Source organism: Streptomyces piniterrae, from assembly GCF_005048155.1.
GTDB lineage: Bacteria > Actinomycetota > Actinomycetes > Streptomycetales > Streptomycetaceae > Streptomyces > Streptomyces piniterrae.
Genome location: NZ_SUMB01000011.1, coordinates 56,586 through 112,740, shown reverse-complemented (window position 1 = coordinate 112,740; position 56,155 = coordinate 56,586). Strand labels below are relative to the sequence as shown.

Sequence of the window (56,155 nt, the reverse complement as noted above, 5' to 3'; positions counted from 1 at the left end):
TCGGTGCCAACGACGCGCTGCTGGACGACGCCGTCGATCTGCCGTCCGAGGTGAGGGCGGTGCTCAGCGACATGGGTTGGACCGGTGTGCCGCCGGCCGGGTCGGGTGCGGTGCGCGACCGTTGGGAGTCCCTGGCGGCGCTGGTGCGGCTCGCCGAGGAATTCGCCGCGGCCCGCCCGGGAGCCGGCCTCGCCGACCTTGTCGCCGAGCTGGACGAGCGCGCCAATGCCCAGCACGCCCCGACGGTCGAGGGGGTGACGCTCGCTTCGCTGCACGCCGCCAAGGGTCTGGAGTGGGATGCGGTGTTCCTGGTCGGTCTCACCGAGGGCATGATGCCGATCACCTACGCCAAGACCGATGAGCAGTTGGAGGAGGAGCGCCGGCTGCTGTATGTCGGTGTGACCCGTGCGCGTCTGCATCTGGGCCTGTCGTGGTCGCTGGCGCGGTCTCCCGGTGGCCGTGCTTCGCGACGTGCCAGCCGGTTCCTGAACGGCCTGCGGCCCGGTTCGGGGGCGGCGGCCGTGCGGCGTGCGCCGGGCGCTGTCACGGGTGGTGTGGAGCGCGGCGGCGCAGCGGTGGGCGCGGGCCGCCGCAAGAGCCGTGGTCCGGCCCGCTGCCGGGTGTGCAGCAGGACGCTGACGGCCGCGGGGGAGATGAAGCTGATGCGCTGCGAGGACTGTCCCTCGGATCTCGACGAGGCGCTGTACGAGCGGTTGCGTGACTGGCGGGCCGCGCAGGCCGCCCGGTCGCGCCAGCCGGCGTACTGCGTCTTCACGGACAAGACATTGATGGCAATTGCCGAGGCGGTTCCGGGAACCGAATCGGAGCTTGCGCGCATCTCAGGAGTAGGACGGCGCAAGCTGGACCGGTACGGCACCGATGTACTGGCCCTGTGTGCCGGCGAGGACGTCGCGGGGGTGCTGGATGAAGGCCCGGAAGGCACCGCGGAAAACTCGTCGGAAAAATAGTTTGCGCACGCGGAGCGCGGCCCCATAGCCTTCGGGAGACGGAAACGACGGACCTCCCGAGGTCCGATGGTTCCGTGCTGTACTGAACAAGCTTGGAGCGGGATTTCCCGGTCCACCGAGACGCCGAGAGGAGGCGAGCCCAGTGATCAGCATTATCGAGACCAACAAAATGACCGATCTCTCGGTCGTCGCCACCTGCACCCTCGGCTCCTCGCTCCTTGGCACCGGTCTGTCCGGCTTCGGCCGCCTGCCCGGTTCCGAGGTCGCGCGCCCCGAGTCCCTCGCTGTCCTGATGGTCAGTGAGCGCACCGCGCGACCGACCGAGGCACCTGCGGTAGCAGCAGTGACGGCAGCGGCTGATGCCTTTGCCCTCAACGCGGCCAATGGTGCCGGATCCCCGCAGCAGTACCAGACGAAGCATGAAACGTGGGCCTACCGCGGCCTCGAACCCTGGAGAGATCCAGCCTGATCGGCGAGATCAGGTCGGCACCTTCCAGGGCCGCGGAACCCACACCGGGATCCGCGGCCCTTTTGTATTGCCCAACGCGCCCGCCACCAGCCGGGCCGAACAGACGAGGAACACACCACAGTGCAACTCCAGACGCACACCCCGTCCGTATCGACCGACCTGATTCCTCCGCCCGACCCCCAGGAGAACTCCTTGCTGCCCCTCACCGAGCTCGACGACGAGATCGACCGCCTCGGCGCCGCTGTCCCCTGCCGCACCTACGACCCCGAGGTCTTCTTCGCCGAGTCCCCGGCCGACGTCGAGTACGCCAAGACGCTGTGTCAGAGCTGCCCCGTCCGTGAGGCCTGCCTGGCCGGCGCCAAGGACCGCCGTGAGCCGTGGGGCGTCTGGGGTGGCGAGCTCTTCGTCCAGGGTGTCGTCGTGCCCCGGAAGCGTCCGCGTGGCCGTCCGCGCAAGAACCCGGTCGCGGCATGAACACCACCGGCACAGGAACGATCGACCGTCCCGTCACTCGGGATCCCAAGAAGCAGGACCCCACGATGAACCCCAATTTCACCGACACCCCCGTCCCCATGAACTCCGGTGCGCGCGAGGCGCGCCAGAACAGGAACCTCGAAATGCAACTCATCCCAGAAGCCCTGGCGCGTGCGCATATGCATGAACGCCTCCGGGAGGCGGAATCCGAACGCAGGGCCCATCGGCTCGCCACCGCGCGGCGGATGCAGCGCCGTGCCGAGCGGGCGTCGCTGCGGGCCCGGCGTGCGCTGGCCATCGCCGTGATGCAGTAACGCGACGCGCCGTTTCACTCCCACGGGGTCCGTCCGACAGGGCGGGCCCCGTAGTGCGTTGCATCCGCCTTCGGATGGTTGGCGGGGATATCGTCGGACGGTGGACCAGAAGACGCATGAACAGGCGGAGTTGACCGGTGGGAACGCGGTGTGCGCCCGCTGTGGCGCGGTCGCCGAGGGCATCCCGCTGACCTGGACCTGCTCCGTCGAGAACGGTGACCGCCGCTACTTCTGCGAGGCCTGTGCGCGGGAGAATCTCCGGGCCATCGAGGGGCGCCTCGACTCCAGCTGGTGGTGAGGCCGGTGCCCCCGGCCGGGTGAATGGCGGGGGTACCGGCGGCCGGTCCGTCGCGGCCGGACCGGCCGGGGCTCAGGCCGGGCTCTCCTCGACGGCCTCCTCGGGCATGCCGTCGGTGGTGCCGGCGGCTTCAGAGGCATCGATGGGTTCGAGTTCCGGCTCCTCGACGGTCACGAAGCCGGGCATCCACGCCTCCAGCTCGTCGCGCAGCCGCACCGTCGCCCCCAGCTGGCACAGCACCCCGATTGTGCTCAACGTCACACGGTGTATCAGGAGGTACGCGGGCGGCAGATTGAGGCGTTTGCCCAACTGGTGTGCGGGGGAGCGGGGGTCGCCGACCCGGGTCGCCTGATTCCGCATCCAGTCCCGGGTGAAGGTGAACGCCTCGACCTGGGCCGGCTCGATGATCGGCAGCAGATATTCCAGCACCGCGTCCGGATCGAGCTCGATGGTCTCCTTGACGAAGCCCTCCTCGCACAGCAGCTGGTAGACCGCTTCGGCCTCGCCGTCCAGGGTCATCCGCAGTGAGGTGCCGATCGTCGGCGGCAGCCCGTCGGGCAGCCGGTCGACGGTGCCGAAGTCCAGTACGCCGAGCCGCCATTCCTCGGCGGGCCCGTCCGGGTCCTCCCCGGGCAGCAGCCGGAAGTTCCCCGGATGCGGGTCGGCGTGCAGCAGGCCGGTGCGGGCGGGGCCGGAGAAGAGGAAGCGCGCCAGCAGCTGGCCGGCCCGGTTCCGCTGCTCCTGGTCGCCGTGCGCGATCACCTCGGACAGCGGCACCCCCTCCATCCATTCGGTCACCAGCACCTGTTCGCTCTGGTGCACCACGGCCGGCACCACCACGTCCGGATCGTCGGCGAACTCCTCGGCGTGCGCCCGCTGGGCCTCGGCCTCCAGGGCGTAGTCCAGCTCCTCGGCGACCCGGTCGCGCAGCTCTGTGATCAGCGGTTTGATGTCCATGCCCGGGATCAGCGGGCCCAGCAGCCGGGCGAACCGGCTCAGCTGCGCCAGGTCCGACAGCAGGGCCTGGCCCGCGCCCGGGTACTGCACCTTGACGGCCACCTCACGGCCGTCGTGCCACACCGCCCGGTGCACCTGGCCGATCGACGCCGCCGCCGACGGTTTGTCCTCGAACTCCTCGAACAGCTCCCGCCAGTCCTCGCCGAGCCGTTCCGTCAGTACGGAGTGCACCGTGCTGGTCGGCATCGGCGGTGCCGCTTCCTGAAGCTTCGTCAGCGCGGCGCGGTACGGCCCGGCGATCTCCTCGGGCAGCGCCGATTCGAACACGGACAGCGCCTGCCCGAACTTCATGGCGCCGCCCTTGAGCTCGCCGAGCACCTTGAAGAGCTGTTCCGCGGTGCGCTGTTGGAGCTCCCGGCCGACGATCTCGGCGGATCTGCCGCCGATCCGTTTGCCCAGGCCCCAGGTGGCGCGGCCGGCGAACCCCAGTGGCAGCGCGGCCAGCTTGGCGGTGCGGGTGACCGCCTTGCGGGGAAGATCAGACATGCGCCCCTCCAACTCACACTGTCCCCCTACCGGGGTTACTCGGTCATTGTGGCGTGTCGCGGCCGAGGATCCGAGGTGCCTGCCCCGGCAACCTGGGCGGCGGCCCCGCAGCCGCACTCCGGATGCGGCTCGATCCGTACCGTCCGCACGCTCGCACACGGCAGCGCGAGTTCCATCCGCGCGCCCGTGCACGGCGGCAGTTCACCGTCGAGGAACGTCAGTGCCTGGACGGCGGCGAGCCCCGCGACCGTCGTCGCCAGGGCCGCGTCGCAGGCCGGCACCGCCGGGGAACCACGCCCCGAACGCCACTGCGCGAGCAGCCGCGGCCAGGCTGGCTCCGCGTCCGTACGCCGCAGTTCGTCACAGCGGGCGCAGGCCGAGTCGCCGGGCACCACCAAGGGTCCCACCACACCGGTGCCTTCGACCACGCCGGCGTACAGATGGGGGATCCCGGCCGTGAGCAGCGGTTCGGACAGCACGGGATCGGGGGCGTAGGCGGCGAGACCGTCGCGCGGGGCGAGCACCACCAGCGAGATGCCCGGCTCGCCGGATTCGCTGACCGGGACGTGCGGGCGCGGCCTGCGGGTCCAGGGGGAGGACTGGTGGACCAGCCGCTCCGCTGCGGCTCTGCGTTTTTCGCCGACCCGTTCGGCGGGCAGCCCGCCCGGTAGTACGTCCCACGGTTCGACGTCCCCACCGTCCAGCACATCCACCCGGCCGATGCCGGACGCCGAGAGCAGTGCCGCGACCGAGGCGCCCACCCGCCCCAGTCCCTTGACCCGGGCGCGGATCGCGCGGCGCGCTCCCATCCGCCCCGGTGCGCCCGCCGCCTCGGGATGGCGCACCGACAGCGAGGCCAGGTCGGGCCGGAGCCGTTCGAAGGCCGGGCGGTCGGCGCGTACCGCGTCGGCGGCCGGGCCGCCCGCGCCCGGTGCCTCCAGCAGACCGGCCGCGCCGAGCCGGTCCACGACTCCCCGTACGTGCGCGGGCGGCAGGTCGAGCGCGTGTGCCTCCGCCTCCAACTGCCCCATGCTGCGGGTGCCGTCGATCATTCCGAGGAAACTGCCGGTCGCCGGATCGACCGGGCCGACCACCACCGCGTGCGCCGGCGCCACGCCGAACCGCACTGTCTGCCTGTCCCGCCAGCCGCGCCGCAGCGCGGGCTTGAGCATCGGATGCATGGCATCCGCCCCCGTCCTTGCCCGTCCTTCGCGTTCTGCCTCCAGCATGCGCCGAACGCCGGATCGGCGTCGGAAGTTATCCACAGACTGGGGGTAATAGTCATACAAGCCGTGCACGCCATGGGGTGTTTCGGTGGCGAACCGTCCGCGAGGCGGGACTTCCCGCAGTGCCAGCGGGTAACGTCGGGCGCGTGCCCGCCGACCCTTCCCCTCGCGGATCCGGGGAGACACCCTTGCGCCGCGCCGCAGACACCTCGCGCCGGGCTGCCCCGAGCCCGAAGAACCGCGGCTCAGGGACCAGCGCGGTCGAGGTACGCCGCAGCTCACGGCGGCGCAGAACGGTCTCGGCGTACCGCGAGGGCGACCGGACGGTGGTCCTCATCCCGGCCCGTATGACCGAGGCCGAGGAGCAGCGCTGGGTGACCGTCATGCTGGACAAGCTCGCTGCCCAGGAGAGCAAGCGCATGCTGGGCGACAGCGAGCTGGCCGAGCGGGCGGAGCGGCTGTCCGGGCAGTTCCTGGAGGGCCGGGCCCGCCCCGCGTCGGTGCGCTGGGTCACCAACCAGAACACCCGCTGGGGATCGTGCACCCCGGCCGAGGGCAGCATCCGTCTTTCGCACCGCCTGCAGGGCATGCCGGAGTACGTCATCGACTACGTCCTGCTGCACGAGCTCGCGCATCTCCTCGTGCCGGGCCACGGCCCGCGGTTCTGGCGGCTGTTGGACGCCTACCCCCGCACGGAACGGGCCCGCGGCTACCTCGAGGGCGTGGTGGCGGCCGACCGATTGCCGCATTTGCCCGCCGCCCGCAGTGAATGAACGCCGCGTCGGCCGAGTTCCGGCCCGCCCCGGCATCGCACTCTGTCAGTGTGAGCGGTTAGCCTGGCGCGCATACGAACTCACAGCGGGAGCGGGGGACGGTCGTAACGTATGGCCAGGGAATTCCAGCGCGGCCACAAGGCCAAGATCAGTGATCTGACGGCGGGGACGGATCTGTACGTCGGCGTGCAGATCGCCGGTCCCGGGCTGACCTTCGACATCAGCTGCTTCGGTCTCGACGCCAACGAGCGGCTCTCCGACGACCGTTACTTCATCTTCTTCAACCAGCCCAAGTCGCCCGAGGAGTCGATCCAGCAGCTCGGCGCGCAGGCCGGTGACACCGAGTCCTTCCGGGTCACCCTCGACAGCATCCCCGCGCACATCCAGAAGCTCTCCTTCACGGCGGCGCTCGACGGCGCGGGCCAGGTGTCGCAGATCGGCCCCGGTTATATCCGCATCGTGGCCGGCGGCGAAGAGGTGGCCCGCTACTCCTTCAACGGCAGCGAGTTCAGCACCGAGCGCGCCGTCATGCTCGGCGACTTCTACCTCAAGGACGTCTGGCGGTTCGCCGCGGTCGGCCAGGGATTCGACGGCGGCCTGGAGGCCCTGCTGAAGAACTTCGGCGGGGAGGTCGCCGAAGAGGCGGAGGCGGCCGCGCCGCCCGCCGCGGCGCAGGCCGCGCCCGGCTTCGCCCCGCCGGCCGGCGGAGCTCCCGCGCCGTCCTTCGGTGCGCCCGCCGCCCCCGCACCGCAGCAGCCCGCGCCGGACTTCGGCCCGCCCCAGGGCGCGCCCCCCGCCGCCCCGCAGGCCCCGCAGCAGCCGGTCGCCCCCCAGGCTCCGCAGCCCCAGCAGCCCACCGCCCCGCAGGTCCACAACGCGCCGACGATCGCCGCGCCGATGGCCCCGCCCCCCGGCCCGGTGGCGCCCCCGGGCCCGCCCGGCCAGCCGCAGGCCCCCTACGGCCAGCCCGCACCCGGCGGCTTCCCCGGCCAGCAGGCCCCGCAGGCACCGCCGTACGGGCAGCCCGCCCCGGCCCCCGGCGGCTACGGCGCCCCCCAGATGCAGCCCGGCCAGCCCGGTCAGCCGCAGGCCCCGTACGGCCAGCAGCCCCCCGGCGCCCCGTACCCGGGCCAGGCCCCGGCAGTGCCGCAGGGCGGCGGCCCCGGCCTCGGCGCCGTACTGGAGAAGTACAAGGAAGCGCCCACCGGGCAGCGCTGGACCCCGCAGAACCCCAAGCTGGTCCGCGTCGACCTCGGCGTCGACGGCCAGCCGGTGCTCGCCAAGCAGGGCAGCATGGTGCTCTACCAGGGCAAGGTCGACTTCAGCTACAAGGGCGCCGGCTTCCGCGGCCGGCTCACCGGCAACGCCACCGGCCAGGAGATGCAGCTGATGCGCTGCGCCGGCCAGGGGCAGGTCTTCTTCGCCGAGAACAGCGCCCATCTCCACCCCATCGAGCTGCAGGGCGACGCCATCTGCGTCTCGGCGGAGAGCGTCCTCGCCTTCGACGAGTCGCTGCAGCACGAGGTCCGCCGGATCGAGGGCCACGGCATCCCCGGTGGCGCCCTGTTCACCATGCAGTTCCAGGGCACCGGCACCATCATCGTGAAGACCCAGGGCACGCCCGTCGTGCTGCCGGTCACCCCGACCACCTTCGCCGACGCCAATGCCATCGTGGCCTGGTCCGCGGCCTCCCAGGTGATCATCTCCAGCCAGGTGAGCGTGCGCCGGCACGCCTACCCCGGCCACTCCGGCGAGACCGTGAACCTCCAGTTCCGCGGCGCGCCCGGCAACTTCATCGTCGTCCAGCCCTACGAGGTCTGAGGGAGCCCGTAACTCATGAACCAGCAGCAGATGTCGGGCTACGCCCCGACCCCGCCCGCCGCCCGTATGGAGAACCACGGCAACGCCATGGTGAAGATCGCCATGCAGAGCGGCCAGGACGTCTTCGCGCGCACCGGCTCGATGGTCGCTTACGAAGGCTTCGTCCAGTACGAGCCCAACCCGCCCGCCGTGCGCCAGATGGCATCGCAGTGGCTCACCGGCGAGGGCGCGCCCCTGATGAAGTGCTCCGGCGACGGCCTGCTCTTCCTGGCCGACTACGGCGCCGACGTGGTGTGCATCAACCTCAACGGTGAATCGCTCTCCGTCAACGGCACCAACATCCTCGCCTTCGACGCCCACCTCCAGTGGGGCGTGCAGCGGGTGAAGGGCATGGCCAAGTTCGCCGGCCAGGGGCTCTTCAACGTCGGGATCTCCGGCACCGGCTGGGTCGCCCTGACCTCCCGCGGTACGCCGATCGTCGTCGACTGCGGCCGCGGTGAGGACGAGACGTATGTGGACCCGGACGCCCTCGTCGCCTGGTCGACGAACCTGAAGATGAAGGGCAAGCGCAGCTTCAAGGCGTCCTCGATGATCGGGCGCGGCAGCGGCGAGGCATACCAACTGGGCTTCTCGGGCCAGGGCTTCGTCGTCGTCCAGCCCAGCGAGGACAGCACCGACCGGCTCCGGGCCCGGGGCTGAGGGGGAGGACCGAAACCGCCATGCAGAGTCCGCTTTTCGCCTTCACCGAGGCACAGACCCAGGACCGCTACGCCCTGCAGAACGAACAGCTGCTGCGGGTCGCGCTCCAGGGCCACGAGGACCTCCTCGCCCGTAAGGGCACGATGGTCGCCTATCAGGGCATGCTCGAATTCGAGGGCAACTACCAGACCCAGGGGCAGCACCGCGCCCGCGCGCAGACCGGCGAGGGCCTGGACCTGATGCGCATCTCCGGGCAGGGCACGGTCTATCTGGCCAACCTCGCCCAGTACGTCCATGTCGTCGACGTCGACCACCATGGCCTGACCATCGACGGCAGCTACGTCCTGGCGCTGGACTCCACCCTCCACTGGGAGGCCGTCTCCGTCGACAGCCAGTACGGCATCTCCGGCACCGGCAAGTACCAGCTGAACATCTCCGGCCAGGGCAAGGTCGCGCTGATGACCTCGGGCCAGCCGCTGATGCTGCAGGTCACGCCCGACAAGTACGTCAACGCCGACGCCGACGCGGTGGTCGCCTGGTCCAAGTCGCTGCGGGTCCAGATGCAGGCACAGACGCACTCCTCCGGGGTGTGGCGCCGTCGCGGCAACACCGGCGAGGGCTGGGAGCTGAGCTTCCTCGGGGAGGGCTACGCGCTGGTGCAGCCCAGCGAGCTGCTGCCGCCGCAGAACGCCGTCATCGGGTCCGGCCTGGCCGCCCAGTACGGCATGGGCCAGCAGGGCGCCCGGGGACAGAACCAGGGCAACATCTTCACCAACTGACCGAGCGCCGACACGGATCCGGCGCCCGCCCCGGGGAGGGACGGGCGCCGGATCCGCGTATCCAAGGGCCGGCCGGAGCAGGGCCGAGGTGCGTGCCGGCTACACGAGCGCGCCTACAGGAGCGCGCGGGCGCCTTCCATCAGTCGCACCACCGACGCGTCGGCGACGCCGGGCACCTCGTCGTAGGCGAACCAGCGCAGGTCCAGCGACTCGTCGCTGATCTCCGCCACCGCGCCCTCGGGCGCCAGCGCCGCGTACTGGACGTCCAAATGCCAGGCGCACGGGGTGTGATGACGGTCCAGCCGCACCGGCCCGCCGGGCAGCAGCGTCAACCCCCGGGCGATGCCGGACTCCTCACGCGCCTCGCGCAGCGCCGCGTCCGCCAGCGACGTGTCCTGCGGCTCGCAGTGGCCGCCCATCTGGAGCCACATCTGCAGCTTGCGGTGCAAGGTGAGCAGTACACGGCTGCCGGCCGGATCGATCACCAGCGCGCTCGCCGTGACATGCCCGTCCTTGCAGGGCTTCCACATGCCGTCCTGGTGGGCGGCGAGATGGTCCAGATAGGACAGCCGCAGCCGCTCCTGATCCGGCGACGGCGCGGGCCACTCCTTGAGCACCCGCGCCGCCTCGTCGCGCAGGCTCACTTGTCGCCGTCACCCCTGCCTTCGCCGGGGGCCTGCTCCGGACCGTCCGCCCCGTCCGCCGGCTTGCGCTGATCCGGCGTACCGCCGCCGGCCGCCTCGCCGAGCATCTTGTCGAGCTCGGAGAAGTCCAGCTGCTCGTGGTGGACGAAGCCGTCCGGGTCGTCCAGATCCGCCGCGGTGGGCAGCATGTCCGGGTGCGCCCACAGGCCGTCACGCCCGTCCAGGCCGCGCGCGTCCGTCAGCGAGGCCCACAGCCGCGAGGCGTCCCGCAGCCGCCGCGGACGCAGCTGGAGACCGATCAGCGTCGAGAACGTCTGCTCGGCCGGGCCACCGCTGGCGCGGCGCCGCCGCAGCGTCTCACGGAGCTTGTCCGCCGACGGCAGATGCGGCTTGGCGGCGGCGTGCACCACCGCGTCCACCCAGCCCTCGACGAGCGCCAGCGCGGTCTCCAAACGGGCCAGCGCGGCCTTCTGCTCCGGGGTGTCCTCGGGCTGGAACATGCCCTGCTGCAGGGCGTTCTGCAGCTCCTCCGGATGCTGCGGGTCGAGCTGGCCGACCACGTCCTCCAACTTGGTCGTATCGACCTTGATGCCGCGCGCATAGCCCTCGACGGCACCGAACAGATGCGAGCGCAGCCACGGCACATGGGCGAAGAGCCGCTGATGGGCGGCCTCCCGCAGGGCCAGATACAGCCGCACTTCCTCTTCCGGCACGCCCAGACCGGCACCGAAGGCCGCGACGTTCCCCGGCAGCAGCGCGGCCTTCCCGGACGGCCCCAGGGGCAGCCCGACATCCGTCGAGCCGACGACCTCGCCGGCCAGGACGCCCAGCGCCTGCCCGATCTGGGTGCCGAACATCGCGCCACCCATGGAACGCATCATGCCGAGCAGCGGGCCCGCCATGGCCTGCATCTCCTCGGGCAGTACGTCGCCCATGGCCGCGCCGACCCGCTCCGCGAGCGGGTTGACCAGGTCCTTCCACACCGGCAGGGTCTCCTCGACCCACTCGGCGCGGCTCCACGCCACCACCGAGCCGGAGCCCGACGGCAGGGACGTCACACCGTCCAGCCACAGGTCCGCGAGCCGCACCGCCTCCTCGACCGCGGTCCGCTCACCCGGGGCCACGCTCGCGTCCTTGCTGCCGTCCTCGGCGCCCTGCGCCACGGTCTGCCGGGCGATGTCCTTGGCCATGTCCCAGTTCACCGGGCCGCCCTCGTACGAGAGCATCTGGCCGAGCTTCTGGAACGCTGCGCCCAGATCACCAGGGTTCATCTGGCCGCCGGGTCCGCCCATGCCGCCGAAGAGCGCCGCGAACGGATTGTCCGCGCCGCCGCTCCCGCCGCCGAACCCGAACGGGTCCGCGGGGCCCTGGCTACCTCCCTGGCCGCCCTTCTTCTTGCCGTTGTCGCCGTCCTCCGGCTCCTCCGGCGGAAGGCCGAATCCAAATGGGGTGTCACTCACGGGTTTCCTCGGCTCGTAGGGCCGCCGGCCCGGGGCCGACGGCGACTGCCCGACATCACCTCCAGCGTAGACACCCGGCCCGCTTCGGGGCTCGGTGCTCCGCTGGCCCGGTGGCTGCGGCAGGATGGACGCCACCTGGTACGTACGCGTCAGCACGCGCACGTACTGAATTCAACCGCTGGAGACGCCCGGTGAGTTCCCCAGATCCGACCGTTCGCGCAGCGCGAAACGCTGCGGCCAAGACCGAGAAGGCAGAAAGTACCGCCGGCGGTGCCACGGACCGGCCGCTGCGCCGGCCCGTCGTCGCCGTCACCGGCGCCGCCTCCGGGGTCGGCGCGCTGCTCACCCGCGCCCTCGTCGCGTCCGACGAGGTCAAGCAGGTGGTCGCCATCGACGAGCGGCGCGGCGACGTCGCCGAGGCGCGCTGGCATGTCCTGGACGTGCGCGACCCCGCCATCGCCGACAAACTGCGCGGCGCGGACGTCGTCGTCCACCTGGCGCTCGACCTCGACCTGGAGACCGACGCCGCGGCCCGTACCGCCTACAACGTGCGCGGCACGCAGACGGTCCTCACCGCCGCCGCCGCGGCCGGCGTCCACCGGGTCGTGCTGTGCACCTCGGCCATGGTCTACGGGGCGCTGCCCGACAATGATGTTCCGCTCGCCGAGGACGCCGAGCTGCGCGCCACCGCCGACGCCACCGGTGTCGGCGACCTGCTGGAGATCGAGCACCTGGCCCGCCGCGCGCCCCGCGCGCACCCCGGCCTGAACGTCACGGTGCTGCGCCCCACCGTCCTGGTGGGCGGCACCGACACCGCCCTGACCCGCTACTTCGAGTCGCCCCGCCTCCTGGTCGTCGCGGGATCCCGCCCCGCCTGGCAGTTCTGCCATGTCGAGGACCTGGTCAGCGCCCTGGAGTACGCGGCCCTGGAGCGCGTCGACGGTGAGCTGGCGGTCGGCTGCGACGGCTGGCTGGAGCAGGAGGAGGTCGAGGAACTGTCCGGCATCCGGCGCATGGAGCTGCCGTCCTCGGTGGCCCTGGGCGCCGCCGCCCGGCTGCACCGCATCGGCCTGACCCCGTCGCCCGCCGGGGACCTCGCGTACACGATGCACCCCTGGGTGGTCAGCGGCAGCCGGCTCCACGAGGCGGGCTGGCGGCCCCGGTGGACGAACGAGGAGGTGCTCGCCGAGCTCCTGGAGGAGGTCGCGGGCCGCCACACCGTCGCCGGCCGCCGGCTGGGCCGCAAGGACGCCACCGCGGCCGGCGCGGCCGGAGCCACCGTGGCGCTCCTGGGCACCGCCGCCCTGGTGCGGCGCGCGCGCAAGGCCCGCCGCCGTATCTGACCCGGGCCCGGCACGGCGCGCCACCGGGACGGCCGGTCCGGCTGTACGAGCCTCCATACCCGGGCGCGTACGCCCGGTGGAAACGGTCATTCCCCGCCGCGCCCCCGTACGGCACGATGGGGGTATGTCTGGCACGCACTCCGCACCGTCCCCCGGCCGTGACCACCCTGGTGAGCAGGGCGCGGCGGACCCGATCCGGCTCCTCGCGATCCGTGACACCGCGCTGTCCTTGGACGAGGTCTTCGCGGCCGTCGGAGACGCCGCGGCCGGCGGCACGGCCCTGTTCGTCGGCACGGTCCGCTCGCACGACGGCGGCGCCGACGTCGACGCCCTGGGCTACTCCGCGCACCCGACCGCCGAGGCGGAGATGCGCCGGATCGCCGAGAAGGTCGTCGCCGACTACCCGGTCCGTGCGCTGGCCGCCGTTCACCGGGTGGGCGATCTGGCCATCGGCGACCTGGCCGTCGTCGTCGCGGTCTCCTGCCCGCACCGCGGCGAGGCGTTCGACGCCTGCCGCAAGCTGATCGACGATCTCAAGTTCCAGGTGCCGATCTGGAAGCATCAGACGTTCTCCGACGGGACAGAAGAATGGGTAGGCGCGTAGCGTCTTCTTCTAGGGGTGGTGGTCGGGCGACGGGTGGGCGGGTAGGGGCGTAGCCGATACGGCCGCCTCTCCTACTCGAACACCGACCGAAACCGGTGCGTTGCGCTCCGGTTGCGTAACCCGCCCCCTGGCGTGAGCGTTGACCTGGCAGATGGTTAATCTGCTTATTCGTCGATTGCGGTTGCGCAAGGGGTTGGGAGGTCGCTATGGGTGCGCTCCTCTGGTTGCTGATTCCGGTTGTCGCCGCGCTTGTCGCTGTGCTCTGGAGTGTGTGGGCCATGCGTAATCGCAAGACCGGGGACGTCGCGGAGCTCGCGGGTTACGCCCGGTTCCGCGCCGCGATGGAAAAGGAGCATTCCGCTTCCGACCCCGCCTCCGACGCGGCCTGAGGTTCCCCGGTCGTACGCGTGAGCAACTGCCGTGCCCCGCAGGGGTGACGGCGCGTCGGCCATGCGTGTGCGCCTGCCGGTTCCCGTACGGACGGCCCCTGCGGGCCGACTGTCATACCCGTCCCGTACTGTCGTTCCATGCCACGCCGCACCGCGACGCTGCTCGCCTCGACCCTGATGCTGATCGCGCTGCTCTGCGCCGGGGTGCTGTTCCCCGTCCCGTATGCCGAGATGTCGCCGGGCCCGACGGTCAACACCCTTGGTGATCACGACGGTGAGCCGGTGCTGCAGATCTCCGGGCGCAGGACGTATCCGGAGAACGGCCAGCCCAAGGGCAACCTCAACATGACGACGGTCCGGGTGACCGGCCCCGACTACACCATGAACCTCTTCGAGGCGGTCTACGGCTGGCTGGACCACGACAGCGCGGTGGTGCCGCACAAGACGCTCTACCCCGAGGGGCAGACCGCCGAGCAGGCCGACCAGGAGAACGCCGAGGAGTTCAGCCAGTCCCAGGAGAGCGCCAAGGTCGCCGCGCTCGAGCAGCTGCACATCCCGGTCGCCACCCAGACCGTCGTCGGTTCCGTCGTCAAGGACAAGCCGGCCGACGGGCGCCTGCACGCGGGCGATGTGATCAAGGCCGTGGACGGAACGCCGGTCAAGGCGAGCGGCGACGTGGCCAAGCTGGTGACCAAGCACAAGCCGGGCGAGCGGGTCGTCTTCACGATCATCCCGGCCAAGGAAGCGGCCGCGGCGGAGAAGAAGGGCCGGCGGCCCGCGACGGGTGGGAAGCCGATCGCGATCACCACGGTGAAGGCGCCGGACGGCCGGGCCATCGTGGGCATCCAGGCCGATGTCGATCACACCTTCCCGTTCACCATCGACGTGAAGCTGGCCGACGTCGGCGGCCCCAGCGCCGGCCTGATGTTCGCGCTCGGCATCATCGACAAGCTGACGCCGGGGGATCTGACCGGCGGCAGGTTCGTGGCCGGCACGGGCACGATCGACGACAAGGGCAAGGTCGGCCCGATCGGCGGCATCTCCATGAAGACGGTCGGCGCGCGGAGTCAGGGCGCCGAGTTCTTCCTGACGCCGAAGGCCAACTGCGCGACCGCGGCCAAGGACACCCCGAAGGGCCTCCGGCTGGTCAAGGTCGACACCATAGGCGACGCGGTGAAGGCGCTGGAGAAGATCCGCACGGGCGACACCGCCGGCCTGCCGAGCTGCGGCCCGGCAGGCCGGTAGGCCGCCCACGTTCCGCGGGTCAGTCCTCGAACGTCGCGGCCAGCGCGTCCGCCAGGCCCGGGACCAGCGACGAGCCGGTGAGGACCTCGGCCGTGGAGTCCTTCTCGCGCAGCCGCAGCGCCGATTCGCGGGACCCGTCCCGCAGCACGGCCACCGTCATCCGGACCTCCTGGCGGTCCGGGTGGGCGGCGACCCACTTGGCGAGCTGCGCCTCGTTCATGCCCTCCGGCACGGACTCCTCGGCGGACGGCGGCAGCATCAGCCGCTCCACGGTCAGCGCGCAGCCGGAGACGGCGTCCGGCCAGGCGATGGTGCCGAGGAACTCGTCCAGCGGCGTCCCCGCCGGGATCTCGTCCTGCTCGACGGGGGTCAGGGAAGCGGTGGTGGAGTCGTCGATGCCGAGCTGGGCGGCGAGCGAGGGCTCCTGATCGCGCAGCTTGGCGGTGTCGACGAGGGCGAACAGTCGGGCGGGCTGGTCCCAGCCGAGCCCGGCGCTGTACTCGTCGATCTCGAGTACCGCGCGGGTCAGTGGGTCGGCGGCGAGGGGGGTGCCGTCAACGGGGAGGTTGCTCATGTTTCACATCGTGCCTTGTGAACCCCGGAAATCGGGAACTGAGTAAAGCCTTAGTAAGTTGCATCAGTGGGTCCTACTATCGCCGGGCCTGCTCCACACGACAGCGAACTTCGAGGTGCGCACCTTGGCTTTCCAGATGCCGGACCGCGGCGGAGGCCCGACAGGGCCACGGATCAGAGTCGGCCGACCGTCCCGGCGGATCCGGACCCTGCTCATGACGTTGGGTGTGCTGGCCGTGCTGGCCATGCTCTTCGTGATGTTCGCGGGGTTCTGGACCGACTGGCTCTGGTACCGCTCGGTCCACTATTCGTCGGTCTTCACCACGACCCTGTGGACCAAGATCGGACTGTTCTTCTTCTTCGGCGTCGTCATGGCGGTGGCCGTGGGCGTCAACATCTGGCTGGCGCACCGGCTGCGTCCGCCGCTCAGCGCGATGTCCATGGAGCAGCAGAGCCTGGACCGCTACCGGATGGGTATCGCGCCGTTCAAGAAGTGGGCGCTGATCGCGGTCACCGCGGTGATCGGCCTGATCGCCGGCGCGTCCGCCTCGGGCGAGTGGCGTACGTGGCTGCAGTGGGTCAACGGTGTGCCGTTCGGCCAGACGGACCCGCAGTTCGGCAAGGACGTCTCGTTCTACGCCTTCGACCTGCCCTGGTACCGCTTCCTGTTGAGCTTCGGCTTCGCCTGTGCGGTGCTGTCCCTGGTGGCCGCGGCGCTGACGCACTACCTCTACGGCGGGCTGCGGGTGACCAGCCCCGGCTCCCGGGCGACCGCCGCCGCGACCGGTCATCTGTCGGTGCTGCTCGGTATCTTCGTCTCGCTTAAGGCGATCGCGTACTGGCTCGACCGGTACGGACTCGCGGTGAAGTCCAGCGGCCTGAAGTCGGCCGACAACTGGACCGGCCTGCGCTATGTCGACGCCAACGCCTATCTCCCGGCGAAGACCATCCTGTTCTTCATCGCGGCGATCTGCGCGGTGCTGTTCTTCGCCACCCTCTGGCGCCGCACCTGGCAGCTGCCGGTGATCGGCTTCGGGCTGATGGTGCTCTCCGCGATCCTCATCGGCGGCCTGTATCCGGCGATCGTGCAGAAGTTCCAGGTCCAGCCGAACGAGCAGGCCAAGGAAGCGCCGTACATCAAGCAGAACATCAAGGCGACCCGGGACGCGTACGACATCCAGGACTCCGCCGTCACGCCGTACAAGGGCAACTACAAGCCCGTCGGCAAGGAGGACGGTCAGCGGCTGCGGGATGACGCGGACACCACCGCCAGCATGCGGCTGCTCGACCCGAACGTGGTCTCGCCGGCCTTCCAGCAACAGCAGCAGGTGAAGGGCTACTACCAGTTCCCCTCCACGCTGGACGTCGACCGCTACAAGGGCGCGGACGGCGCCGAGCAGGACACCGTGATCGGTCTGCGTGAGCTGAACCTGGCCGGGATCCCCGAGCGCAACTGGATCAACGACCACTTCAAGTACACCCACGGCTATGGCGCGGTCGCCGCCAAGGGGACCGAGACCGCCGACGGCGGTGGCCCGAAGTACACCGAGTCGGATCTGCCGGCCAAGGGGCAGCTCCCCGAGCACGAGCAGCGGGTCTACTACGGCGAGAAGACCACCCAGTACTCCATCGTCGGCGGTCCGCAGAAGGAATTGGACTATTCCGACGATAAAACCGGCGAAAAGAGCTACAGCTACACAGGCAAGAGCGGAGTGAATCTGTCCAACCCGATCAACCGCGCCGCGTACGCGGTGGCGTTCGGGGAGCCGCAGATCCTCTACTCCGGCGCGATCGGTGACGGCTCGCGGATCCTGTACAACCGCACGCCCAAGGAGCGCGTCGAATCCGTCGCCCCCTGGCTGACCATCGACGGCGACGCCTATCCGGCGGTCATCGACGGCCGCATCCAGTGGATCGTGGACGCCTACACCACCAGCAACGGCTATCCGTACGCCTCGCGCACCACGCTCGGGGACACCACGGCCGATTCGCTCACCGACGGCCAGCGGGCGGTGGTGGCCCAGCAGAACCAGGTCAACTACATCCGCAACTCCGTCAAGGCGACGGTCGACGCGTACGACGGCTCGGTCAAGCTCTACCAGTGGGACACCAAGGACCCGGTCCTCAAGACCTGGATGAAGTCCTTCCCGGGCACGGTCGAGAAGAAGAGCGCCATCAGCCCGAAGCTGAAGGAGCATCTGCGCTACCCGCAGGACCTCTTCAAGGTGCAGCGGCAGCTGCTGACCACCTACCACGTCACGGACCCGGGCACCTTCTACACCGGCTCCGAGCGCTGGCAGATCCCGAACGACCCGACCACCAAGTCGGGCAACGCCGTTCCGCCGTACTACCTGAGCATGAAGATGCCGGACCAGAAGGATCAGTCCTTCTCGCTCACGACGACCTTCACGCCCAACAAGCGCGACAACCTCGGCGCCTTCATGGCCGTCGACGCCAACGCGACCAGCGCCGACTACGGCAAGATCAGACTGCTGAAGCTGCCGTCGGAGACGCCGGTGCCCGGCCCGCAGCTGGTGCAGTCGAAGTTCAACTCCGATCCGGTCATCGCCAACGAACTCAACATCCTCAAGAAATTCGGCGATTCGGAGATCGAGTACGGCAACCTGCTGACCGTGCCGCTGGACGGCGGGCTGCTGTACGTCGAACCGGTCTATCTGCGCGGCGCCAACACCAACTACCCGCTGCTGAAGAAGGTGTTGGTGAGCTACGGCGACAACAAGCCCGTCCTGGAGGACTCCCTCAAGGACGCGCTGGACGTCGTCTTCGGCAAGAAGGCGCCGAGCACCGGCACGGAGAAGCCACCGGGCGGCGACACCACCCCGCAGCCACCGTCCGACCAGACGGCACAACAGGCCATCGCCGACGCCCAGAAGGCGTACGAGGATGCCGAGAAGGCCCGTGTCGACGGTGACTGGGCGGCCTTCGGTGAGGCCCAGAAGCGGATGAAGGCCGCGCTGGACCGTGCCGCCAAGGCGTCCGAGAAGACCGGCAAGGGCGGCTGAGCCGGCCCGTACGGAGCGACACGCCGTGCTGCCACCGGTTCGCGCCGGTGGCAGCACGGCGGTGCTGGTCGGGGACCGCCCCGGTGCCGTGATACCTTGAGGGCACAACGACGCGGGGTGGAGCAGCTCGGTAGCTCGCTGGGCTCATAACCCAGAGGTCGCAGGTTCAAATCCTGTCCCCGCTACTGGAAGACGAAGGCCCGGATCCACTGGATCCGGGCCTTCGTCATGCGTCGGGATCGATGCGGTGTACGGCCGGGTCGCACGGCCCATGTGGGGAACCTGTGTGCTTGAGTTTGACAAGTCGCCGTGTCGGGAAGTCGACAAACCGCTGAAGTGACCTCACTGGCTGCGGTATACCAGGTGTACGCGGGTTACAGGTGATGCGACGATGGGTCTTATGGGGGACAAGGCAAGGTTGTTGGAGACAGACCGGTTTGTGCATGCGCCCGATGACGGGCGCGAATCCGAGCTGCCGATGGACGCGATGGAGGCCGCGGAGGCCGCCGAAGCGTCCGACGCGGTGACCGAGACCGGCCACCGCCGGGCCGCCGAGGCGGGCGACACCGCCGCCATGAGCGCGCTCGGCGCGCTGCTGCTGCGCCGCGGTGACCTCGACGGCGCCGAGCCGTATCTGCGTTCCGCCACCGCCGCCGGGGACCGCGCCGCCGCCAACAACCTTGGCGTGCTGCTCCATCAGCGGGGCTACGCGGACGAGGCGGCCGGGTGGTGGCGTATCGCGGCCGTCGCCGGTTCCGCCGCCGCGGCGCACGCCCTCGGGCGCCACCACCGCGAGCGCGGCGACGAGCCGGCCGCCGAGTACTGGCTGCGCCAGTCCGCCGAATCCGGCCACTGCCTGGGCGCCTACGCCCTCGCCGACCTGCTGGAGCACCGCGGCGACATCGGCGCCGAACGCTGGTTCCGGGCCGCCGCCGAGCGCGGCCACCGCGAGGCCGCCTACCGCCTGGCCCGGCTCATCGAGGACGGCCGGGAGACGGACCGCCGGGCCGTTCCCGCCTACGGGGAGCTGACCCAGGAGGCGGAGGCCGAGCAGTGGTACCGCCAGGCCGCCGCGCGCGGACACCGGCGCGCCGCACTGCAGTTGGGCACGCTCCTGGAGGACCGCGGCGACGTCCAGGAGGCGGGCCGCTGGTACCTCTCCGCCGCCAAGGACGGTGAGGCGCGGGCCGCTTGCGCGCTGGGCTTCCTGCTGCGGGACGCCGGGGACGAGGAGAGCGCCGCCGAGTGGTGGCGCCGGGCCGCCCAGGACGGCGACGGCAACGCCGCCAACGCGCTGGGCGCGCTGCACGCCGACCGCGGCGAACTGCAGACCGCCGAGCGCTGGTACCGCGTCGCGCTGGACGCCGGCGACGTCAACGGCGCCTACAACATCGGGCTGCTCTGCGCCGAGCAGGGCCGGGCCGGGCGCGGTGAGCAGTGGTACCGCAGGGCGGCCTACGCCGGGCACCGCGAGGCCGCGAACGCGCTCGCGATCCTGCTGCTCCAGCGCGGCGACGCCTCGGGGGCCGAGCCGTGGTTCTCCAAGGCCGCCGAGGCGGGCAGCGTGGACGCCGCGTTCAACCTCGGCATCCTGTTCGCCGGGCGCGGCGAGGAGCGGATGGCGCACGCCTGGTACGAGCGGGCCGCCGCGGCCGGGCACACCGAGGCGGCGCTGCAGGTCGCCATCGTGCAGCTGCGCGAGGGCGAGGAGCAGGCCGCGGAGCGGAATCTGCGGTGTGCGGCCGGCGGCGGCAGCCCCGAGGCGGCCTTCCGGCTCGCCGACCTCCTGGACCGCAGGTCCGCGGAGGCGAGCGACGCCGGGCCGGCGGACGGCGGGCGGACGCCGGACGACGAGAGCACGGAGTGGTACGAGCGGGCCGCGCGGCAGGGGCACCGCCGCGCCCAGGTCCGGGTTGGCATGTTCGCGGCGGCTCGGGGTGATGTCGTCGAGGCGGCGACGTGGTACCGCGCGGCGGCCGAGGCCGGCAGCCGCAACGGCGCCTTCAACCTCGGGCTGCTGCTGGCCCGCGAGGGCAGCCTCCCCGAGGCCGCCCTGTGGTGGCAGCGCGCCGCCGAGGGCGGGCACGGCCGCGCCGCCCTGCGGCTGGCGCTGCTGGCCGCCCGGCGCGGCGCGCTCGCCGAGGCGCAGGGCTGGTGTGCGCGGGCCGTGGAGCTCGGGCCGCCGGAGGTCGCGGAGCGGGCGGCACGGCTGCTTACGGCGCTCCAGGAGGAGCTGAGCGCGTAGTGCGCCCCTGGTGCCCAGGGCCGGGTCCCCGGGGCCGGGACTGGGCGCCAGGAAGGGATTTGCGCTGGTCGTCGGCCTGGGGTTAGAGTTGAGCCACAACGACGCGGGGTGGAGCAGCTCGGTAGCTCGCTGGGCTCATAACCCAGAGGTCGCAGGTTCAAATCCTGTCCCCGCTACTCAGAGGCGAAGGCCCGGATCCACTGGATCCGGGCCTTCGTCGTGTCTGGGTTCGTGTCCGCGCGCCGCAGGGGTGTGCGGGCACACGAACGAGCCCGCCGCCACGAGGGCGCGGGCTCGGTGTGGGGGGGCGAGGGCGACCCGGGAGGGGCCGGCCCCGGCGCGTCAGGAGGCGTCGCTGCAGTGGGGGCAGATGCCCCGGTAGGTCACGGTGACCTCGGAGACCTGGAAGCCGTAGCGCTCCGGTTCGGGCAGCGCGGAGAGCGGGTCGCCCTGGACGTGCACATCGCGGATCGTGCCGCACCGTGAGCAGACGAGGTGCTGGTGGTCGTGGTGGGCGTTGGGGTCGTAACGCTTCGCCCGGCCGTCCGTGCTCACCTCGATCACCTCGCCGAGCGACACCAGCTCGCCAAGGGTGTTGTAGACGGTGGCGCGGGAGATCTCGGGGAGCCGGTCGGCGGCTCGGGCGTGCACCTCGTCGGCGGTGTAGTGGACGTGGTCCCCGTCGAGGACCTCGGCGACGACGCGTCGCTGTGCGGTCAGCCGCCAGCCGCGTCCCCGGAGCCGTTCAAGCAGGTCACTCATGCCATTCACCTATCAGTCAGATACAGCCAGGGTAGCAGCGACCGATCCATCACCGGATCGAGTACGAGTTTCGGCTTCTTCGTGACTTAGACAATGTCCAATGTAGGATCGAGTTCGGCGCAAGCCAGGGCAGGGATCAAGACTTCAGGAGGCGCACGTGTCGGTAGAGAGCACCACCGGACCGCTGACCACAGAGGCCGGCGCTCCGGTCGCGGACAACCAGAACAGCGAGTCGGCCGGCATCGGCGGCCCCGGGCTGATCCAGGACCAGCTGCTGATCGAGAAGCTCGCGCACTTCAACCGCGAGCGCATCCCGGAGCGCATCGTGCACGCCCGCGGGGCCGGCGCGTACGGCACCTTCACCGTGACCGCGGACGTCACCCGGTACACCCGCGCCGACTTCCTCTCGGAGATCGGCAAGCAGACCGAGACCTTCCTGCGCTTCTCCACCGTCGCGGGCAACCTCGGCGCCGCCGACGCGGTGCGCGACCCGCGGGGCTTCGCGCTGAAGTTCTACACGGAGGAGGGGAATTACGACCTCGTCGGGAACAACACCCCCGTCTTCTTCATCAAGGACGCCATCAAGTTCCCCGACTTCATCCACACCCAGAAGCGCGACCCGTACACCGGCTCCCAAGAGGCCGACAACGTCTGGGACTTCTGGGGCCTCTCGCCCGAGTCCACCCACCAGGTGACCTGGCTGTTCGGCGACCGCGGCATCCCGGCCTCGTACCGCCACCTCAACGGCTACGGCTCCCACACCTTCCAGTGGAACAACGCCGCGGGCGAGGTCTTCTGGGTCAAGTACCACTTCAAGACCGACCAGGGCATCAAGAACCTCACCCAGGAAGAGGCCAACAAGCTCGCCGGTGAAGACCCCGACAGCCACCAGCGCGACCTGCGCGAGGCCATCGAGCGCGGCGACTTCCCGACCTGGACCGTGCAGGTGCAGATCATGCCCGCGGACGACGCGGCCGGCTACCGCTTCAACCCGTTCGACCTCACCAAGGTCTGGCCGCACGAGGACTACCCGCCGATCGAGATCGGCAAGCTGGAGCTCAACCGCAACCCGGAGAACATCTTCGCCGAGGTCGAGCAGTCCATCTTCTCCCCGCACCACTTCGTGCCCGGCATCGGCCCGTCCCCCGACAAGATGCTCCAGGGCCGCCTCTTCGCCTACGGCGACGCCCACCGCTACCGCGTCGGCATCAACGCCGACCACCTCCCGGTGAACCGCCCGCACGCCACCGAGGCGCGCACCCACGGCCGCGACGGCCTCCTCTACGACGGCCGCCACAAGGGCGCGAAGAACTACGAGCCGAACAGCTTCGGCGGCCCCGCCCAGACCGGCCGGCCGCTGTGGCAGCCGGCCCCCGTGACCGGCCGGACCGGCGACCAGGCCGCCCCCTCGCACGCCGAGGACGACGACTTCGTCCAGGCCGGCAACCTCTACCGGCTGATGTCCGAGGACGAGAAGGAGCGCCTGATCGGCAACCTGGCGGGATTCATCGCCAAGGTCTCCCGCGACGACATCGCCGAGCGCGCGATCGAGAACTTCCGCAAGGCGGATGCGGACTACGGCAAGCGGCTCGAAGCCGCGGTCCAGGCCCTGCGCGGCTAGCCTTCGCGGCTGAACCGCCGCCGCTCTCGCGGAGGGGGTTGCTCGTCGTGGGGGTTGCTCAAGCGCCGCTTGCCGTACAAACGAAGAGGCCGGACGCCATGGGGCTCCGGCCTCTTCGCGTGCTTGGGGGCGTGGGGCTGGTGTGGCTCAGGCCGGTATGGCGCCGGCCCGCTCCAGCACGTGTGACCAGCAGCGGAGGATGTCGCGGACCGAGACGATGCCCAGGGGTTCGCGGTCGTCCAGCACGATGAGATGGCGGAAATTGCCGCGCACCATGGCGTCCGCGGCCTCGTCCAGGGTCCAGTCCGGAGCGGCGAAGACCACGTCGGAGGTGGTGTGGGCCTGGGCGGTCTCCCGGTCGGGATTCTCGCCCGCGCCGAGCGAATTGAGGATGTCGCGTTCGGTGAGGATGCCGATGCCGCTGGTGTCACTGTCGAGGACGACGGCCGAGCCGACGCGGCGCGCCGACATCAGTTCGGCCGCTTGGCGGAGGGTGTGAGCGGGCCCGATGGTGAGGACCACCGTGCTCATGGCGTCGCGGACGTACATGGGCATGGAGTGGAGCCACCTCCTTCGTGGATGTGCCTTGCGAATGAATTCACAAGTTCACAAACTGGCGGATTCTCATGTTCACATGCCTGCGCCATCGCAACAAGGGGGCGGGCGCCGGTCCGTCAGGAAGGCGCCATCAATGGCCGGGTCCGCGCGCCCGGTCCTTCGCGGGTCAGTGCCGCGCGTCGCCCACGTAGCTCAGCAGATCCTCGTGCAGCAGCCCGTTGGACGCCGCCGCGTTGCCGCTGTGCGGGCCCGGCTTGCCGTCGAGGCCGGTGAACTGCCCGCCCGCCTCCTGGACGACGACCGCGCAGGCCGCCATGTCCCACAGCGACAGCTCCGGCTCCGCGCAGATGTCCACCGACCCCTCGGCGATCATCATGTACGGCCAGAAGTCCCCGTAGCCGCGGGTGCGCCAGCAGTCCCGGGTCAGATCGAGGAAGCCGGGCAGCTTGCCGCGCTCCTCCCAGCCGGTCAGCGAGGAGTACGCGAACGACGCGTCCTGGATGCGGCCGACCTTCGAGACCTGCAGCCGCGACGCGGAGGTCAGGCTGCGCCCGGTGAAGGCGCCCAGACCCTCGGCGGCCCACCAGCGGCGGTTGAGGGCCGGCGCGGAGACGATGCCGACCACCGGGCGGTCACCGCCCTCGCCGCGCTCCATCAGCGCGATCAGCGTCGCCCAGACCGGAACCCCGCGGACATAGTTCTTCGTGCCGTCGATCGGGTCGATGACCCAGCGGCGCGGGCCGGCGCCCTCGCTGCCGAACTCCTCGCCGAGCACCGCGTCCCGTGGCCGGGCGCGCTGGAGGTGGCCGCGGATGAGCTCCTCCGCGGCCTTGTCCGCCTCGCTGACCGGTGTCATGTCCGGTTTGGTCTCGACCTTGAGGTCGAGCGCCTTGAACCGGTCCATGGTCGCGGCGTCCGCGGCGTCCGCGAGGACATGGCCGAGGCGAAGATCATCGTGATAGTCGGGCATGTGCGAACAGTATCTACTGGTATACGCGGGAGCCACATGGCCATGCCCGGCCGGACGTGTGACACCCGCGGGCCCGGTGTGCGAGGCCTCCCGGGCCGGTCGTGCGGCGACCCTTGACAGTGCATGGCGCCGCGTCAATTCTGTGCGCACTCCGGCCACATGGGCCGGCGGCCCGGGAGGCGACGGATGCCCGCAGCGCGTGAATCCCTGCTGGATGCCGCCATGACGGCGCTGACGACGCGGGCCTGGGCGGCCGTCCGGATGGTCGACGTCGCGACCGCGGCCGGCGTGTCCCGCCAGACCCTCTACAACGAGTTCGGCAGCAAGGAGGGGCTGGCCCGCGCCCTCGTACGCCGGGAGACCGACAACTACCTGGCGGGCGTCGACCGGCTGCTGGCCCAGGAGGGCGCCGCGGCCGCCGGGCCACGGGACGACGCGGCCGGCAGGGTGGTGGCCGCGGCCGCCTGGACGCTGCGTACGGCGCGCGCCAACCCCCTGGTCAGGGCCGCGCTGACGGGCTGCTGGAGCGACCGGCTGCCGGCTCCTCCCGTGGCGGAACCGGCTCCCGTACGGGCCGCGCGTACGGGAGTGCCCGGACAGCGCGCCGAGTCGTCCGGTGAGAGGCCGCTGCCGGGGCCGGCCGAGCTGGTCGGCCGGTTCTGCGACCGGGCGGTGGCGGCCCTGGAGCCGGGCTGGCCCGAGGAGGAGCTGCCCGCGCTCGGCGCCGCCTGCGAGACCGCGGCGCGGCTGACCCTGTCCTGCGTGGTCGCCCCGGCAGGACCGGCGGCACCCGTACCCGAGGCGGAGGCGGTGTCGCGGCTCGTACGGGGCGCGTTCGCCCGACTGCCGGGCGGGGGAGAGGCGGCCGGGGATCCCGCAGCCGTCAGGGCGTCACGGGGTGTACCGGAGCGGCGGGCTGACGGGTCCTGAGGATGCCCCCCCCAGCGTGCGTTCACTGTGCCGAGCCCGAGAGCTGGAGGCCGATGATGCCGACGATGACCAGGGTGATGGAGACCAGCTTCAGGGTGGAGACCACATCGCCCAGGAAGACCATGCCGTAGATCGCAGTGCCGGCCGCGCCGATGCCGGTCCAGACCGCGTAGGCCGGGCCGACGTCGAGCCGGCGCAGCGAGAGCGTCAGCAGGCCGAAGCTGCCGAGGGCGAAGGCGGCGAAGGCGATGGTGGGGAAGAGCCGGGTGAAGCCGTGCGAGAGCTTGAGGCAGACCGCGAAGCCGGTCTCCAGGAGCCCGGCCACGACGACCAGGAACCACGCCATCGCCATATCGCATTGCCTCCGCCCGCGTCCCCGTCCCGGCGACGCGGGTTCGGTGACCGCTTCGCCAGCCTTGGTGTGATTATGCAGTTACCTCGGACGGACGGCAGCGGATTACGGCGGTCAGTCGCCCTCGCGTCGCTCCCGGGTCGCCAGCAGCCGGCGCAGCGAGTACAGGCGCGCGGGGTCGGCGTGGCCGTCGGCCACCCACGCGTCCAGGGCGCAGTCGGGTTCGTCGTGGCTGCAGGCGCGCGGGCAGTCGGCGGTGCCCGGTTCGAGGTCGGGGAAGGCGTGGATCACCCGCGACGGATCGACGTGGTGCAGCCCGAAGGACCGTACGCCCGGGGTGTCGATGACCCAGCCCGAGTCACCGGGAAGGGGCAGGGCCAGCGCCGAGGTCGTGGTGTGGCGGCCGCGGCCGGTGACCGCGTTGACATGCCCGGTTGCCCGTCGGCGTTCCGGGACCAGGGCGTTGACCAGGGTCGTCTTGCCCACACCGGAGTGCCCGACGAACGCCGTCATACGGCCCGTCAGCTGTTCCCGTACCCGCTCGGCGGCGCTGCCGTCGGCCAGTTCGTCTCGGTTGGTGACGACATAGGGGACGCCCAGCGCGCCGTAGGACTCCAACAGGGCGTCGGCGGACGCCAGATCGGACTTGGTCAGGACGAGCAGCGGGTCCAGCCCGGCGTCGTAGGCGGCGACCAGACAGCGGTCGATCAGGCGCGGACGCGGCTCGGGGTCGGCGAGCGCGGTGACGATGGCGAGCTGGTCGGCGTTGGCGACCACGACCCGTTCGAACGGGTCGTCATCGTCGGCCGTACGGCGCAGTGTCGAGGTGCGCGGCTCCACCCGGACTATCCGGGCGAGGGTGTCCTTGGCGCCGGTCAGATCGCCGACGACGGCGACCCGGTCGCCGACGACCGCGCTCTTGCGGCCCAGTTCGCGGGCCTTCATCGCGGTGACCGTGCGGCCGTCGACCAGGCAGGTCAGGCGGCCGCGGTCGACGGTCAGGACCAGGCCGGCGCCGGCGTCCTCGTGCTTGGGGCGGATGTTGGTCCGGGGGCGGTTGCCCTTGGGGTTGGGGCGGACACGGATGTCGTCCTCGTCGGGGTTCTTGCCGTAGCGGCGCATGGCGGCCGGCCCTCAGACTCTCCGGGCGGGGGCGGCCGCCGGGTCGAGCATGTCCGTCCACATCGCGGGGAAGTCGGGCAGCGTCTTCCCGGTGGTGGCGACGTTCTCCACCTCGACGCCCTCGACGGCGAGGCCGATGATCGCGGCGGCGGTGGCCAGCCGGTGGTCGTCGTAGGTGTGGAAGACACCGCCGTGCAGCGCGCGCGGCCGGATGTGCAGCCCGTCCGCCGTTTCGGTGACGTCGCCGCCGAGCTCGTTGAGCTCCTTGGTGAGCGCGGCCAGCCGGTCGGTCTCGTGGAGCCGCAGATGGGCGACGCCGCGCAGGGTGGAGGGGGAGTCGGCCAGGGCGGCGACGGCGGCGATGCCCGGGGTCAGCTCGCCGACCTCGCCGAGGTCGACGTCGATGCCGTGGATGCGGCCGCTGCCGGTGAAGGTCAGGCCCTGGTCGGTCAGCTCGCAGGAACCGCCCATGGTGGTGAAGATCTCGCGCAGCGCGTCACCGGGCTGCGTGGTGTGCTCGGGCCAGTCCGGGATGGTGACCTTGCCGCCGGTGACCAGCGCCGCGGCCAGGAACGGCTGGGCGTTGGACAGGTCGGGCTCGACGATCAGGTCGCGGCCCAGGAGGGCGCCGGGGGTGACCCGCCAGACGTTCGGCTCGCCGCCCGCCTCGGGGGTGTCCACCTGGGCGCCGACGCTGCGCAGCATGTCGACGGTCATCCGGATGTGCGGCATCGACGGCAGCGCCGCGCCGACGTGCCGTACCTCCACGCCCTGGTTGAAGCGCGGTGCGGACAGCAGCAGGGCGCTGACGAACTGGGAGGACGAGGAGGCGTCGATCTCGACCGGGCCGCCGTCGAGGGCGCCGCCGCCGTGCACCGTCATCGGGAGCGAGCCGCGGCCGTCGTCGTCGATGCGGGCGCCGAGTGCGCGCAGCGCCTCGATGACGCCGCCGAGCGGGCGCTCGTAGGAGCGCGGGTCGCCGTCGAAGCGGATCGGGCCGTCGGCGAGCGCCGCGACCGGCGGGAGGAAGCGCATGACCGTGCCGGCGTTGCCGACGTCGACGGTGGCCGGGCCGTGCAGCCCCGCCGGGATCACCCGCCAGGCCTCGCCGCCGCCGGCCTGCCCCACCGCGCCGGCGGAGCTGGAGGAGGCGGTCTCCTCGATGCCGACGCCCATGGTGCGCAGGGCCTCGGCCATCAGGAGCGTGTCGCGGGAGCGCAGCGGGCGGCGCAGCCAGCCGGGCTCGGAGGACAGGGCGGCCAGGACCAGGCCGCGGTTGGTGACCGATTTCGAGCCGGGCACCGTCACGGTTGCATCGACGGCCCCGGGGGCGAGGGGGGCGGGCCACAGGGCGGGAAGTGCGGGGCTCTCGGTCATGCCCTTACTTTAATGGCTGGGCAAGGGTGCCGATCTTGATCAAAAGTGGTGCACACCCAGTGCAACCTCTCCGAAACATGACACTGGTAGTGCGCCCGCGGAGCCAGGAGCGCCGGGCCGGGCGCACCGGCGCGGCCGGACCTCCCCGGGGCGGGGGCAGCGGGCCGGGTCACAGCCCGAGCATCCACTGCCCGCCGCCTATCAGGGAGCACAGCGTCACCACGTGGAACAGGCCGAGCCAGAGGGCCGCCGGGACGTTGGTGAGGCGGGCCAGCTGGTCCGGGTCGGAGTCCCCCGCGCTGCCCCGCCGCCGCTTGCCCATCAGCTCGAACGGCGGCCGGACGCCGCCCAGCAGCAGAAACCACACCACGGCGTACGCGAACGCCGCCTGCACGTGCGGTGTCGTCAGCCAGGAGACGAGGAAGAAGGCGGCGCCGGCCAGGACGACGGTGAGCACCCCGTAGGCGTTGCGGATCATGACCAGCATCGCGAGGAGCAGCGCGGTGGCGCCCCACAGCAGCGCCGTGATGTGCCCCGAGGCCAGCAGCGCGGCGCCGGCGAGACCCAGCAGGGACGGCGCGGTGTAGCCGGCCGCGGCGGTCAGCACCATGCCGATGCCGGTCGGCTTGCCGCGGGAGACGGTCAGCCCCGAGGTGTCCGAGTGCAGCCGGATGCCGTCCAGGCGGCGGCCGGTGACCAGGGCGATCAGCCCGTGGCCGCCCTCGTGCGCGATGGTCACGGCGTTCCGCGACAGCCGCCAGGCGGTGCGCGGGACCACGGTGCCCAGTGCCAGCACCCCGGTGGCGATCACCAGCCACAGGGACGGGGCGGGCTGGGCCCCGACGACGCGGCTCCAGAGGTCGGTGATGTGGTCGGTGTCCATAGTCTCCGCGTCTCCCCTTGGTGTGCATGGCAGTGTGGCATGCATGTGCGGTAGGTATGCAGCGAGTCGTCGGCCCGAGGACCTGGCGGGAATCTTCGACGTCCAGCGGTGGGAGCCGACGGAGACCCTGGCGCCCAGCTGGAACGTGGCTCCGACGGTCAACGTGCACGCGGTGCTCGAACGTCCCCTCAAGGGCGCGGCGGCGGACGGTTTCCCGCCGGGCCCGGTGCGCCAGCTCCGGACGCTGAAGTGGGGCCTGGTCCCGTCGTGGTCGAAGTCGCCCGAAGGCGCCGCGAAGATGATCAACGCGAGGGCGGAGACGGTGCACGAGAAGCCGTCCTTCCGGCAGGCGTTCGCGGCCCGCCGCTGCCTGCTCCCCGGGGACGGCTATTTCGAGTGGGTCACCGACGCCGCCGAGCGGCAGCTGGAGGAGCAGGGCCGCCGCAAGCGGCCCCGTAAGCAGCCGTATTTCGTGACGCCCGCCGACGGCTCGGTGATGGCGATGGCGGGGCTGTACGAGTTCTGGCGGGACCGGACGCTGCCCGGTGACCACCCCCTGGCCTGGTGGGTGACCTGCACCGTCGTGACGACCGAGGCGGAGACCGGCCCGCTGGCCGGCGCCACCGGGGGCGAGGGGCCGCAGTCCCTGGCCGACATCCACCCCCGGATGCCGCTGGTCCTGCCGCCGGACCGCTGGGACGCCTGGCTCGACCCCGCCCACACCGACCCGGTCGCGCTGCGCGAGCTGCTGGCGCCGCCGCCGGGCGGGCTGATGCGGGCCCATCCCGTTCCGACGGACGTCAGCAACGTCCGCAACAACGGGCCCGAGCTGCTCACGGAGCTCGACGGGCCGGAGGTCGGCACCCTGTTCTGAGGCGCGGGCGCGCCGTGTCCGGGGCGGGCGCACCCGGGCCCTGGCGCGCTGGCGTGCCCGCGCGCCCCGGGCGCGGGCAGGATGGACGTATGAGCACGAGGGTGAAAGAGACCGAGACGGTCGGGACGCCGGCGGGCGACGCGCGGATCACCTGGTACCGCGACCCGGAGCCGGTCCAGGCGGTGGTGGCGCTCGGCCACGGCGCCGGCGGCGGGATCGGGGCGCGTGACCTCCAGGCCCTGGCGGCCGCGCTGCCGGCCCGCGGATACACCGTGGCGCTGGTCGAGCAGCCGTGGCGGGTGGCGGGCAAGAAGGTGGCGCCCGCGCCGAAGACCCTGGACGCCGGCTGGACGGCGCTGTGGCCCGCGCTGGCGAAGCCGGGGCTGCCGGTGGTCGCCGGCGGCCGGAGCGCGGGCGCCCGGGTGGCCTGCCGTACGGCGCGCGAACTGGGCGCGTACGCCGTCCTGGCGCTCAGCTTCCCGCTGCATCCGCCGGGCAAGCCGGAGCGCTCCCGGGTGGACGAGCTGACCGGGGCCGGGGTCCCGACGCTGGTCGTCCAGGGGGCACGGGACCCGTTCGGGCGGCCGGAGGAGTTCCCGCCCGGTACGGAGCTCGCCGAGGTGGCGTACGGGGATCATGGATTCGCGGTGCCGAAGTCGGCGGGCGTCGGCGAGGCGGAGTCGATGGCCGCGCTCACCGACGCCGTGCTGGCCTGGCTGGACGGGCTGCTCGGCTGAGGGCTGTGTCACGGGGGCTCCGCCGCTGAGGCTCCGAACCGCTGAGGTCTCCGACGTACTGCCTTCGATGGCCTGTGCGTCAGTCGGCACGGGCGCGCGGCCGTGCCCGGACGTGCATCCGCTCGCCCTGCCGGCCGAAGAGGCTCAGCAGCTCGACGGGTTCCTCGCCCGCGGGACCGAACCAGTGCGGCAGCCGGGTGTCGAACTCCGCTGCCTCCCCGGCCCGCAGCTCCACATCCCGGTCGGCCAGCAGCAGCCGCAGCCGCCCGGACAGTACGTACAGCCACTCGTAGCCCTCGTGCACACGCTGCTCGCGCGGGCCCTCGACCGGGTCCATGACGAGCTTGAACGCCTGGAGGGCACCCGGTTGGCGGGTCAGCGGCACCACGGTCATATGGCCGCGCCGCTGCGGCACCGCCCGCACCCGCGGATCGCCGACCTCGGGCGCCCCCACCAGCTCGTCCAGCGGCACCTGATGGGCCTGCGCCAGCGGCAGCAGCAGTTCGAGAGTGGCCTTGCGGCCGCCGGACTCCAGCCGCGACAGGGTGCTCACCGAGATACCGGTCGCCGCCGAGAGCGCGGCCAGCGTCACCCCGCGTTCCTGCCGCACCCGCCGCAGTCGCGGCCCCACATCCGCCAGCACCCGCTCGTACGCGTTGTCGTCCATGCACTCATTGCTGAAGCGGCAATGCGATTTGTCAACCCGGCGAGGCGGGAACGCGTGGGAAAACCCGGCGCGAGAAGTCGCCGCGGGCGGGAATGACCCGCGGGGCGCGGCTGTTGTCCCTGGCGTAGGTAACGAGAAACGCCAGCGCAGCATGAGGAATGGGAGTCCGCCCCATGGGAATCGCCTGCCCCGCCCGCCCGGCCGCTGACCTGCAGTGGTCGCAGATGCAGGGGACGCAGCCCGCCATGGCTGGAGCGGCGGCGGCACCGGGTCGTCGTCTATTCTCCGATTCGAGGGGGTCCGCATCCGGATCCGTCACGGTGTTGGAGGAGGTGGGTCCGGTCACTGGGACCGACGCAGGGACCGACAGCACGGCTCAGGAGCAGGCTGCGAGCCGGAAGGAGAGCTCCGTCGAGCGCAATGCGCGCTTCGAGCGGGACGCGCTGACCTTCCTGGACCAGATGTACTCCGCCGCGCTGCGCATGACGCGCAATCCGGCCGACGCGGAGGACCTTGTGCAGGAGACGTACGCGAAGGCGTACGCGTCCTTCCATCAGTTCCGTGAGGGCACCAACCTCAAGGCGTGGATGTACCGCATCCTGACCAACACCTTCATCAACACCTACCGCAAGAAGCAGCGGGAACCGCAGCGCAGCGCCGCCGACGAGATCGAGGACTGGCAGCTGGCGCGCGCCGAGTCGCATATGTCGACCGGGCTGCAGACCGCGGAGTCGGTGGCGCTCGACCATCTGCCCGACTCGGACGTGAAGGCGGCGCTCCAGGCGATTCCGGAGGAATTCCGCATCGCGGTCTATCTCGCGGATGTCGAGGGCTTTGCGTACAAGGAGATCGCGGACATCATGGGGACACCCATCGGCACGGTGATGTCCCGTCTGCACCGCGGGCGGCGCCAACTGCGCGGCATGCTGGAGGACTACGCCCGCGAGCGCGGGCTGGTCCCGGCGGGAGCGTCGGCCGCTGATACGCAGGCCACGCAGACGTCGGGGTCGCACGACCGGAAAGGCTCGGGATCATGAGCTGCGGAGAGCCGCACGAGAAGGACTGCTCAGAGGTCCTTGACCACCTGTACGAGTATCTCGACCGGGAGATGCCCGCCGGGGAGTGCGCGGAATTCCAGGTGCATCTCGACGAATGCTCGCCGTGCCTGGAGAAGTACGGCCTGGAGCAGGCCGTGAAGAAGCTCGTCAAGCGCTGCTGCGGCCATGACGACGTCCCCACCGACCTGCGCTCCAAGGTCATGGGCCGGATCGATCTGATCCGGGCCGGGGAAGAGGTGCCCGAGCTCAGCGTGCTCGAACAGGCCAAGCACGAGCAGGCGCAGCGCGCGCAGACGGCCGAGGCCGCGGCCGCCGAGGAAGGGCAGGGCTCCGGCGAGGACGACGCCGCCGAGCCCGCCGATGCACGGACCGAGAGCGCGCGGGCCGAATAAGGCGAAGCGTCACCCTAAGGGGTGAGGGCGGGCCAACAGGTCCCGCTCAATGCGCTGATGCGCCTTCTCCCGCGTCCCAGTCCCTCTATTCTCACCCGGACCCACGCACCCGGATGCGGTGCGATATGGGGTCCCCCGACTCCTCAGGAGCCCGGGGGAGAGCGGTGGGCATGGTGAGGAGGGCGCGATGCGGGGAATTCCGGCGGCCGCGCGAGGGTATATCGGAGGCGCCGCCCTGGCCGCCACGTTGTGTGCCGCCCCCGCGTTACGGCTCGGGCCCCACACCCCCTGGACCAGCGCCCTGGTCCTCGCCACTCTCTACGGAATCTGCGAACGGCTCCGCCGCTGCCCGTTGTTGGGCCGGGTGCCGTTCGGTATGGGCTCCTACGGGAGACCCGGGGGGCTTCCCTCCGGCTGGGCAAGCCCCGTCCTGCTGGCCGGATCCTTTCTTCTGCCGCCGTCGCTGGCCGCGCTGACCGCCGTCCCCGGCGCGCTGGTCACCCGTACCGCGCCCCGCTCGGCCGGTGCCCGCAAGATCTGGCACGCCGCCGAGCTGGCACTGGCCTGCTGCGCGGCCTCCCATGTCTTCCGGGCGCTCGTCGACCACCCGCTGTCCGCACCGCGGTTCCCCGTACTGCTGCTGCCCGCCATGGCCGCCGCCGGCACCTTCTGCGCCCTGCTCGCCGCCCTGGACGGCGGGGTGCTGATCGCCGCCGAGCGGCGTCCTGCACGCACCGCCTGGCGCGGGCTGCTGACCCGCTCACTGGCGCCGTATCTGGTGCACGGGCTCGCCGGCCTGATGATGGCGGTCCTGTGGCGCAGCGCGTACGGACCGCCCGCGGCACTGCTGGTGCTGCTGCCGATGTACCTCTCCTGCTGGGTCTTCGCCCAGTACCACCGCGAGCGGGCCGCCCATCAGGCCACCATCCGCGCCCTCGTCCAGGCCGTGGACATCAAGGACCGCTACACCCGCGGGCACAGTGAGCGGGTCGGGCGTGCGTCGGTGATGATCGCCCGGGAGCTGGGCATGGCGGAGGACCGCCTGGAGGTGCTGCGGTTCGCCGGCATCCTGCACGACGTCGGCAAACTCGGCGTCCCCACCCGGCTGTTGCGCAAGGACGGCCCGCTGACTCCGGACGAACGCCGCGTCATCGAGCTGCATCCCGAGTACGGGCACGAGATCGTGCGCGGCATCGGGTTCCTGGGCGAGGCGCGGGCCGCGATTCTCCACCACCATGAGCGGGTGGACGGCCGCGGCTACCCGTACGGCCTGGCGGGCTACCAGATCCCGGAATTCGCCCGGGTGGTGGCGGTCGCGGACGCCTTCGACGCGATGACCTCCACCCGCTCCTACCGCAGGGCCCGCCCGGTGTCCGCGGCCGTGGCGGAGCTGCGGAAATGCGCCGGTGCGCAGTTCGATCCGCGGATGGTACGGGCGCTGACGGCGTCACTGGCGCGGTACGGCTGGCAGCCCGACCTGGTGATGGCGGCGGACGCGGAACCGGAGGCGACCGGCGGTAGAGGAAACGTCTCGCCTGTGCGGGCGGAGGGGGCGGTGCGGGCGCCGACGGCGCGGGCGCACCGCACGGATCGCGTGGACCACGCAGGGCGCGCAGATCGCACCGCCCGCGCCGCCCGTACCGATCGCGCAGAAGGCGCAGAGGACGCGGAGCGTGCGGGCCTTGCGCGCCCCGCAGGCCGCGCGGGCCATGCGGAAAGGGCCGCGCAGGGGGCCCCTTGGTCCGGCCGGGACGGTGAGCGGTGAGCGGCGGCCCAGGGGTGCGGCCGCGCGCGAGCGCCGTCGTCGCCGGTGTCTACGCCGCGGCCGCCGCGCTGGCGTGCTGGGGGCTCGGCCGGACCCTGTGGGACGGCGTGGCCGATCGCGGGACGGCGCTGGCCTTCGGAGTGCTGATCACGGTGGGTGAGCTGGTGCGCTGGGAGCCCGCGCGGGCGGGCGGGCCGGGCCGGGCGGCCGGGGAGCGGGAGCACGCACCTCTCGGCGCGGCCGGCGCGCTGGCGTACGCGCTGCTCGGCGAGGTCGGCGGCCGGCCGGCGACGCACGACGTGCCGCAGGTCGTGGCGGTCGTCCTGGCGGCCGGCCTGGTGGCGCTGGTCCCGCGGATCGCGCTCGGCCGGGGCCCGGCCCTCGACCCCCTCGCCCGCCGGGTGCTGACCGCCGGGTTCGCCGCCGTCTGCTGCCAACCCCTGCACGCCGCGGGGCCGTTGGCGGCCTGGCCGGCGGGCGGCCCGGCCTACCCGTTCTTCATGATCGGGCTGCTGGCGCTCACCGCGCTGTGCGACGCGGTGCTGGCCGCCGCGCTCCACCGCGCCCGCACCGGCTGGCCGTACGGGCCGCTGCTGCGCGACGAGTTGCGGGCGCTGCCCGGCATCGGCTCCGCGGTCTGCGCGACCGGGGTGGTCATCTCGCTCGCCACCGCGGTCGCCGGGCTCTGGGCGCTGCCCGTCTTCTGTCTGCCGCTGCTGCTGACCCAGTTCGCGTTCCGCCGGTTCGCCGCCGTACGCGACACCTACCGCCAGACCATCGCCTCGCTCGCCCGCGCCACCGAGATCGCCGGCTACACAGCGCACGGCCACGCCCGCCGGGTGGCCGCGCTCAGCCGGGCGGTGGGCCGCGAACTGGGCCTGAACGAACCGGACCTGGACGTACTCGAATACGCCGCGCTGATGCACGACATCGGGCAGCTCTCGCTCCTCGACCCGGTGCCGGCGGGTGCGACCGCGTCGCTGCCGCCCGCGGATCAGCGACGGATCGCGCTGCTGGGCGGCGCCGTTGTGCGCCAGACCGGGGTCCCGGCGGAGGTCGCGGTGGTCGTCGAGCGGCAGGCGGATCCGTTCCGGGATCAGCCGCTCACGGCGCGTATCGTCCGTGCCGTCAACGCCTACGACGATCTGGCGGGTGAGTCCGCGGCGCCCGGCGGACCCCTGCGCGCCCTGGAGCGACTGCGGCTGTCCACCGCACAGGACTACGAGCCCGGGGTCGTCGAGGCGCTCGCCCGGGTCCTCGCACGCAACGGCCGGACGGCGTGATCCGTAGGAGAGCGATCCGCAAGACGGTGATCCGTGCGGCGGTGAGCCGTAGGACCGCGATCCGTAAGACCGTGATCGCGTATGAGCTTCACAGGGGCGGTCCCGTAAGGGCGTGATCCCGTAAGAGCATGACCCCGTAAGGGCGCGATCCCGTAAGGACGTGGTCCGTTGCCTCGCCCTACCGGAAATACGCCGCCACGGCATGTTCGCGGTACGCGGAACCGGAGCGGGCGCCTTCGCTCGGGGCCGCTTCCGGGGGGCGTCTACGGGCCAGTAGGGCCGCGACCGGCGCGGGAGCGCGGGGCCGCCCGGATCCCGCTCACAGCGCGGCCGCAGAGCGTTCGGGGCCCGCCCAACGTCGTGGAACCCATGGGTAATGAGCGCCCCCCGAGATGGGCATGGTTGGATGCGAAGGAAGCCCCTCTCAGGGGGATTCAGGGGGTCGGCGAAGGGCAGGGAGCCGCAGGGGGCGCAGCTATCGGGCTGAGTCCCGCGGCAATCTGTGGCAGGTTGTCGAGTGGGCCCCCAGACGGCCCCGGGTGACCGCCCGGGACACATCCGGAGCGGCACAAGAGCGACCAGCAGGCGGGAATCGTGAGGATCTTCGGCAAGGTACGGCACCGGCCCTCCGCCTCGTGGCGGCAGGCGACCGACCGCGCTTTCACGCTGATCGGCGACGGCCGTTACGAGGACGCGGGCGCGCTGCTGACCCGCGCCGCCGACATGGAGCCGTGGCTCTCGGAGTCCTGGTTCAATCTCGCGCTGCTGCACAAGTTCCGGCACGACTGGGAGCAGGCGCGCGCCGCCGGGCTGCGCGCCGTCGCCCTGCTGGACCGCGAGACCGGGGCCCCCGACTGGTGGAACGTCGGGATCGCCGCCACCGCGCTGCAGGACTGGCCGCTGGCCCGCCGCGCCTGGCAGGCGTACGGCCTCAAGGTCCCCGCGGAGGGTTCGCCGTCCGGGCCGCCGGCCGGGATGGCCCTGGGCAGCGCCGCCGTCCGGCTGTCGCCCGAGGGCGAGGCCGAGGTGGTCTGGGGCCGCCGGCTGGACCCGGCCCGTATCGAGGTGCTGTCCATCCCGCTGCCGTCCTCCGGGCGGCGCTGGGGCGAGGTCGTGCTGCACGACGGCGTCCCGCACGGCGAGCGGACCACCGTCGCCGCCGACGGCACCACCAGGGCGTACCCCGTCTTCGACGAGATCGAGCTGTGGGCGCCCTCCCCGGTGCCCACCTGGGTGGTGCTCCTGGAGGCCGCCACAGAGGCCGACAGGGACGCCCTGGAGCGCCTCGCCGCCGATGCCGGCTTCGCCGCCGAGGACTGGTCGTCGTCCGTGCGGCTGCTGTGCCGTACCTGCTCGGAGAGCCGGATGCCCAGCGACGAGGGCGACGGCGAGCACCTGGACCCGCATGATCACAGTGAGCCGGGCCACCCCGGGCCGCTCGGGCACCGCACCGCGGGCTCGGGTTCCCTGTGGGTGCCGGAGCGCGAATGCGGTATCGCGGCGCCCGCCGCCCTGGTGCGCGGGCTGCTGGACGGCTGGGTCGCGGACAGCCCGGACAGCAGGGAATGGCGGGATCTTGAAGAGGTCTGCTGAGCGCCCCCGTAGTCTGTAGGGCGACTAATCAGGGTTTTCAGGGTTTTCAGGAAGGCGAACGGCGGAGAGATGGCCCAGCAGCCTGTGTTTGATCAAGACGGTGAGCAGCGCGTGGACGAAGAGTTCATCGACGACACGACGGACGCGGCGCAGCGGGAGGCCGCCCACCGCGAGCGCGGCACCTCGCGGCCGATCACCGTGGTCGGCAATCCGGTGCTCCACAAGGAGTGCAAGGACGTCACGGACTTCGGCGACGAGCTCGCGCAGCTGATCGACGACATGTTCGCCAGCCAGCGCACCGCCGAGGGCGTGGGCCTGGCCGCGAACCAGATCGGTGTGGATCTGAAGGTCTTCGTCTACGACTGCCTGGACGACTCGGGCGTACGGCACGTCGGCGCGGTCTGCAACCCGGTCCTGGACGAGCTGCCGGCCGAGCGCCGGGTGCTGGACGACTCCAACGAGGGCTGCCTTTCGGTGCCGGGCGCGTATGCCGAGCTGGCCCGTCCGGACTATGCCGTGGTGCGGGGCCAGGACGCCAAGGGCCGGCCGGTCGCCATCGAGGGCACCGGTTACTTCGCGCGCTGCCTGCAGCACGAGACCGATCACCTCTACGGCTACCTCTACATCGACCGGCTCTCCAAGCGCGACCGCAAGGACGCGCTGAAGCAGATGGCCGAGCGCGAGCCGCGCTACCCCGTCGTCGCCAACGACTGAGCGTGAGGCGCTGCCCGAAGCGATGACGGGCCGCGTCTCACAGGAATAACGCCTGCCACCCCTGCGTTGTGGGCCCGCAGGGGTCCTCGCATCCCCTAGGGGATCTGTTCGAACAACCCCTAGGGGACGGAAACAGGCGCAGCCGCAGCCCCCGCCGCAGCCCACACCCCGGCAGCGGCTACGCCCCGTTCTGGTACGCGCTCCAGATCCGCGGCGGGATCGCCGTGCCCAGCCCGGACTCGGGGCCGCCGACGCCCTGCATCGGCAGCAGTTCGGGCGTCCCCGCCTTGTTGCGGAACATGGTGATCGCGGTGGTCGGCTCGCTGCCGTCACCGGCGCCGGGCGCGCGGTCCGGGCGGATGCCGGGTGCGGTGCCGGGCCCGGAGGTGGTGCCGATGAACCACGCCGACTTCATCCGGTCGCTGGGCTCCGAGACACCGGCCGCGACCGGCTGCAACGGCAACTGCTGGTCCGGGGTCCCCAGTGTGCGCCAGCCCAGGCCCTCCAGGGTCCCGGTCACCCGCTGGGCGATCTCCGGGGTGAGCACCTCCTCGGGCTCCGGGCGGTCGAAGCCGGTCACCGGCTTCCCGTTGTGGGACATCCGGGACACCGCGTACGGGTCGGCGTGCAGCCCGCCGTTGGCGAAGGTGGTGTAGGCGCTCGCCATCCGGATCGCACTGGGCGCCGAGGTGCCGAGCGGGAACGTCTGCTCCAGCTGCGCCAGGCTCTCCTCGCGCATCCCCGCGGCCACCACCAGATCCCGGATCGCCTCCAGCCCGATACGCTGCCCGGTCTGCACGAACGGCGGGCTCTCGGCATTCATCAGGGCCGCGCTCAGCTGCCCGAAGTCGCGCTCCCAGACCGCCTTGTGCGGCGGCAGCGCCTCGGGCGCCTCGTTCTGCTGCCGGAGGGCGGCCGCGAGCACGAACGGCTTGAACGCCGATCCCGCCGGCACGGCGGAGGTGTCCGCGTTGTTGCTGAAATGCCGGGTCGCGTCCGCGCCGCCGTAAACCGCGACGATCGCCCCGTCACTGGGGCGTACGGAGGCCGCGCCGAATTCCACGAAGGTGTCGGCCGCGCGCTTCTTCGGGTCGATGTTCTGCTTGCGGATTTTGTTGACGGCCTTTTCCAGCCGGTGGGTGCGCTGTTTGTCGAAGGTGGTGTGAATGCGATAGCCGCCGCGCGCCAGGTCCTTGTCGGTCAGCCCGGTTTCGCTCTTGATGAACTTGTTGGCGATATCGACGAGATAGCCGGTCTGGCCGGCCTGGCTGGTGGGCTTCGACAGCGGCCGCGGCTCGGGGAACTCCTGGTATCGGTCCCGGTCCCGCTGGCTCATGTGGCCGGTGGTGACCTGCCGGTCGAGGATCCATTTCCAGCGGGCCACGGCCCGCTCGTGATTGGCCTTGCTCAGGCCCGGGTCGTACTGCTCCGACCCCTTCAGCGTGGCCGCCAGCAGCGCTCCCTGGCTGGGGTTCAGCCGCTCCGCGTCGATGCCGTAATACGCGTGGGCGGCCGCCTGGATTCCGTACGAACCGCGCCCGAACCAGCTGGTGTTGAGATAGCCGCGCAGAATGTCCTGCTTGGACTGCTGGTTGTTCACCTTCAGCGCGATGATGAATTCCTTGACCTTACGGGTGACCGTCTGGTCCTGCGAAAGATAGGTGTTCTTCACATACTGCTGGGTGATGGTGGAACCGCCCTGGGCGTCCCCGCCGGAGACCATGTTCACCATGGCGCGGGCGATGCCCTGGAGGGAGACCCCGGAATCGCTGTAGAACGTGGCGTTCTCCGCCGAGATCACCGCGTTCTCGACGGAGTCCGGGACCTTGTCCAGTGAGACGTTCTGCCGGTTGACGGCGCCCACGCTCACCATCTGGCTGCCGTCCGCCCAGTAATAGAGGGTGGCTTCCTTACCCGCCAGGTCGTTCTCGGTCGGGATGTCCACGTTGATGTAGACGATCACGAACAGCCCCGCTATGCCGGTCAGGCCGAGCGCGACGGTGCCGAGCAGCAGTCGCCACGAGGGCAGCCAGCGGCGCCAACCCTCCCGTCCCTGACGCGGATAGTCGATGAACCGGCGACGCCCCTTCGTGCCCTTCATATAGAGATAGATGAGGCGGATGGGGCTCCCGGTTGACGTGCTAACAGAACGGTCATAATCCGCGGGAGCCCCGGCCGAAGGGGCGTCGTCGAGAAGCGGCCTAGAAGTCGTCGTCGAAGGAGACCGAACCCTCGACGGCGACCTGGTAGGCCGAGGCCCGGCGCTCGAAGAAGTTGGTCAGCTCCTGGACGTTCTGCAGCTCCATGAAGGAGAACGGGTTCTCCGAGCCGTATACGGGTGCGAAGCCCAGCCGCTGCAGCCGCTGGTCGGCGACGCACTGGAGGTACTCGCGCATCGACTCGGTGTTCATCCCCGGCAGGCCCTCACCGCACAGGTCGCGACCGAACTGCAGCTCGGCCTCGACGGCCTCCTTGAGCATCTCGGTGACCTGCTGCTCCAGCTTGTCGTCGAAGAGGTCGGGCTCCTCCTCGCGGACCGTGTCCACCACCGAGAACGCGAACTCCATGTGCATGGACTCGTCGCGGAAGACCCAGTTGGTGCCGGTGGCCAGGCCGTGCAGCAGACCGCGCGAGCGGAACCAGTAGACGTACGCGAAGGCGCCGTAGAAGAACAGCCCCTCGATGCAGGCCGCGAAGCAGATCAGGTTCAGCAGGAAGCGGCGCCGGTCGGCCTTGGACTCCAGCCGGTCGATGCTCTCGACCGAGTCCATCCACTTGAAGCAGAATCCGGCCTTCTCCCGGATGGACGGGATGTTCTCCACGGCCGCGAAGGCGGCGGCGCGGTCGTCCGGGTCGGGGAGATAGGTGTCCAGCAGCGTCAGATAGAACTGGACGTGCACCGCCTCCTCGAAGAGCTGACGGCTCAGGTACAGCCGCGCCTCGGGGGAGTTGATGTGCTTGTAGAGGGTCAGGACCAGGTTGTTCGCCACGATGGAGTCGCCGGTCGCGAAGAACGCCACCAGGCGGCCGATCATGTGCTGCTCGCCCGGCGAGAGCTTGGCGAGGTCGGCGACGTCGGAGTGGAGGTCGACCTCCTCCACGGTCCAGGTGTTCTTGATCGCGTCGCGGTAGCGGTCGTAGAAGTCCGGGTACCGCATGGGCCGCAGGGTCAGCTCGAAGCCCGGGTCGAGGAGATTCTTCTCGCCGGTGGTGGCGGTGTGCGCGGCGGAGGCGTTGGGGGTCTCCATGGGGCTTTCGGCGCGCAGCGACGTCGTTGAGGGGCGGTGGTCGGGCGACGGGTGGGACATTACTGGCAGGCCTCGCAGGACTCGGGGTTTTCCAGGGAGCAGGCGACCGCTTCGGGGTCGGCCACCGGCAGTTGTGCGGGAACGGTCGCGGCGCGCGCCGACTGGGCGATCCGGGTCGCCGGGCGCGAGCGCAGGTAGTACGTCGTCTTGATGCCGCGCTTCCAGGCGTAGGCGTACATCGAGCTGAGCTTGCCGATGGTCGGCGACGCCATGAAGAGGTTCAGGGACTGGCTCTGGTCGAGGTAGGGCGTACGGGCCGCGGCCATGTCGATCAGCGCGCGCTGCGGGATCTCCCAGGCGGTGCGGTACCGGGCGCGGACGTCCTCGGGGATCCAGCCGAGGTCCTGGACGGAGCCATTGGCTTCGCGCAGCGCGTCACGGGTCCGCGCGTCCCACAGCCCCAGCGTCTTGAGCTCCTCGATCAGATAGGCGTTGACCTGGAGGAACTCACCGGACAGCGTCTCGCGCTTGAAGAGGTTGGAGACCTGCGGCTCGATGCACTCGTACACGCCCGCGATCGACGCGATGGTGGCGGTCGGCGCGATGGCCAGGAGCAGCGAGTTACGCATCCCGGTCGCCGCGACACGGGTGCGCAGCGCCGCCCAGCGGTCGGCCCAGCGGGGCTCGGCGGAGGGGTAGTGGTCGGGGTGCAGCACCCCGCGGGCGGTGCGGGTCGCGGACCAGGCCGGGTGCGGGCCGTGCCGCTCGGCGAGGTCGGCGGACGCCTCGTACGCGGCGAGCATGATCCGCTCGGAGATCCGGGTCGACAGTTCCCGGGCCTCCGGCGAGTCGAAGGGCAGCCGCAGGCGGAAGAAGACGTCCTGCAGGCCCATCAGGCCCAGACCGACCGGGCGCCAGCGGGAGTTGGAGGCCCCGGCCTGCTCGGTGGGGTAGAAGTTGATGTCCACGACGCGGTCGAGGAAGGTGACGGCGGTGCGGACGGTGGCGTCCAGCCGCTCCCAGTCCATCTCACCGTTGTCACCCAGGTGCGCGGCCAGGTTCACCGAGCCGAGGTTGCAGACCGCGGTCTCCCCGTCGTCGGTCACCTCCAGGATCTCCGTGCACAGGTTGGAGGAGTGCACGACGTGGCCGGGCTCGGCGGTCTGGTTGGCGGTGCGGTTGGCGGCGTCCTTGAACGTCATCCAGCCGTTGCCGGTCTGCGCCAGGGTGCGCATCATGCGGGAGTACAGCACCCGGGCCGGGATCTGCTTGAGCGCCCGGCCCTCGGCCTCGGCCCTGCGGTACGCGGCGTCGAACTCCTCGCCCCACAGGTCCACCAGCTCCGGTGCGTCGGACGGCGAGAACAGCGACCAGTCGGCGTCCGCCTCGACCCGGCGCATGAACTCGTCCGGAATCCAGTGCGCGATGTTGAGGTTGTGCGTACGGCGCGCCTCCTCACCGGTGTTGTCGCGCAGCTCCAGGAACTCCTCGATGTCGGCGTGCCAGGTCTCCAGGTAGACGCAGGCGGCACCCTTGCGCCGGCCGCCCTGGTTCACCGCCGCGACGGAGGCGTCCAGGGTCCGCAGGAACGGCACGATGCCGTTGGAGTGACCGTTGGTGCCCCGGATCAGCGACCCCCGTGCGCGGATCCGGGAGTAGGAGAGACCGATGCCGCCGGCGTGCTTGGAGAGCCGGGCGACCTGGTGGTAGCGGTCGTAGATCGAGTCGAGCTCGTCCAGCGGGGAGTCCAGCAGATAGCAGGACGACATCTGGGGGTGCCGGGTGCCGGAGTTGAAGAGCGTCGGGGAGGACGGCAGATAGGAGAGGGTGCTGGTCAGCCGGTACAGCTCGGCGACGTCCGCCAGCGCCCGCTCGGAGTGGTCCTCGGCGAGGCCGCAGGCGACCCGCAGCAGGAAGTGCTGGGGGGTCTCGACGACCTGACGGGTGGTGGGGTGCCGGAGCAGATAGCGGGAGTGCAGGGTGCGCAGCCCGAAGTAGCCGAACCGGTCGTCGGCGCCGCCCTCCAGGGACTTCCGCACGAGCGCGTCCAGGGCGGCCGCGTGGGTCCGTACGAACTCCGCGGTCTCGTCGGCGATCAGGCCCTCGCGGTGGCCGGTCTCGACCGACGCGGAGAACGAGGTGGCGCCCTGACCGGCGGCCTCCTCCGCGATGGCGAGGGTGAGCAGGCGCGCGGCGAGCTTGGAGTACTGCGGCTCGTCACCGATGAGACCGGCCGCGGCGTCGATGGCCAGCGCGCGCAACTCGGCCTCGCCCGCGCCCTCGTACCGGCCGCGCAGGGCGGCCGCGGCCACCTTGCCGGGGTCGGTCGCGGTCAGGTCCTCGGTCAGCGCGGTGAGGGTGCGGAGCAGGGCCACGCCGGGGGCGTCCGGCCCGTCGTTCTGCGTGGCCACCGCGGGCTGTACGACCTCGGCGTCTGACGCGGGCTCCGTTGGCGCGATGGTCACGTGGTGCTCTCCCTCACTCGGCGGGGGCCAGGAGGGGGGCGCGACGGGCGCTCGCGGGCATGCGGCACCCCGATACGGTTCGGGATGCGCGGGCACACCGCGCGGCGTCCACCGGCCCAACCCGCGAGGCCCGGACGTATGACGCCCGCACCCATGGCGGTGCGGCCGTACTGCCGGCAGGTCCTCGGACTTTGTGGGTACGCGGAGGCGTACTCGTCATACCGTTGCGGGACAGTTCCGGATTCCCACCGGATTCCCCTGCGGCGACAGCGAGCAAGAGCATACATCTTGTGTTGCTCCTCGCACGCACCCCCACATCTTGTGTCGCTACCTTATGGCTGCCTCATACCACTCCAACTGGTGTGCGAAGGGCCGTGGGTCGCGGCCGGGGCCCGGCACGGCCGTTCAGCTCGGCTGAGAGCCCAGCTCGCGGGTGAACGCCCAGAGCGTGACGTCGGGTACCGGCTCCCAGTCCCGCTCCTCGGCGCGCTCGAATCCCAGCCGGCGGTAGAGCCGGTGGGCGGGCAGCAGCAGCTGCTGGCTGGAGAGCACCATCGCGCGCAGCCCGAGCGCGCGGGCGCGGTCCATGCAGGCCCGCACGAGCGCCTCGCCTATCCCGCGCCCGCGCCCTTCCGGCCGTACCGCCAGCATCCGGAACTCGCCCTCCCCGGGCCCGGCCAGCTCCGCGAACGCACTGCCGTACGCGGCGAAGGTGACCGCGCCCAGCACCGCGTCGCTCGTCGCGTCCGCGGCCACCAGCACCTCGGCGTGCTCCGCGCGGCGGGCGACATCGCGCAGCACCGGGAGGTACGCATCGCTCTCCCCGAACGTCAGCAGCCCGTCGGCCAGATACACCTCCACCACGAGGTCACCGATCACATCGAACTCCGCCTGCCGCGCGGGCCTGATCGTGATGTCCATGCGTTTCAGTGTGCACGGGGGGTCTGACAATCGGCCGTGCGCGAGGCGGGCGCGGGGACGGCCGCGGGGGACTGGGGCACCGCGCCCGGCACGCCGGCGGGCGCCTCCCGGCACGCGAACGGGCCGCCGCACCCCCAAAGGGACGCGGCGGCCCGTGCGTTCGCCGGAGCGGCCGGCTCAGCTGTCGGCCGGGGCCTTGGACGTGACCGGCGGCAGGTCCGGACTGACGCCCTCGTCGCCGGCGTCCACCGTGTAGTCGCCGGGGCTGGTCTCGTCGACGCCCTCCGGGGCCTTGACGGCCTTCAGGGCGAACGTCAGCACGACCGTGACCACGAGGTTCAGCACGATCGCGGTCAGGCCGATGTAGCCGATCTCACCGATGCCGGGGATCTCGGCCGCCGAACCGCCGAAGTGCTTCTGCGTGGGGCTGGCCACCCCGTACGCCGCCAGCGTCCCGTAGAGCATGCCGACCGCCCAGCCGGTCAGCAGCGCCCAGCGGTGGAACCAGCGGGTGAACAGGCCGCCGACCAGGGCCGGCATGGTCTGCAGGATCCAGATGCCGCCCAGCAGCTGGAAGTTGATCGCCACCGTCTTGTCCATGGTCAGGACGAAGACCAGGGCACCCACCTTCACCAGCAGCGACACCAGCTTGGCGATCTTGTGCTCCTGCTCGGGGGTGGCCGCCGGCTTGAGGAAGTCCTTGTAGACGTTGCGGGTGAAGAGATTGGCCGCGGCGATCGACATGATCGCGGCCGGCACCAACGCGCCGATGCCGATCGCGGCGAACGCGACGCCCGAGAACCAGCTCGGGAACATGTCCTCGAACAGCTGCGGAATAGCCAGCTGCGGATTGCCGTTGATCTCCGTACCGGCCTTGATCGCCATGAAGCCGAGCAGCGCCAGGAAGCCCAGCATCAGGGAGTACAGCGGCAGGATCGTGGTGTTGCGGCGGATCACATTGCGGCTGCGCGAGGACAGCGTCGCGGTGATCGAGTGCGGGTACATGAACAGCGCCAGCGCGGAGCCCAGCGCCAACGTCGCATACGCCCACTGGGCGTTGGGGCCGCTGGTCAGCGCGCCGCGCGGTTTGCCGGGGACGGGGCCGGGCTCGGCGAACGCCTTCCCGGCCGCGTCGAAGATCTCGCCGAAGCCGCCCAGCTTGATCGGGATGTAGATGATGGCGACCGCGATGACGAGGTAGATCAGCCCGTCCTTGACGAACGCGATGAGCGCGGGGGCCCGCAGCCCTGAGGAGTAGGTGTACGCCGCCAGCACGGCGAACGCGATCAGCAGCGGCAGGTCCTTGACGAACCAGTTGGTGTTCTCGCCGCCGCCGATGCCCATCACGTCCAGGACGGCCTGGATGCCGACCAGTTGGAGCGCGATGTACGGCATCGTGGCGAGGATGCCGGTGAGCGCGACGGCCAGCGACAGGCCCTTGGAGCCGAAGCGGCCGCGCACGAAGTCGGAGGTGGTGACGTACCCGTGTTTGTGGGAGACCGACCACAGGCGGGGGAGGAAGGTGAAGATGAGGGGGTAGACCAGGATCGTGTACGGGACGGCGAAGAAGCCGGCCGCGCCCGCCGCGTAGATCGCCGCCGGGACGGCCACGAACGTGTACGCGGTGTAGAGGTCGCCGCCGAGCAGGAACCAGGTCACCCAGGTGCCGAAGCTGCGGCCGCCGAGGCCCCATTCGTCGAGGTTGGCGGACTGCTCGGCCTTGCGCCAGCGGGCGGCCAGGAATCCCATGACCGTCACGGCCACGAAGAAGAACACGAAGACGGCCAGCGCGACGCCGTTCACGCCGTGGGTCGCGGAGGCGGCGAGCGGGGTGGTGGCGGGGTACGGAGTCACTGTGCCGCACCGCCCTTGCGTGCCCGCTTCTCACGCTGCACCAGCTTGTAGGCGATGGCCGTCAGCCCGGTCGAGATCAGTACCCAGAGCATCTGGTACCAGTAGAAGAACGGGATGCCGATCAGGGTCGGTTCGACCCTCGCGTAGGAGTTCACCCACAGCATCGCGACGAACGGAGCGAGCAGACACAGCCCGACCACCACCCGCGAGGGCGTGACGATCCGTCTGGTCCCTGGTGACTCAGCTGGCTCTGACATGGCGCTGGCTCCGTCCTGGCGATGTCCTGACGATCTCCGGTGCAATCGGCTGGAATCTATGGCAGGGCCCTGGAGCGCGTCACTAGGTGTCCGCATATCGGTATGACAACGCAGGTCAGGAGTACCGGAATCCGGAGCGCGGAGTCCCCTCGCGGGCGTCCGTGGGCGGCGTCGAAATTCCCTTCATGACGGGCCGCCCCCACTCGGGTCAGTCGTTCGGGCGCTGCAGCCTGGCGACGAACTTGTAGCGGTCGCCGCGGTAGACCGAGCGCACCCACTCCACCGGCTGTCCCTGGGCGTCCAGGGAGTGCCGGGAGAGCATCAGCATCGGCAGGCCGACGTCGGTGCCCAGCAGGCCCGCCTCGCGCGGGGTGGCCAGCGAGGTCTCGATGGTCTCCTCGGCCTCCGCGAGCCGTACGTCGTAGACCTCGGCCAGTGCGGTGTACAGCGAGGTGTACTTGACGAGGTTGCGGCGCAGCGCCGGGAACCGTTTGGCCGACAGATGGGTGGTCTCGATGGCCATCGGCTCGCCGCTGGCCAGCCGCAGCCGCTCGATGCGCAGCACCCGGCCGCCGGTGGCGATGTCCAGCAGGCCGGCCAGCCGGTCGTCGGCGGTGACGTACCCGATGTCCAGCAGCTGCGAGGTGGGCTCCAGGCCCTGGGCGCGCATGTCCTCGGTGTAGGAGGTCAGTTGCAGCGCCTGGGAGACCTTGGGCTTGGCGACGAAGGTGCCCTTGCCCTGGATGCGCTCCAGGCGGCCTTCGACGACCAGCTCCTGGAGGGCCTGACGCACCGTCGTGCGGGAGGTGTCGAACTCCGCGGCGAGGGTGCGCTCGGGGGGTACCGGGGTGCCGGGCGGCAGGGTCTCGGTGATCTCCAGCAAGTGCCGCTTGAGGCGGTAGTACTTGGGCACGCGGGCGGTGCGTGTGGCGCCGCCGCCGTTCTCGGCACTGCCCCCGTCGGTCTCCATGCCCTGCCTCTCCGACTCCTGTCGTGCTGCCGTCACCGGCTCCTCCGTACGTAGCGGCTCACATCGTGGCACGGGTGGGTCTCCCGTGCTCCCTCGCAGGTCCCGGCCCGCCAGATGTCGGTCCGATAACGGACCTGACAGCGACTCTTATACACCCTTGACACTCCAAAAGGTCTAGGCCAAGCTGCGGGCACTGGTCTAAACCATTAAAGACCACACCCGGCCTTTAGGGGAGAGCGCAATGAAGCGTGGGCTCATAGCGGCGACGGCGGTCGCGGGAATGCTGGTGAGTGTCGCTGCCTGTGGGTCCAGCGGCGGCAAGGCGGACGCGGATGGCTTCAAGGGCCAGAAGCTGACCGTTTGGGTGATGGACGGATCCAATCCGGCGCAATGGACCAAGCAGGTCTCCGAGCAGTTCAAGAAGAAGACCGGCGCCACCGTCGAGTTCAAGGTCCAGCAGTGGAACGGCATTCAGCAGAAGCTGAGCACCGCCCTTTCCGAGGACACCCCGCCGGACGTCGTAGAAATCGGCAACACCCAGACCGCCGCCTATGCCAAGGCCGGCGCCCTGGCCGACCTCGGCGATCTGAAGAAGGAAATCGGCGCCGACTGGAACGACGCCTTCAACAAGACGGCGGTCGCGGACGGAAAGCAGTACGCGCTCCCCTGGTACGCGGGAAACCGCGTGGTCATGTACAACAAGAAGGTCTGGGCCGAAGCCGGCCTCAAGGGCACGCCCAAGACCCGCACCGAGCTGTTCCGGGCATTCGACACCATCAAGAAGAAGACCGACGCGGAACCGCTGTACCTCCCCGGCCAGAACTGGTACTTCCTCGACGGCCTGACCATCGGCACCGGCGCGGACCTGGTGAAGAAGCAGGGCGGCAAATGGGTCTCCAACCTCGGTGACCCCAAGGTCGCCAAGGCCATGGACATCTACAAGCAGTACCAGGCGTTCAGCACCGCCCCCAAGAACAAGGACGAGGCCACCCCGCAGCAGTCCGAGGTCTTCGCCAAGGGGAAGACCGGCGCCGTCATCGCCATGGGATACGAGGCGGCCGAAGCCATCAAGGCCAATCCGGAAATCAAGAAGGACATCGGCTTCTTCACCATCCCCGGCGAGACCGCGGCCAAGCCCGAGGGCGTCTTCCTCGGCGGTTCCAATTTCGCGGTCGCCGGCATGGGAAAGAACCAGGAACTCGCCAAGGAATTCCTGAAGATCGCCCTGTCGAAGGAGAACGACGGCCAGATGGTCAGGGAGTCCGGCTGGACGCCGAAGTCCCCGGACCTGGCCGATGCCGCCAAGGAGAACCCGGCGGCGGCCGCCGCCGCACCCGCCGCGCAGAAGTCCGGCGGCACCACTCCGCCGATTCCCCAGTGGGCCGCGGTGGAGAACGTGCCCAACCCCATCAAGAGCTATATGACCGCGGTTCTGGGCGGCAAGTCCCCGGCCGACGCGGCCAAGGACGTCGAGTCCGAGATCAACACGCGGCTCGCCAAGCAGTAGCCGCTCCCGGCCGCGTACGGGCCGGCCGTCCCCGGCCCCCGTACGCGGCCACCGCACGCGCACCACGGGTCCGAGGGGGAGTAGACGATCATGGCAGTGCAGCTCGACGACGGGGCGGAGCGGACCGCGCCGGGGACCGGCAAGGGCGGCGCACCACCCGAGAACGGCGCCCCGCCCGCCGGCCGCCCGCCTCGCCTTCCCGGCCGCCGCGCACCGCGTCTCCCCGCCCGCCGGACACCTCTTCCCTCCGCCCGCCGCGCCCCGTATCTCCTGCTGCTTCCCGCCCTGCTCGCGACGGCGCTCTTCCTGGGCTGGCCGATGGCGCGCAACGCCCTGCTCTCCTTCCAGAACCTCAACATGAAGGAGCTGATCCAGCACCTCACGGACTGGCGGGGGACCGGCAACTACCAGGAGATCCTCGGCAGCGAGCAGTTCTGGCGGGTCACCTTCCGCACCGTCGTCTTCACCGGCGTCAACGTCGTTCTGATCATGGTGCTGGGAGTGCTCATCGGGCTGCTGCTGGCCCGGCTGGGCAAGAAGATGCGGCTGGCGCTCTCGGCCGCGCTGGTGCTGGCCTGGGCGATGCCGGTGATCGCCGCCACCACCGTCTTCCAGTGGCTCTTCGACTCCCGCTACGGCGTCCTCAACTGGGTGCTGGACAGGCTCGGCTGGCACTCCATGGCCCACTACGACTGGGTCGGCACCCAACTGTCGACCTTCTTCGTCATCACCGTCCTGATCGTGTGGCAGTCACTGCCCTTCGTGGCCCTCAACCTCTACGCCGCCACCACGACCATCCCCAAGGAGCTCTACGAAGCGGCCCGGATGGACGGCGCGGGCACCTGGAAGGTCTTCACCTCGGTGACGTTCCCCTTCCTCAAGCCCTTCTTCCTCGCCACGACGTTCCTCGAAGTCATCTGGGTCTTCAAGGCGTTCCCGCAGATCTTCGCGATCAACGAGGGCGGACCGGAACGGCTCACCGAAACCCTGCCCATCTACGCCTTCACCGAAGGCGTCGGCAACCTCCACTTCGGCATGGGCGCCGCGATCTCCCTGCTCACGATCGTGGTGCTGCTGGCCATGACCGCGTACTACCTGCGCCTGACGGTCAAGCAGGAACAACAAGAGGAGAACGAGCTGTGAAGCGCTCCCTCGCCGGCCGTATCTGGCCCAACGCGACGGCGGTCGTGCTCGCCATCGGCTTCGTCTTCCCCGTGTACTGGATGTTCAACACGGCCTTCAAGCCGACCCAGGACATCATCACCGAAGACCCCGTGTGGTTCCCCCTCCACGGCACGTTCGAGCACTTCGCGACGGCCGTGAACGCCCCGAACTTCTGGACCCTCGCCGGGAACTCGGTCATCGTGACCGTACTCGCCGTGGGGCTGTCCCTGCTGATCGCGCTCTGCGGCGCGTTCGCCATCGCGCGGATGCGCTTCAAGGGCCGCAAGGGCATCCTGCTGACCTTCATGGTCGCCCAGATGGCGCCCTGGGAGGTCATGGTGATCTCCATCTACATGATCGTCCGGGACGCCGACATGCTCAACAGCCTGCTGCCGCTCACCTGCTTCTACATGCTGATGGTGCTGCCCTTCACCCTCCTGACGCTGCGCGGCTACGTGGCCGCGGTCCCCAAGGAACTGGAGGAGTCCGCGATGGTCGACGGGTGCACCCGCCGCCAGGCCTTCACCAAGGTCGTCTTCCCGCTGCTCGCACCCGGTCTGATGGCCACCTCCCTCTTCGGCTTCATCACCGCCTGGAACGAATTCCCGCTGGTGCTGGTCCTCAACAAGGAGCCGGCCATGGGCACCCTGCCGCTGTGGCTCTCGCAGTTCCAGAGTCAGTTCGGGGACGACTGGGGTGCCACCATGGCCGCCGCCTCGATCTTCGCCCTCCCGATCCTGGTCCTTTTCCTGTTCCTGCAACGCAAGGCGGTCGGCGGTCTCACCTCCGGCGCAGTGAAGGGATAACGCAGTCCATGACTCCTTTCGTAGGCTCCGCACGCTCTGCACGCTCCGCCGACACCCTCACCCGCGACGCGCTCGCCGTCCTCCAGCCCGGCTTCACCGGCACCACCGCCCCCGACTGGCTGCTGCGCCGGCTCGGCGAGGGCCTGGCATCGGTGGGCCTCTTCGGCCGCAACATCGCCGGGCCGGGGCAACTCGCCTCCCTGACCGCCCAGCTGCGTGCCGAACGCGAGGACGTGCTGGTCGCCATCGACGAGGAGGGCGGCGATGTCACCCGCCTCGAAGTGCGCGGCGGCTCCTCCTTCCCCGGCAACCTCGCGCTCGGCGCCGTCGACGACACCGCCCTCACCCGCGACGTCGCCCGCGAACTCGGCCGCCGCCTGGCCGCCTGCGGCGTCAACCTCAACTGGGCGCCGTCCGCCGACGTCAACTCCAACCCCGACAATCCCGTCATCGGCGTCCGCTCCTTCGGCGCCGACCCGCAGCTCGTCGCCCGGCACACCGCCGCGTACATCGACGGCCTGCAGTCCGCCGGCGTCGCCGCCTGCACCAAGCACTTCCCCGGCCACGGCGACACCGCGGTGGACTCGCACCACGACCTGCCGCGGATCGCCGCCGACCTGCCGACCCTCCAGGAACGCGAACTGGTGCCGTTCCGCGCCGCCATCGCCGCCGGCACCAAGGCCGTGATGAGCGCGCACATCCTGCTGCCCGCCCTGGACGGCAGCCACCCCGCCACGCTCAGCCCGGCCGCCCTGCACGGCCTGCTGCGCGCGCCCGTCACCGAGGGCGGCCTCGGCTTCGACGGGCTGATCGTCACCGACGGTATGGAGATGCAGGCCATCTCCGCCAGCTACGGCATCGAACGCGGCAGCGTCCTGGCCATCGCGGCCGGCGCCGACGCCATCTGCGTGGGCGGCGGACTGGCCGACGAGGACACCGTGCTGCGGCTGCGCGACGCCCTGGTGGGGGCGGTACGCGACGGCGAACTGCCGGAGCAGCGGCTCGCCGACGCCGCGGCACGGGTGCGCGCCCTGGCGCGCTGGCGGGGTGCGGGCGCGGCGGTGGGGGCCGCGCCCGCACCGGAGATCGGCCTCGCCGCCGCCCGGCGCGCCCTGCGTATCACCACCCCCCACGCACGCCCCTTCGAGCCACTGACCGCGCCCGCCTATGTCGCAGCCTTCACCCCCCTCGCGAACATCGCCGTCGGGGACGAAACCCCCTGGGGCGTCGCCGCCGAACTCGCCCGGCTCCTTCCCGGCACCGAAACCGCCGCCTACTCCGCCGAAACCGCCGCCGTGGACGGCATCCCGGCCCTGGTCGCCGCCCTCCGTGACGCCGCCGCCGACCGCCGGATCGTCGCCGTCGTCCGCGACGTCCACCGCCACCCCTGGATGGCCGCCGCGCTGCGCGCTCTCCTCAGCGCGCGCCCCGACACCGCGGTCGTCGAGATGGGCGTCCCGCAGTCCCCGCCCGACGGCGCCCTCCACATCGCCACCCACGGCGCCGCACGGGTCTGCGGGCAGGCCGCCGCCGAGGCCCTGACGGGCCGCCGGCCGGGCACCGGCGCCTGATACGGCGACGGCCGGGGCATCCCCGCAAGGACACCCCGGCCGCCCCGGTAACCCGGCGGGCGCTAGATGCCCTGCCACTCCGGCTTGGCGGCGTAGGTGGCGCGGAAGTAGTCGGCGAGCTTCAGCTTGGAGGCCGCGGCCTCGTCGACGACGACCGTCGCGTGCGGGTGGAGCTGCAGCGCCGAGGCGGGGACCAGCGCGGCGACCGGGCCTTCCACGGCGTGGGCCACGGCGTCGGCCTTGCCCTCGCCGGTGGCGAGCAGCACCAGATGACGGGCTTCCAGGATGGTGCCGATGCCCTGGGTGATGACGTGGTGCGGGACCTCGTCGGGACTGTCGAAGAACCGGGCGTTGTCCTCCCGGGTCTGCTGGGTCAGCGTCTTGATGCGGGTGCGGGAAGCGAGCGAGGAGCACGGCTCGTTGAATCCGATGTGCCCGTCGGTGCCGATGCCGAGCAGCTGGAGGTCCACCCCGCCGGCCTCGCTCAGCGCGCTGTCGTACGCCTCGCAGGCGGCCTGAACGTCCTCGGCCGTGCCGTCGGGCCCCAGGAACGCATCCTCGCCGAGGCCGAGCGGCTCGACGACCTCACGCAGGACCACCGAACGGTAGGACTCCGGGTGCCCCGCCGGCAGGCCGACGTACTCGTCGAGCTGGCAGATACGGGCACGCGAGGCGTCCACCTCGCCGGCCCGGACCTTGGCCGAGAGCGCCTGGTAGATGGGCAGCGGGGTCGAGCCAGTGGCCACGCCGAGCAGCGCGTCGGGCTTGCGGCGCACCAGGGTGGCGATGGCCTCCGCGATGAGTTCGCCGCCTGCCGTGGCGTCCGGGACGATGACAACTTCCACGCTTGGCCTGCCGATCTGGAGATGGACTCATGTGGTATAGACCAATCTACCAGAGCGGGGCCTGCCGGACCGGGCGCCGTTCCCCAACGGAAGGACACGTTTTCCCGTCGGCCCGGTGACCATCCGGCCACGCCGGCCACCGTCAGAGCAGCGCGCCTCCCGTCGCGTCGATCCACGCGCCCGTCACCCAGCGGCTGTCGTCCGAGGCCAGAAAGGCCACGATGTCGCCGACGTCGGCAGGCTCCGCGACCCGGCCCAGCGGGGATATCCCACTGACCATCCGTCGCGCCTCGCTGTTGTCCCGCAGCCAGCCGGCGTTCATATCGGTGTCCACCGCGCCCGGCGCCACCGCGTTGACCGTGATTCCCCTCGGGCCCAGGTCCTTGGCGAGCGTCGAGGTGAACACATCGACCGCGCCCTTGGACATGGCGTAGGCGATCAGCTCGGGCTTGGTGGCCCCGTGCGTCAGCCCCGTCGAGATATTGATGATCCGCCCGCCGTCCCGCAGGCGGTTCAGCCCCTGCTGGGCGATGAAGAACGGCGCCTTGGTGTTGACCGCGAAGAGCCGGTCGAAGTCCTCCGTCGTCATCTCGCCGATCCGCTTGAGCGTGCCGTCGACCGCCTTGTTGATGCCGGCGTTGTTGACCAGCGCGTCCAGCCCCTCGGCCTGCTCGTCGAACGCGGCCCACAGCGCCTCGGCGTCCCCCGGCACCCCCAGCTCGGACCGGACGGCAAAGGCCTGCCCGCCCGCGCCCTCGATCGCCGCGACCGTCTCCTTGGCCGCCGTCTCGTCGCGCCCGTAGTGCACCGCGACCCGCGCGCCGTCCCTGCCCAGTCGCTCCGAGATCGCCCGGCCGATTCCCCTGCTGCCGCCCGTCACCAGTGCCGTCTTGCCGCTGAGTGCACCGCTCATGGCAGGCCCCCCGTTTCCGTATGCGTATGTGTCTGTCCGTCATGCGCCGTGTCGGCGACGCGAGGCGCGTCAGTCGGCGCACCTCGGTCCCGCACCGAGCATCTTTCTGTATCGCTCGCTACAAAAAAACCGTAGCACGCCTTCCGTACCGACCGCTATAGAATTCCCGGCATGGCGGCCAAGGAAGCGAAACAGCGCGGGCGGCCCCGGTCCTTCGACCGGGAGACAGCCCTGGAGCAGGCGATCCGGTCCTTCTGGGAACAGGGCTACGAGGCCACGTCCATCTCCGACCTGACCCGCGCCATGGGCATCAGCGCCCCCAGCCTCTACGCCGCCTTCGGCGACAAGCAGGCGCTGTTCTACGAGGCTGTGGCGGAGTACGGGCGCGCCTACGGCGGCTTCCTCTCCCGCGCCGTGGCGGAGGAGCCGACCGCCCGTCGCGGCGTCGAACGGGCGCTGCGCGAGGCGGCGGCCGAGTACACCCTGCCCGGCCGTCCCCGCGGCTGCCTCGTCATCAGTGCCGCACTCAACACCGGCTCCGGATCCGCCGAAGTCGCCGACGCCCTGCGGGAGATGAGGCTGGGGAACGTCCGGGAGATCGAGAGCGCCATCCGGGCGGACATCGCTTCCGGAGAGCTCCCCGCCGACACGGACGCGAGCGCCCTGGCCGGATATGTGGGAGTCGTCATCCAGGGCATGTCCCAGCGGTCCCGGGACGGCGCGGAGCGGACGGACCTGGAGGCGATCGCCGAGCTGGCGATGCGGGCCTGGCCGTAGACGACGAGCGGGACGGGGGAGAGGGGGAGGGGGCTGGGCCCGAAGCTCGCCCCGGAAACACCCGCGGGCCGCGGCGCCGGGACAGGACCCTCAACCTGTCCGGCACCGCAGCCCGGAGCTCACATCGGCCGGCCCCGCTTCCGGGCGGGATGCACCCCAATGTGCGGTAGGGGCACCGTCCCGCCCTGGGACCGGTCGATCGGAGGCCTCGGCGCAGTCAGGGCAGAGAGCGCTTCAGGCCTCATTCCACTCTCCTGTGCGGGGAGAGCGGAGGATCGGAGTTCTGGAGGAGTCTCCCAGAAGTTCTGGAGGTGTTCCCCCGGTGGAGCCGTTCCGGGCAATTGTGGAC

At 71.1% G+C, this 56,155-nt stretch carries 52 protein-coding genes, 2 tRNA genes and 1 riboswitch (1 of these 55 running past the window's edge); of the genes, 32 read left to right on the top strand and 22 right to left on the bottom strand.

What is annotated here, in order from left to right; genetic code table 11:
• The 5 genes from FCH28_RS28155 to FCH28_RS28135 form a co-directional block, all read left to right on the top strand.
• Positions 1–968: the final stretch of an ATP-dependent DNA helicase UvrD2 gene (locus FCH28_RS28155; protein WP_136742973.1), read on the top strand. It extends 1,258 nt beyond the left edge of the window; only the last 968 of its 2,226 coding nucleotides appear in the window; its start codon lies beyond the left edge, outside the window; it ends in the stop codon at positions 966–968.
• A 142-nt stretch (positions 969–1,110) separates the two neighbouring features.
• A complete protein-coding gene (locus FCH28_RS28150) occupies positions 1,111–1,437 on the top strand; it encodes a hypothetical protein (RefSeq protein WP_136742972.1) in 327 nt (108 codons plus the stop codon).
• Between the two features lie 120 nt (positions 1,438–1,557).
• Complete coding sequence (locus FCH28_RS28145) at positions 1,558–1,911, top strand: WhiB family transcriptional regulator (RefSeq protein ID WP_136742971.1); 354 nt, start codon at positions 1,558–1,560, stop codon at positions 1,909–1,911.
• The gene (locus tag FCH28_RS28140; protein WP_136742970.1) at positions 1,908–2,225 is read left to right on the top strand and encodes a hypothetical protein; all 318 of its coding nucleotides are present in this window, start codon (positions 1,908–1,910) and stop codon (positions 2,223–2,225) included. The genes FCH28_RS28145 and FCH28_RS28140 overlap by 4 nt, the downstream gene beginning before the upstream one ends.
• A gap of 100 nt (positions 2,226–2,325) precedes the next feature.
• Positions 2,326–2,523 carry a hypothetical protein gene (locus FCH28_RS28135; RefSeq protein ID WP_136742969.1) on the top strand — a complete coding sequence of 66 codons (198 nt, stop codon included), beginning with the start codon at positions 2,326–2,328 and terminating at the stop codon, positions 2,521–2,523.
• Between the two features lie 72 nt (positions 2,524–2,595).
• Here the strand turns inward: FCH28_RS28135 and FCH28_RS28130 are convergent, their stop codons facing one another.
• A complete protein-coding gene (locus FCH28_RS28130) occupies positions 2,596–4,026 on the bottom strand; it encodes an ABC1 kinase family protein (protein ID WP_136742968.1) in 1,431 nt (476 codons plus the stop codon).
• A 35-nt stretch (positions 4,027–4,061) separates the two neighbouring features.
• Positions 4,062–5,207, bottom strand: a complete 1,146-nt coding sequence (locus FCH28_RS28125) for a TOMM precursor leader peptide-binding protein (protein ID WP_136742967.1) — start codon at positions 5,205–5,207, stop codon at positions 4,062–4,064.
• A 191-nt stretch (positions 5,208–5,398) separates the two neighbouring features.
• On the opposite strand from FCH28_RS28125, the gene FCH28_RS28120 reads away from it, so the two are divergent.
• The 4 genes from FCH28_RS28120 to FCH28_RS28105 all read left to right on the top strand — a co-directional run bounded on the left by FCH28_RS28120 (position 5,399) and on the right by FCH28_RS28105 (position 9,324).
• Positions 5,399–6,025, top strand: coding sequence for a M48 metallopeptidase family protein (locus FCH28_RS28120; protein WP_187363944.1), 627 nt, complete (start codon positions 5,399–5,401; stop codon positions 6,023–6,025).
• A gap of 111 nt (positions 6,026–6,136) precedes the next feature.
• Entirely contained in the window at positions 6,137–7,846 is a 1,710-nt protein-coding gene (locus FCH28_RS28115) for a TerD family protein (protein ID WP_136742965.1), read from the top strand.
• A gap of 15 nt (positions 7,847–7,861) precedes the next feature.
• Entirely contained in the window at positions 7,862–8,545 is a 684-nt protein-coding gene (locus tag FCH28_RS28110) for an AIM24 family protein (RefSeq protein WP_136742964.1), read from the top strand.
• A gap of 20 nt (positions 8,546–8,565) precedes the next feature.
• The gene (locus FCH28_RS28105) at positions 8,566–9,324 is read left to right on the top strand and encodes an AIM24 family protein (RefSeq protein WP_136742963.1); all 759 of its coding nucleotides are present in this window, start codon (positions 8,566–8,568) and stop codon (positions 9,322–9,324) included.
• Between the two features lie 113 nt (positions 9,325–9,437).
• Here the strand turns inward: FCH28_RS28105 and FCH28_RS28100 are convergent, their stop codons facing one another.
• The gene (locus FCH28_RS28100; protein ID WP_136742962.1) at positions 9,438–9,968 is read right to left on the bottom strand and encodes an NUDIX hydrolase; all 531 of its coding nucleotides are present in this window, start codon (positions 9,966–9,968) and stop codon (positions 9,438–9,440) included.
• Positions 9,965–11,428: a zinc-dependent metalloprotease gene (locus FCH28_RS28095; protein ID WP_136742961.1), complete on the bottom strand. Its 1,464-nt coding sequence runs from the start codon at positions 11,426–11,428 to the stop codon at positions 9,965–9,967. Before FCH28_RS28095 ends, FCH28_RS28100 begins: the two co-directional genes overlap by 4 nt.
• A gap of 191 nt (positions 11,429–11,619) precedes the next feature.
• On the opposite strand from FCH28_RS28095, the gene FCH28_RS28090 reads away from it, so the two are divergent.
• The 4 genes from FCH28_RS28090 (at position 11,620) to FCH28_RS28075 (ending at position 15,009) form a co-directional block, all read left to right on the top strand.
• Positions 11,620–12,771 (top strand): SDR family oxidoreductase, encoded by a 1,152-nt coding sequence (locus FCH28_RS28090; RefSeq protein WP_136742960.1) that lies wholly within the window; start codon positions 11,620–11,622, stop codon positions 12,769–12,771.
• Positions 12,772–12,895: 124 nt separating this feature from the next.
• Positions 12,896–13,375, top strand: coding sequence for a molybdenum cofactor biosynthesis protein MoaE (locus FCH28_RS28085; protein WP_136742959.1), 480 nt, complete (start codon positions 12,896–12,898; stop codon positions 13,373–13,375).
• 206 nt (positions 13,376–13,581) lie between these two features.
• On the top strand, positions 13,582–13,764 hold the full coding sequence (locus tag FCH28_RS28080) for a hypothetical protein (RefSeq protein ID WP_136742958.1): 183 nt from the start codon (positions 13,582–13,584) through the stop codon (positions 13,762–13,764).
• Positions 13,765–13,902: 138 nt separating this feature from the next.
• Positions 13,903–15,009 (top strand): YlbL family protein, encoded by a 1,107-nt coding sequence (locus FCH28_RS28075; RefSeq protein WP_136742957.1) that lies wholly within the window; start codon positions 13,903–13,905, stop codon positions 15,007–15,009.
• Between the two features lie 19 nt (positions 15,010–15,028).
• On the opposite strand, the gene FCH28_RS28070 is transcribed toward FCH28_RS28075, so the two are convergent.
• Positions 15,029–15,583 carry a PPA1309 family protein gene (locus tag FCH28_RS28070; RefSeq protein ID WP_136742956.1) on the bottom strand — a complete coding sequence of 185 codons (555 nt, stop codon included), beginning with the start codon at positions 15,581–15,583 and terminating at the stop codon, positions 15,029–15,031.
• Between the two features lie 136 nt (positions 15,584–15,719).
• Between FCH28_RS28070 and FCH28_RS28065 the strand changes: the two genes are divergently transcribed.
• The 4 genes from FCH28_RS28065 (at position 15,720) to FCH28_RS28050 (ending at position 21,026) form a co-directional block, all read left to right on the top strand.
• Positions 15,720–18,605, top strand: a complete 2,886-nt coding sequence (locus FCH28_RS28065) for a UPF0182 family membrane protein (protein ID WP_246103321.1) — start codon at positions 15,720–15,722, stop codon at positions 18,603–18,605.
• A gap of 111 nt (positions 18,606–18,716) precedes the next feature.
• A tRNA-Met gene (locus tag FCH28_RS28060) sits at positions 18,717–18,790 on the top strand.
• Between the two features lie 206 nt (positions 18,791–18,996).
• Positions 18,997–20,850 carry a tetratricopeptide repeat protein gene (locus tag FCH28_RS28055; protein WP_187363943.1) on the top strand — a complete coding sequence of 618 codons (1,854 nt, stop codon included), beginning with the start codon at positions 18,997–18,999 and terminating at the stop codon, positions 20,848–20,850.
• 102 nt (positions 20,851–20,952) lie between these two features.
• Positions 20,953–21,026, top strand: a tRNA-Met gene (locus FCH28_RS28050).
• 166 nt (positions 21,027–21,192) lie between these two features.
• Here the strand turns inward: FCH28_RS28050 and FCH28_RS28045 are convergent.
• Positions 21,193–21,612, bottom strand: a complete 420-nt coding sequence (locus FCH28_RS28045; protein WP_136742954.1) for a Fur family transcriptional regulator — start codon at positions 21,610–21,612, stop codon at positions 21,193–21,195.
• A 157-nt stretch (positions 21,613–21,769) separates the two neighbouring features.
• Between FCH28_RS28045 and FCH28_RS28040 the strand changes: the two genes are divergently transcribed.
• A complete protein-coding gene (locus FCH28_RS28040; protein WP_136742953.1) occupies positions 21,770–23,233 on the top strand; it encodes a catalase in 1,464 nt (487 codons plus the stop codon).
• 147 nt (positions 23,234–23,380) lie between these two features.
• Here the strand turns inward: FCH28_RS28040 and FCH28_RS28035 are convergent, their stop codons facing one another.
• Complete coding sequence (locus FCH28_RS28035; RefSeq protein WP_136743157.1) at positions 23,381–23,782, bottom strand: CBS domain-containing protein; 402 nt, start codon at positions 23,780–23,782, stop codon at positions 23,381–23,383.
• A gap of 175 nt (positions 23,783–23,957) precedes the next feature.
• Positions 23,958–24,761 (bottom strand): histidinol-phosphatase, encoded by an 804-nt coding sequence (gene hisN / locus FCH28_RS28030; RefSeq protein WP_136742952.1) that lies wholly within the window; start codon positions 24,759–24,761, stop codon positions 23,958–23,960.
• A gap of 186 nt (positions 24,762–24,947) precedes the next feature.
• Here hisN and FCH28_RS28025 point away from each other — a divergent pair, with 186 nt between their 5' ends.
• Positions 24,948–25,691, top strand: a complete 744-nt coding sequence (locus tag FCH28_RS28025) for a TetR/AcrR family transcriptional regulator (RefSeq protein WP_136742951.1) — start codon at positions 24,948–24,950, stop codon at positions 25,689–25,691.
• A gap of 22 nt (positions 25,692–25,713) precedes the next feature.
• Here the strand turns inward: FCH28_RS28025 and FCH28_RS28020 are convergent, their stop codons facing one another.
• The 4 genes from FCH28_RS28020 to FCH28_RS28005 form a co-directional block, all read right to left on the bottom strand.
• Positions 25,714–26,037, bottom strand: coding sequence for a DMT family transporter (locus FCH28_RS28020; protein WP_136743156.1), 324 nt, complete (start codon positions 26,035–26,037; stop codon positions 25,714–25,716).
• A 120-nt stretch (positions 26,038–26,157) separates the two neighbouring features.
• Positions 26,158–27,165 (bottom strand): ribosome small subunit-dependent GTPase A, encoded by a 1,008-nt coding sequence (gene rsgA, locus FCH28_RS28015; protein WP_136742950.1) that lies wholly within the window; start codon positions 27,163–27,165, stop codon positions 26,158–26,160.
• Between the two features lie 12 nt (positions 27,166–27,177).
• On the bottom strand, positions 27,178–28,542 hold the full coding sequence (aroA, locus tag FCH28_RS28010; protein ID WP_136742949.1) for a 3-phosphoshikimate 1-carboxyvinyltransferase: 1,365 nt from the start codon (positions 28,540–28,542) through the stop codon (positions 27,178–27,180).
• Positions 28,543–28,711: 169 nt separating this feature from the next.
• Complete coding sequence (locus FCH28_RS28005) at positions 28,712–29,425, bottom strand: M50 family metallopeptidase (protein ID WP_136742948.1); 714 nt, start codon at positions 29,423–29,425, stop codon at positions 28,712–28,714.
• Between the two features lie 43 nt (positions 29,426–29,468).
• Here FCH28_RS28005 and FCH28_RS28000 point away from each other — a divergent pair, with 43 nt between their 5' ends.
• Both FCH28_RS28000 and FCH28_RS27995 read left to right on the top strand, forming a co-directional pair.
• Positions 29,469–30,299 (top strand): SOS response-associated peptidase, encoded by an 831-nt coding sequence (locus FCH28_RS28000; protein ID WP_136742947.1) that lies wholly within the window; start codon positions 29,469–29,471, stop codon positions 30,297–30,299.
• 89 nt (positions 30,300–30,388) lie between these two features.
• Positions 30,389–31,036, top strand: a complete 648-nt coding sequence (locus FCH28_RS27995; protein WP_136742946.1) for an alpha/beta hydrolase family protein — start codon at positions 30,389–30,391, stop codon at positions 31,034–31,036.
• Positions 31,037–31,115: 79 nt separating this feature from the next.
• On the opposite strand, the gene FCH28_RS27990 is transcribed toward FCH28_RS27995, so the two are convergent.
• Complete coding sequence (locus FCH28_RS27990) at positions 31,116–31,703, bottom strand: helix-turn-helix domain-containing protein (RefSeq protein ID WP_136742945.1); 588 nt, start codon at positions 31,701–31,703, stop codon at positions 31,116–31,118.
• 332 nt (positions 31,704–32,035) lie between these two features.
• On the opposite strand from FCH28_RS27990, the gene FCH28_RS27985 reads away from it, so the two are divergent.
• The 6 genes from FCH28_RS27985 (at position 32,036) to def (ending at position 38,508) form a co-directional block, all read left to right on the top strand.
• A complete protein-coding gene (locus FCH28_RS27985) occupies positions 32,036–32,740 on the top strand; it encodes a sigma-70 family RNA polymerase sigma factor (RefSeq protein WP_187363942.1) in 705 nt (234 codons plus the stop codon).
• Positions 32,737–33,153, top strand: coding sequence for a mycothiol system anti-sigma-R factor (gene rsrA, locus FCH28_RS27980; protein WP_136742943.1), 417 nt, complete (start codon positions 32,737–32,739; stop codon positions 33,151–33,153). Before FCH28_RS27985 ends, rsrA begins: the two co-directional genes overlap by 4 nt.
• A 187-nt stretch (positions 33,154–33,340) precedes the next feature.
• On the top strand, positions 33,341–34,918 hold the full coding sequence (locus FCH28_RS27975; protein WP_136742942.1) for an HD-GYP domain-containing protein: 1,578 nt from the start codon (positions 33,341–33,343) through the stop codon (positions 34,916–34,918).
• Positions 34,915–36,201 (top strand): HD-GYP domain-containing protein, encoded by a 1,287-nt coding sequence (locus FCH28_RS27970; protein ID WP_246103288.1) that lies wholly within the window; start codon positions 34,915–34,917, stop codon positions 36,199–36,201. The genes FCH28_RS27975 and FCH28_RS27970 overlap by 4 nt, the downstream gene beginning before the upstream one ends.
• 594 nt (positions 36,202–36,795) lie before the next feature.
• Positions 36,796–37,794: a tetratricopeptide repeat protein gene (locus FCH28_RS27965; RefSeq protein ID WP_136742941.1), complete on the top strand. Its 999-nt coding sequence runs from the start codon at positions 36,796–36,798 to the stop codon at positions 37,792–37,794.
• Between the two features lie 69 nt (positions 37,795–37,863).
• Positions 37,864–38,508, top strand: coding sequence for a peptide deformylase (gene def / locus FCH28_RS27960; protein WP_136742940.1), 645 nt, complete (start codon positions 37,864–37,866; stop codon positions 38,506–38,508).
• A gap of 178 nt (positions 38,509–38,686) precedes the next feature.
• On the opposite strand, the gene FCH28_RS27955 is transcribed toward def, so the two are convergent.
• From FCH28_RS27955 to FCH28_RS27925, 7 genes are all read right to left on the bottom strand, one after another.
• Positions 38,687–40,609: a transglycosylase domain-containing protein gene (locus FCH28_RS27955; protein ID WP_136742939.1), complete on the bottom strand. Its 1,923-nt coding sequence runs from the start codon at positions 40,607–40,609 to the stop codon at positions 38,687–38,689.
• A gap of 100 nt (positions 40,610–40,709) precedes the next feature.
• A complete protein-coding gene (locus tag FCH28_RS27950; protein ID WP_136743154.1) occupies positions 40,710–41,756 on the bottom strand; it encodes a ribonucleotide-diphosphate reductase subunit beta in 1,047 nt (348 codons plus the stop codon).
• A gap of 59 nt (positions 41,757–41,815) precedes the next feature.
• A complete protein-coding gene (locus FCH28_RS27945; protein WP_187363941.1) occupies positions 41,816–44,221 on the bottom strand; it encodes a ribonucleoside-diphosphate reductase subunit alpha in 2,406 nt (801 codons plus the stop codon).
• A gap of 158 nt (positions 44,222–44,379) precedes the next feature.
• A riboswitch (cobalamin riboswitch) is annotated at positions 44,380–44,504 on the bottom strand.
• A gap of 122 nt (positions 44,505–44,626) precedes the next feature.
• Entirely contained in the window at positions 44,627–45,142 is a 516-nt protein-coding gene (locus FCH28_RS27940) for a GNAT family N-acetyltransferase (protein WP_136742938.1), read from the bottom strand.
• Between the two features lie 177 nt (positions 45,143–45,319).
• Entirely contained in the window at positions 45,320–46,996 is a 1,677-nt protein-coding gene (gene mctP / locus FCH28_RS27935; protein WP_136742937.1) for a monocarboxylate uptake permease MctP, read from the bottom strand.
• Positions 46,993–47,253 carry a DUF3311 domain-containing protein gene (locus FCH28_RS27930; protein WP_136742936.1) on the bottom strand — a complete coding sequence of 87 codons (261 nt, stop codon included), beginning with the start codon at positions 47,251–47,253 and terminating at the stop codon, positions 46,993–46,995. Before FCH28_RS27930 ends, mctP begins: the two co-directional genes overlap by 4 nt.
• Before the next feature lie 208 nt (positions 47,254–47,461).
• Positions 47,462–48,223 (bottom strand): GntR family transcriptional regulator, encoded by a 762-nt coding sequence (locus FCH28_RS27925; protein ID WP_136743152.1) that lies wholly within the window; start codon positions 48,221–48,223, stop codon positions 47,462–47,464.
• 241 nt (positions 48,224–48,464) lie between these two features.
• On the opposite strand from FCH28_RS27925, the gene FCH28_RS27920 reads away from it, so the two are divergent.
• From FCH28_RS27920 to FCH28_RS27905, 4 genes are all read left to right on the top strand, one after another.
• Positions 48,465–49,730, top strand: coding sequence for an extracellular solute-binding protein (locus tag FCH28_RS27920; RefSeq protein ID WP_136742935.1), 1,266 nt, complete (start codon positions 48,465–48,467; stop codon positions 49,728–49,730).
• Positions 49,731–49,820: 90 nt separating this feature from the next.
• Complete coding sequence (locus tag FCH28_RS27915) at positions 49,821–50,873, top strand: carbohydrate ABC transporter permease (RefSeq protein ID WP_136742934.1); 1,053 nt, start codon at positions 49,821–49,823, stop codon at positions 50,871–50,873.
• Positions 50,870–51,700: a carbohydrate ABC transporter permease gene (locus FCH28_RS27910; RefSeq protein WP_136742933.1), complete on the top strand. Its 831-nt coding sequence runs from the start codon at positions 50,870–50,872 to the stop codon at positions 51,698–51,700. Before FCH28_RS27915 ends, FCH28_RS27910 begins: the two co-directional genes overlap by 4 nt.
• 8 nt (positions 51,701–51,708) lie before the next feature.
• A complete protein-coding gene (locus tag FCH28_RS27905; protein WP_136742932.1) occupies positions 51,709–53,271 on the top strand; it encodes a glycoside hydrolase family 3 protein in 1,563 nt (520 codons plus the stop codon).
• Between the two features lie 62 nt (positions 53,272–53,333).
• Here FCH28_RS27905 and nagB read toward each other — a convergent pair whose 3' ends face one another.
• Both nagB and FCH28_RS27895 read right to left on the bottom strand, forming a co-directional pair.
• A complete protein-coding gene (nagB, locus tag FCH28_RS27900) occupies positions 53,334–54,116 on the bottom strand; it encodes a glucosamine-6-phosphate deaminase (RefSeq protein WP_136742931.1) in 783 nt (260 codons plus the stop codon).
• Positions 54,117–54,258: 142 nt separating this feature from the next.
• A complete protein-coding gene (locus FCH28_RS27895) occupies positions 54,259–55,029 on the bottom strand; it encodes an SDR family oxidoreductase (protein ID WP_136742930.1) in 771 nt (256 codons plus the stop codon).
• Between the two features lie 171 nt (positions 55,030–55,200).
• On the opposite strand from FCH28_RS27895, the gene FCH28_RS27890 reads away from it, so the two are divergent.
• Positions 55,201–55,806, top strand: a complete 606-nt coding sequence (locus tag FCH28_RS27890) for a TetR/AcrR family transcriptional regulator (RefSeq protein ID WP_136742929.1) — start codon at positions 55,201–55,203, stop codon at positions 55,804–55,806.
• Positions 55,807–56,155: the final 349 nt, after the last annotated feature.

Excerpts from the sequence above, each read along its gene's own strand:
- FCH28_RS28140 (WP_136742970.1), top strand. The coding sequence starts at position 1,908 with ATGAACACCACCGGCACAGGAACGATCGACCGTCCCGTCACTCGGGAT.
- FCH28_RS28130 (WP_136742968.1), bottom strand. The coding sequence starts at position 4,026 with ATGTCTGATCTTCCCCGCAAGGCGGTCACCCGCACCGCCAAGCTGGCC.
- FCH28_RS28125 (WP_136742967.1), bottom strand. The coding sequence starts at position 5,207 with ATGCATCCGATGCTCAAGCCCGCGCTGCGGCGCGGCTGGCGGGACAGG.
- FCH28_RS28115 (WP_136742965.1), top strand. The coding sequence starts at position 6,137 with ATGGCCAGGGAATTCCAGCGCGGCCACAAGGCCAAGATCAGTGATCTG.
- FCH28_RS28110 (WP_136742964.1), top strand. The coding sequence starts at position 7,862 with ATGAACCAGCAGCAGATGTCGGGCTACGCCCCGACCCCGCCCGCCGCC.
- FCH28_RS28105 (WP_136742963.1), top strand. The coding sequence starts at position 8,566 with ATGCAGAGTCCGCTTTTCGCCTTCACCGAGGCACAGACCCAGGACCGC.
- FCH28_RS28085 (WP_136742959.1), top strand. The coding sequence starts at position 12,896 with ATGTCTGGCACGCACTCCGCACCGTCCCCCGGCCGTGACCACCCTGGT.
- FCH28_RS28080 (WP_136742958.1), top strand. The coding sequence starts at position 13,582 with ATGGGTGCGCTCCTCTGGTTGCTGATTCCGGTTGTCGCCGCGCTTGTC.
- FCH28_RS28075 (WP_136742957.1), top strand. The coding sequence starts at position 13,903 with ATGCCACGCCGCACCGCGACGCTGCTCGCCTCGACCCTGATGCTGATC.
- FCH28_RS28070 (WP_136742956.1), bottom strand. The coding sequence starts at position 15,583 with ATGAGCAACCTCCCCGTTGACGGCACCCCCCTCGCCGCCGACCCACTG.
- FCH28_RS28065 (WP_246103321.1), top strand. The coding sequence starts at position 15,720 with ATGCCGGACCGCGGCGGAGGCCCGACAGGGCCACGGATCAGAGTCGGC.
- FCH28_RS28055 (WP_187363943.1), top strand. The coding sequence starts at position 18,997 with ATGGGTCTTATGGGGGACAAGGCAAGGTTGTTGGAGACAGACCGGTTT.
- FCH28_RS28045 (WP_136742954.1), bottom strand. The coding sequence starts at position 21,612 with ATGAGTGACCTGCTTGAACGGCTCCGGGGACGCGGCTGGCGGCTGACC.
- FCH28_RS28035 (WP_136743157.1), bottom strand. The coding sequence starts at position 23,782 with ATGTACGTCCGCGACGCCATGAGCACGGTGGTCCTCACCATCGGGCCC.
- hisN (WP_136742952.1), bottom strand. The coding sequence starts at position 24,761 with ATGCCCGACTATCACGATGATCTTCGCCTCGGCCATGTCCTCGCGGAC.
- FCH28_RS28025 (WP_136742951.1), top strand. The coding sequence starts at position 24,948 with ATGCCCGCAGCGCGTGAATCCCTGCTGGATGCCGCCATGACGGCGCTG.
- FCH28_RS28020 (WP_136743156.1), bottom strand. The coding sequence starts at position 26,037 with ATGGCGTGGTTCCTGGTCGTCGTGGCCGGGCTCCTGGAGACCGGCTTC.
- rsgA (WP_136742950.1), bottom strand. The coding sequence starts at position 27,165 with ATGCGCCGCTACGGCAAGAACCCCGACGAGGACGACATCCGTGTCCGC.
- aroA (WP_136742949.1), bottom strand. The coding sequence starts at position 28,542 with ATGACCGAGAGCCCCGCACTTCCCGCCCTGTGGCCCGCCCCCCTCGCC.
- FCH28_RS28005 (WP_136742948.1), bottom strand. The coding sequence starts at position 29,425 with ATGGACACCGACCACATCACCGACCTCTGGAGCCGCGTCGTCGGGGCC.
- FCH28_RS28000 (WP_136742947.1), top strand. The coding sequence starts at position 29,469 with ATGTGCGGTAGGTATGCAGCGAGTCGTCGGCCCGAGGACCTGGCGGGA.
- FCH28_RS27995 (WP_136742946.1), top strand. The coding sequence starts at position 30,389 with ATGAGCACGAGGGTGAAAGAGACCGAGACGGTCGGGACGCCGGCGGGC.
- FCH28_RS27990 (WP_136742945.1), bottom strand. The coding sequence starts at position 31,703 with ATGGACGACAACGCGTACGAGCGGGTGCTGGCGGATGTGGGGCCGCGA.
- rsrA (WP_136742943.1), top strand. The coding sequence starts at position 32,737 with ATGAGCTGCGGAGAGCCGCACGAGAAGGACTGCTCAGAGGTCCTTGAC.
- FCH28_RS27975 (WP_136742942.1), top strand. The coding sequence starts at position 33,341 with ATGCGGGGAATTCCGGCGGCCGCGCGAGGGTATATCGGAGGCGCCGCC.
- def (WP_136742940.1), top strand. The coding sequence starts at position 37,864 with ATGGCCCAGCAGCCTGTGTTTGATCAAGACGGTGAGCAGCGCGTGGAC.
- FCH28_RS27955 (WP_136742939.1), bottom strand. The coding sequence starts at position 40,609 with ATGAAGGGCACGAAGGGGCGTCGCCGGTTCATCGACTATCCGCGTCAG.
- FCH28_RS27950 (WP_136743154.1), bottom strand. The coding sequence starts at position 41,756 with ATGGAGACCCCCAACGCCTCCGCCGCGCACACCGCCACCACCGGCGAG.
- FCH28_RS27940 (WP_136742938.1), bottom strand. The coding sequence starts at position 45,142 with ATGGACATCACGATCAGGCCCGCGCGGCAGGCGGAGTTCGATGTGATC.
- FCH28_RS27930 (WP_136742936.1), bottom strand. The coding sequence starts at position 47,253 with ATGTCAGAGCCAGCTGAGTCACCAGGGACCAGACGGATCGTCACGCCC.
- FCH28_RS27925 (WP_136743152.1), bottom strand. The coding sequence starts at position 48,223 with ATGGAGACCGACGGGGGCAGTGCCGAGAACGGCGGCGGCGCCACACGC.
- FCH28_RS27920 (WP_136742935.1), top strand. The coding sequence starts at position 48,465 with ATGAAGCGTGGGCTCATAGCGGCGACGGCGGTCGCGGGAATGCTGGTG.
- FCH28_RS27915 (WP_136742934.1), top strand. The coding sequence starts at position 49,821 with ATGGCAGTGCAGCTCGACGACGGGGCGGAGCGGACCGCGCCGGGGACC.
- FCH28_RS27905 (WP_136742932.1), top strand. The coding sequence starts at position 51,709 with ATGACTCCTTTCGTAGGCTCCGCACGCTCTGCACGCTCCGCCGACACC.
- FCH28_RS27895 (WP_136742930.1), bottom strand. The coding sequence starts at position 55,029 with ATGAGCGGTGCACTCAGCGGCAAGACGGCACTGGTGACGGGCGGCAGC.
- FCH28_RS27890 (WP_136742929.1), top strand. The coding sequence starts at position 55,201 with ATGGCGGCCAAGGAAGCGAAACAGCGCGGGCGGCCCCGGTCCTTCGAC.